The 55,499-nt window shown below is 56.9% G+C and carries 59 protein-coding genes and 1 riboswitch (1 of these 60 running past the window's edge); of the genes, 54 read left to right on the top strand and 5 right to left on the bottom strand.

All coding sequences use genetic code 11. The features are described from left to right. The 13 genes from QPM17_RS17350 to QPM17_RS17290 all read left to right on the top strand — a co-directional run. Positions 1-444: the 3' portion of a F0F1 ATP synthase subunit delta gene (locus tag QPM17_RS17350; RefSeq protein ID WP_285392288.1), read on the top strand. 93 nt of this gene lie to the left of the window's left edge; 444 of the gene's 537 nt are visible here — the last part of the coding sequence; the start codon falls outside the window, past its left edge; its stop codon occupies positions 442-444. Positions 445-472: 28 nt separating this feature from the next. After that, positions 473-2,017, top strand: coding sequence for a F0F1 ATP synthase subunit alpha (gene atpA, locus QPM17_RS17345; protein ID WP_285392286.1), 1,545 nt, complete (start codon positions 473-475; stop codon positions 2,015-2,017). A gap of 66 nt (positions 2,018-2,083) precedes the next feature. Then, positions 2,084-2,944, top strand: a complete 861-nt coding sequence (gene atpG, locus QPM17_RS17340; RefSeq protein ID WP_285392284.1) for a F0F1 ATP synthase subunit gamma — start codon at positions 2,084-2,086, stop codon at positions 2,942-2,944. Positions 2,945-2,999: 55 nt separating this feature from the next. Further along, complete coding sequence (gene atpD / locus QPM17_RS17335) at positions 3,000-4,397, top strand: F0F1 ATP synthase subunit beta (protein WP_285392282.1); 1,398 nt, start codon at positions 3,000-3,002, stop codon at positions 4,395-4,397. 36 nt (positions 4,398-4,433) lie between these two features. Next, positions 4,434-4,856: a F0F1 ATP synthase subunit epsilon gene (locus QPM17_RS17330; RefSeq protein ID WP_285392280.1), complete on the top strand. Its 423-nt coding sequence runs from the start codon at positions 4,434-4,436 to the stop codon at positions 4,854-4,856. 168 nt (positions 4,857-5,024) lie between these two features. Beyond that, entirely contained in the window at positions 5,025-6,392 is a 1,368-nt protein-coding gene (glmU, locus tag QPM17_RS17325; RefSeq protein WP_285392278.1) for a bifunctional UDP-N-acetylglucosamine diphosphorylase/glucosamine-1-phosphate N-acetyltransferase GlmU, read from the top strand. Positions 6,393-6,441: 49 nt separating this feature from the next. Then, positions 6,442-8,274 (top strand): glutamine--fructose-6-phosphate transaminase (isomerizing), encoded by a 1,833-nt coding sequence (gene glmS, locus QPM17_RS17320; protein WP_285392276.1) that lies wholly within the window; start codon positions 6,442-6,444, stop codon positions 8,272-8,274. Positions 8,275-8,534: 260 nt separating this feature from the next. Continuing rightward, complete coding sequence (locus QPM17_RS17315; RefSeq protein WP_285392274.1) at positions 8,535-9,503, top strand: TRAP transporter substrate-binding protein; 969 nt, start codon at positions 8,535-8,537, stop codon at positions 9,501-9,503. Positions 9,504-9,540: 37 nt separating this feature from the next. Continuing rightward, positions 9,541-10,080, top strand: a complete 540-nt coding sequence (locus tag QPM17_RS17310; RefSeq protein WP_285392272.1) for a TRAP transporter small permease — start codon at positions 9,541-9,543, stop codon at positions 10,078-10,080. A gap of 4 nt (positions 10,081-10,084) precedes the next feature. Beyond that, on the top strand, positions 10,085-11,392 hold the full coding sequence (locus QPM17_RS17305; RefSeq protein ID WP_285392270.1) for a TRAP transporter large permease: 1,308 nt from the start codon (positions 10,085-10,087) through the stop codon (positions 11,390-11,392). 167 nt (positions 11,393-11,559) lie between these two features. Continuing rightward, positions 11,560-11,658, top strand: a riboswitch (glycine riboswitch). Between the two features lie 164 nt (positions 11,659-11,822). After that, the gene (locus QPM17_RS17300; RefSeq protein WP_285392268.1) at positions 11,823-13,037 is read left to right on the top strand and encodes a D-amino acid dehydrogenase; all 1,215 of its coding nucleotides are present in this window, start codon (positions 11,823-11,825) and stop codon (positions 13,035-13,037) included. Between the two features lie 202 nt (positions 13,038-13,239). Next, positions 13,240-14,745 (top strand): sodium/proton antiporter NhaB, encoded by a 1,506-nt coding sequence (gene nhaB, locus QPM17_RS17295; RefSeq protein WP_285392266.1) that lies wholly within the window; start codon positions 13,240-13,242, stop codon positions 14,743-14,745. 198 nt (positions 14,746-14,943) lie between these two features. Beyond that, entirely contained in the window at positions 14,944-15,693 is a 750-nt protein-coding gene (locus QPM17_RS17290) for a substrate-binding periplasmic protein (protein ID WP_285392264.1), read from the top strand. On the opposite strand, the gene QPM17_RS17285 is transcribed toward QPM17_RS17290, so the two are convergent. Continuing rightward, complete coding sequence (locus QPM17_RS17285; protein ID WP_285392426.1) at positions 15,690-16,379, bottom strand: DUF3047 domain-containing protein; 690 nt, start codon at positions 16,377-16,379, stop codon at positions 15,690-15,692. The genes QPM17_RS17290 and QPM17_RS17285 overlap by 4 nt on opposite strands. 751 nt (positions 16,380-17,130) lie before the next feature. On the opposite strand from QPM17_RS17285, the gene QPM17_RS17280 reads away from it, so the two are divergent. The 5 genes from QPM17_RS17280 (at position 17,131) to QPM17_RS17260 (ending at position 23,188) form a co-directional block, all read left to right on the top strand. Next, positions 17,131-19,899, top strand: a complete 2,769-nt coding sequence (locus QPM17_RS17280; protein ID WP_285392424.1) for a ribonucleoside-diphosphate reductase subunit alpha — start codon at positions 17,131-17,133, stop codon at positions 19,897-19,899. 126 nt (positions 19,900-20,025) lie between these two features. Next, positions 20,026-21,084, top strand: coding sequence for a ribonucleotide-diphosphate reductase subunit beta (locus QPM17_RS17275; protein WP_285392262.1), 1,059 nt, complete (start codon positions 20,026-20,028; stop codon positions 21,082-21,084). Between the two features lie 25 nt (positions 21,085-21,109). Next, positions 21,110-21,640, top strand: coding sequence for a DUF5615 family PIN-like protein (locus tag QPM17_RS17270; RefSeq protein ID WP_285392260.1), 531 nt, complete (start codon positions 21,110-21,112; stop codon positions 21,638-21,640). A gap of 40 nt (positions 21,641-21,680) precedes the next feature. Further along, complete coding sequence (locus tag QPM17_RS17265; protein WP_285392258.1) at positions 21,681-22,154, top strand: hypothetical protein; 474 nt, start codon at positions 21,681-21,683, stop codon at positions 22,152-22,154. Between the two features lie 65 nt (positions 22,155-22,219). Next, positions 22,220-23,188 carry a surface lipoprotein assembly modifier gene (locus QPM17_RS17260; protein ID WP_285392256.1) on the top strand — a complete coding sequence of 323 codons (969 nt, stop codon included), beginning with the start codon at positions 22,220-22,222 and terminating at the stop codon, positions 23,186-23,188. 10 nt (positions 23,189-23,198) lie between these two features. Here the strand turns inward: QPM17_RS17260 and QPM17_RS17255 are convergent, their stop codons facing one another. Next, positions 23,199-24,533, bottom strand: coding sequence for a S8 family serine peptidase (locus QPM17_RS17255; RefSeq protein WP_285392254.1), 1,335 nt, complete (start codon positions 24,531-24,533; stop codon positions 23,199-23,201). Positions 24,534-24,658: 125 nt separating this feature from the next. Between QPM17_RS17255 and QPM17_RS17250 the strand changes: the two genes are divergently transcribed. The 18 genes from QPM17_RS17250 to QPM17_RS17165 all read left to right on the top strand — a co-directional run bounded on the left by QPM17_RS17250 (position 24,659) and on the right by QPM17_RS17165 (position 43,618). Continuing rightward, complete coding sequence (locus tag QPM17_RS17250) at positions 24,659-25,150, top strand: RNA polymerase sigma factor (RefSeq protein ID WP_285392252.1); 492 nt, start codon at positions 24,659-24,661, stop codon at positions 25,148-25,150. Next, positions 25,147-25,875 (top strand): anti-sigma factor, encoded by a 729-nt coding sequence (locus QPM17_RS17245; RefSeq protein ID WP_285392250.1) that lies wholly within the window; start codon positions 25,147-25,149, stop codon positions 25,873-25,875. The genes QPM17_RS17250 and QPM17_RS17245 overlap by 4 nt, the downstream gene beginning before the upstream one ends. 232 nt (positions 25,876-26,107) lie before the next feature. Next, positions 26,108-27,652: a CHASE2 domain-containing protein gene (locus QPM17_RS17240; RefSeq protein ID WP_285392423.1), complete on the top strand. Its 1,545-nt coding sequence runs from the start codon at positions 26,108-26,110 to the stop codon at positions 27,650-27,652. A gap of 19 nt (positions 27,653-27,671) precedes the next feature. Further along, positions 27,672-27,944 (top strand): hypothetical protein, encoded by a 273-nt coding sequence (locus tag QPM17_RS17235; protein WP_285392249.1) that lies wholly within the window; start codon positions 27,672-27,674, stop codon positions 27,942-27,944. Beyond that, positions 27,944-29,425, top strand: coding sequence for a M48 family metalloprotease (locus QPM17_RS17230; RefSeq protein ID WP_285392247.1), 1,482 nt, complete (start codon positions 27,944-27,946; stop codon positions 29,423-29,425). The genes QPM17_RS17235 and QPM17_RS17230 overlap by 1 nt, the downstream gene beginning before the upstream one ends. A gap of 208 nt (positions 29,426-29,633) precedes the next feature. Beyond that, positions 29,634-30,536 (top strand): PAS domain S-box protein, encoded by a 903-nt coding sequence (locus QPM17_RS17225; RefSeq protein ID WP_285392245.1) that lies wholly within the window; start codon positions 29,634-29,636, stop codon positions 30,534-30,536. A gap of 10 nt (positions 30,537-30,546) precedes the next feature. After that, positions 30,547-32,430, top strand: coding sequence for a monovalent cation:proton antiporter-2 (CPA2) family protein (locus QPM17_RS17220; protein ID WP_285392243.1), 1,884 nt, complete (start codon positions 30,547-30,549; stop codon positions 32,428-32,430). 71 nt (positions 32,431-32,501) lie between these two features. Next, positions 32,502-33,416: a LysR family transcriptional regulator gene (locus QPM17_RS17215; protein WP_285392241.1), complete on the top strand. Its 915-nt coding sequence runs from the start codon at positions 32,502-32,504 to the stop codon at positions 33,414-33,416. 79 nt (positions 33,417-33,495) lie between these two features. Next, a complete protein-coding gene (locus QPM17_RS17210; RefSeq protein WP_285392239.1) occupies positions 33,496-33,858 on the top strand; it encodes a DUF7352 domain-containing protein in 363 nt (120 codons plus the stop codon). A 60-nt stretch (positions 33,859-33,918) separates the two neighbouring features. Beyond that, the gene (locus QPM17_RS17205) at positions 33,919-34,866 is read left to right on the top strand and encodes a sodium-dependent bicarbonate transport family permease (RefSeq protein WP_285392237.1); all 948 of its coding nucleotides are present in this window, start codon (positions 33,919-33,921) and stop codon (positions 34,864-34,866) included. 131 nt (positions 34,867-34,997) lie between these two features. After that, entirely contained in the window at positions 34,998-35,561 is a 564-nt protein-coding gene (gene ahpC / locus QPM17_RS17200) for an alkyl hydroperoxide reductase subunit C (RefSeq protein ID WP_285392235.1), read from the top strand. A gap of 223 nt (positions 35,562-35,784) precedes the next feature. After that, positions 35,785-37,371 (top strand): alkyl hydroperoxide reductase subunit F, encoded by a 1,587-nt coding sequence (gene ahpF / locus QPM17_RS17195; RefSeq protein ID WP_285392233.1) that lies wholly within the window; start codon positions 35,785-35,787, stop codon positions 37,369-37,371. A gap of 190 nt (positions 37,372-37,561) precedes the next feature. After that, positions 37,562-38,170 (top strand): transcriptional regulator BetI, encoded by a 609-nt coding sequence (betI, locus tag QPM17_RS17190; protein WP_285392231.1) that lies wholly within the window; start codon positions 37,562-37,564, stop codon positions 38,168-38,170. Between the two features lie 5 nt (positions 38,171-38,175). Continuing rightward, the gene (gene betB, locus QPM17_RS17185) at positions 38,176-39,642 is read left to right on the top strand and encodes a betaine-aldehyde dehydrogenase (RefSeq protein ID WP_285392229.1); all 1,467 of its coding nucleotides are present in this window, start codon (positions 38,176-38,178) and stop codon (positions 39,640-39,642) included. Between the two features lie 18 nt (positions 39,643-39,660). Beyond that, positions 39,661-41,346 carry a choline dehydrogenase gene (betA, locus tag QPM17_RS17180; protein WP_285392227.1) on the top strand — a complete coding sequence of 562 codons (1,686 nt, stop codon included), beginning with the start codon at positions 39,661-39,663 and terminating at the stop codon, positions 41,344-41,346. A gap of 220 nt (positions 41,347-41,566) precedes the next feature. After that, on the top strand, positions 41,567-42,784 hold the full coding sequence (locus tag QPM17_RS17175; protein WP_285392225.1) for a BCCT family transporter: 1,218 nt from the start codon (positions 41,567-41,569) through the stop codon (positions 42,782-42,784). A gap of 39 nt (positions 42,785-42,823) precedes the next feature. Further along, on the top strand, positions 42,824-43,033 hold the full coding sequence (locus QPM17_RS17170; protein ID WP_285392223.1) for an acetyltransferase: 210 nt from the start codon (positions 42,824-42,826) through the stop codon (positions 43,031-43,033). Between the two features lie 30 nt (positions 43,034-43,063). Beyond that, a complete protein-coding gene (locus tag QPM17_RS17165) occupies positions 43,064-43,618 on the top strand; it encodes a YgjV family protein (protein ID WP_285392221.1) in 555 nt (184 codons plus the stop codon). On the opposite strand, the gene QPM17_RS17160 is transcribed toward QPM17_RS17165, so the two are convergent. Continuing rightward, positions 43,613-44,647, bottom strand: coding sequence for a histone deacetylase family protein (locus QPM17_RS17160; protein WP_285392219.1), 1,035 nt, complete (start codon positions 44,645-44,647; stop codon positions 43,613-43,615). The two genes, QPM17_RS17165 and QPM17_RS17160, sit on opposite strands and share 6 nt — an antisense overlap. 86 nt (positions 44,648-44,733) lie before the next feature. On the opposite strand from QPM17_RS17160, the gene QPM17_RS17155 reads away from it, so the two are divergent. After that, positions 44,734-45,294, top strand: a complete 561-nt coding sequence (locus QPM17_RS17155) for an LOG family protein (RefSeq protein WP_285392217.1) — start codon at positions 44,734-44,736, stop codon at positions 45,292-45,294. Here QPM17_RS17155 and QPM17_RS17150 read toward each other — a convergent pair. Together QPM17_RS17150 and QPM17_RS17145 are read right to left on the bottom strand one after the other, a co-directional pair. Then, a complete protein-coding gene (locus tag QPM17_RS17150) occupies positions 45,264-46,157 on the bottom strand; it encodes a carbohydrate kinase family protein (RefSeq protein WP_285392215.1) in 894 nt (297 codons plus the stop codon). The two genes, QPM17_RS17155 and QPM17_RS17150, sit on opposite strands and share 31 nt — an antisense overlap. Positions 46,158-46,227: 70 nt before the next feature. Continuing rightward, a complete protein-coding gene (locus QPM17_RS17145; RefSeq protein ID WP_285392213.1) occupies positions 46,228-46,488 on the bottom strand; it encodes a phage integrase N-terminal SAM-like domain-containing protein in 261 nt (86 codons plus the stop codon). A 287-nt stretch (positions 46,489-46,775) separates the two neighbouring features. Here QPM17_RS17145 and QPM17_RS17140 point away from each other — a divergent pair, with 287 nt between their 5' ends. From QPM17_RS17140 to QPM17_RS17060, 17 genes are all read left to right on the top strand, one after another. Further along, positions 46,776-47,018 (top strand): type II toxin-antitoxin system Phd/YefM family antitoxin, encoded by a 243-nt coding sequence (locus QPM17_RS17140; protein ID WP_058092928.1) that lies wholly within the window; start codon positions 46,776-46,778, stop codon positions 47,016-47,018. Beyond that, positions 47,015-47,278 (top strand): Txe/YoeB family addiction module toxin, encoded by a 264-nt coding sequence (locus QPM17_RS17135; protein WP_068440496.1) that lies wholly within the window; start codon positions 47,015-47,017, stop codon positions 47,276-47,278. Before QPM17_RS17140 ends, QPM17_RS17135 begins: the two co-directional genes overlap by 4 nt. 120 nt (positions 47,279-47,398) lie before the next feature. Next, positions 47,399-47,740 (top strand): hypothetical protein, encoded by a 342-nt coding sequence (locus QPM17_RS17130; RefSeq protein ID WP_285392211.1) that lies wholly within the window; start codon positions 47,399-47,401, stop codon positions 47,738-47,740. A gap of 142 nt (positions 47,741-47,882) precedes the next feature. After that, the gene (locus QPM17_RS17125) at positions 47,883-48,194 is read left to right on the top strand and encodes a type II toxin-antitoxin system RelE/ParE family toxin (protein ID WP_012137896.1); all 312 of its coding nucleotides are present in this window, start codon (positions 47,883-47,885) and stop codon (positions 48,192-48,194) included. Further along, positions 48,187-48,474: a helix-turn-helix domain-containing protein gene (locus QPM17_RS17120; RefSeq protein WP_091641542.1), complete on the top strand. Its 288-nt coding sequence runs from the start codon at positions 48,187-48,189 to the stop codon at positions 48,472-48,474. Before QPM17_RS17125 ends, QPM17_RS17120 begins: the two co-directional genes overlap by 8 nt. 151 nt (positions 48,475-48,625) lie before the next feature. Next, complete coding sequence (locus QPM17_RS17115) at positions 48,626-48,883, top strand: type II toxin-antitoxin system Phd/YefM family antitoxin (RefSeq protein WP_022992576.1); 258 nt, start codon at positions 48,626-48,628, stop codon at positions 48,881-48,883. Beyond that, positions 48,871-49,173: a type II toxin-antitoxin system RelE/ParE family toxin gene (locus QPM17_RS17110; protein ID WP_285392200.1), complete on the top strand. Its 303-nt coding sequence runs from the start codon at positions 48,871-48,873 to the stop codon at positions 49,171-49,173. Before QPM17_RS17115 ends, QPM17_RS17110 begins: the two co-directional genes overlap by 13 nt. 92 nt (positions 49,174-49,265) lie before the next feature. Continuing rightward, positions 49,266-49,631 (top strand): DUF2306 domain-containing protein, encoded by a 366-nt coding sequence (locus QPM17_RS17105; RefSeq protein ID WP_285392198.1) that lies wholly within the window; start codon positions 49,266-49,268, stop codon positions 49,629-49,631. A 98-nt stretch (positions 49,632-49,729) separates the two neighbouring features. Then, a complete protein-coding gene (locus QPM17_RS17100) occupies positions 49,730-50,146 on the top strand; it encodes a GNAT family N-acetyltransferase (protein WP_285392196.1) in 417 nt (138 codons plus the stop codon). Positions 50,147-50,285: 139 nt separating this feature from the next. Next, positions 50,286-51,026, top strand: a complete 741-nt coding sequence (locus QPM17_RS17095) for a type 2 periplasmic-binding domain-containing protein (protein WP_285392194.1) — start codon at positions 50,286-50,288, stop codon at positions 51,024-51,026. A 45-nt stretch (positions 51,027-51,071) separates the two neighbouring features. Next, entirely contained in the window at positions 51,072-52,037 is a 966-nt protein-coding gene (gene rho / locus QPM17_RS17090) for a transcription termination factor Rho (RefSeq protein ID WP_285392192.1), read from the top strand. Between the two features lie 475 nt (positions 52,038-52,512). Further along, positions 52,513-52,827 carry a hypothetical protein gene (locus QPM17_RS17085; protein ID WP_285392191.1) on the top strand — a complete coding sequence of 105 codons (315 nt, stop codon included), beginning with the start codon at positions 52,513-52,515 and terminating at the stop codon, positions 52,825-52,827. A 1-nt stretch (position 52,828) separates the two neighbouring features. Next, positions 52,829-53,329 carry a hypothetical protein gene (locus QPM17_RS17080; protein ID WP_285392189.1) on the top strand — a complete coding sequence of 167 codons (501 nt, stop codon included), beginning with the start codon at positions 52,829-52,831 and terminating at the stop codon, positions 53,327-53,329. Between the two features lie 132 nt (positions 53,330-53,461). Then, on the top strand, positions 53,462-53,926 hold the full coding sequence (locus tag QPM17_RS17075) for a GNAT family N-acetyltransferase (protein WP_285392187.1): 465 nt from the start codon (positions 53,462-53,464) through the stop codon (positions 53,924-53,926). Continuing rightward, on the top strand, positions 53,898-54,272 hold the full coding sequence (locus QPM17_RS17070; protein ID WP_285392185.1) for an alpha/beta hydrolase: 375 nt from the start codon (positions 53,898-53,900) through the stop codon (positions 54,270-54,272). The genes QPM17_RS17075 and QPM17_RS17070 overlap by 29 nt, the downstream gene beginning before the upstream one ends. Positions 54,273-54,453: 181 nt before the next feature. Further along, a complete protein-coding gene (locus QPM17_RS17065) occupies positions 54,454-54,903 on the top strand; it encodes a hypothetical protein (protein ID WP_285392182.1) in 450 nt (149 codons plus the stop codon). A 90-nt stretch (positions 54,904-54,993) separates the two neighbouring features. Continuing rightward, positions 54,994-55,335, top strand: coding sequence for a trypco2 family protein (locus QPM17_RS17060; protein WP_285392180.1), 342 nt, complete (start codon positions 54,994-54,996; stop codon positions 55,333-55,335). Positions 55,336-55,499 lie beyond the last annotated feature (164 nt).

Raw genomic sequence — 55,499 nt, 5'->3', positions numbered from 1 at the left:
CTGGCTTTTGCCGCTCAGGTTGCGGCCAACGAACAGGTGAAGGTCATCCTGGCCAAACCGGGCCTGGCTGAGCAACGCAAGGCACAGCTTCTCGCTGACTGTTTTGAAGAGCAGCTTCCCGAGTCGCTCAGCAACTTCCTGTCAATTCTTGCTGAAAACAATCGTCTTGCCCTGCTGCCAGCCATATCTGAGCTGTTCAGCCTCTACCGAGCTGATCTTGAGCGCACGGTGAAGATGCAGGTGAGCACAGCGTTCGAAATGACAGCCGAGCAGCAGCAGAAATTGATCGACGCCCTGTCCAGGAAACTGGAGCGCAAGGTCGAACTTGAATCCTCGGTTGATCAGTCTCTGATCGGCGGGGTGGTTATACGCACGGGCGACCTGGTTATTGACGCTTCGGTTCGTGGCAAGTTGGCAAGAATGGCCAACGCCGTGGGCTCCTGATTTCAGCACAAGGTTTGAGGACAAAGGCATGCAGCAACTGAATCCATCCGAGATCAGTGACATCATCAAGAAGAGAATCGAGAAACTCGATATCTCTTCAGAAGCAAAAAACGAAGGTACCATCCTCTCCGTTTCCGACGGCATCGTTCGGATTCACGGTCTGGCCGATGTTATGTACGGCGAGATGATTGAATTCGCCAACGGCATTTACGGTATGGCACTGAACCTGGAGCGTGACTCCGTTGGTGCTGTGGTACTGGGCGACTACGAAGACCTGGCCGAAGGTCAGAAGGTTCGTTGTACCGGCCGCATCCTGGAAGTGCCGGTTGGTCCGGAACTGCTGGGCCGCGTTGTTGACGGTCTGGGTAACCCGATCGACGGCAAGGGTGAGCTGGGCAATACCCTCACCTCACCGGTCGAGAAAGTGGCTCCCGGCGTTATCGCCCGTCAATCCGTTGATGAGCCGGTTCAGACTGGTCTTAAAGCGATTGACACCATGGTGCCGATCGGCCGTGGCCAGCGTGAGCTGATCATCGGTGACCGTCAGATTGGTAAGACGGCAGTCGCCATCGACGCGATCATCAACCAGAAGAATACCGGCATCAAGTGTATCTACGTTGCCATTGGCCAGAAGCAGTCTTCCATCGCGGGCGTTGTCCGCAAGCTGGAAGAGCATGGCGCCATGGACCACACCATTGTGGTCGCTGCCGGCGCTGCCGATCCTGCTGCGATGCAGTTCCTGGCTCCGTATTCCGGTACCTCCATGGGTGAGTACTTCCGTGACCGCGGCGAAGACGCGCTGATCATCTATGATGATCTGTCCAAGCAGGCTGTGGCCTACCGCCAGATCTCCCTGCTGCTGCGCCGTCCGCCGGGCCGTGAAGCTTATCCGGGTGACGTATTCTACCTGCACTCCCGCCTGCTGGAGCGTGCCTCCCGGATTAACGCCGACGAGGTTGAAAAGCTCACCAACGGTGAAGTGAAGGGCAAGACCGGTTCATTGACCGCGTTGCCGATCATTGAAACCCAGGCCGGAGACGTTTCTGCGTTCGTACCGACCAACGTGATCTCCATTACCGACGGTCAGATCTTCCTGGAAACCAACCTGTTCAACTCCGGTATCCGTCCGGCGATGAACGCCGGTATCTCCGTATCCCGGGTTGGTGGCTCCGCCCAGACCAAGATCATGAAGAAGCTCGGCGGTAACATCCGTCTGGCCCTCGCCCAGTACCGTGAACTGGCGGCATTCGCCCAGTTCGCATCGGACCTGGACGAAGCCACCCGGAACCAGCTGGAGCACGGTCAGCGCGTTACCGAGCTGATGAAACAGAACCAGTACAGCCCCATGACCGTTGCGGAAATGGGTACCGTGCTGTTCGCAGCTAACGAAGGCTTCCTGGATGATGTCGAAGTTAACAACGTCGTTAAATTCGAAGCGCAACTGCTCGACTGGATGCGTGCCGAACAGAAAGACGTGCTCGACAAGATCGGTGAAGAAGGCAAGTACGATGACGATGTTGCCGCCAGCCTGAAAGCTGCTCTGGAGAAATTCAAGACCACTCAAAGCTGGTAAGCCCGAGGCCCGCTACGGCGGGCCCGTTGGTCCACATGAGTGTCTAACTTGAAAAGGCAGTGACTTATGGCCGTCGGAAAAGAAATACGTAATCAGATCGGAAGCATCAAGAGCACGCAGAAGATCACCAGCGCCATGGAAATGGTGGCTGCGAGTAAAATGCGTAAGGCTCAGGAACGCATGAAGGCCACGCGGCCCTATGCGGAAAAGATGCGCCAGGCAATCGGACATATTGCCAAATCCAACAAGGATTACGTGCACCCCTTCATGAAGGAGCGTGACGTCAAGCGTGTCGGTTACATCGTGGTGTCCTCGGACCGGGGCCTCTGTGGTGGTCTGAATACCAACGCGTTCAAGCTGCTCGTTCGTGAAATGCGTGCATGGAAAGAAAAAGGTGTAGAGACTGATATCTGCGCCATCGGGCAAAAAGGTGCGTCATTCTTCCGCAGTTACGGCGGAAACGTGGTCGCGGCGCTGACTCATATCGGTGACAGCCCGAGTGCGGAGAAGCTGATCGGTAACGTCAAGGTCATGCTGGATTCGTTCGAGGAAGGCAAGATTGATCGCCTTTATGTGATCTATAACGAGTTCGTGAACACCATGACCCAGAAGCCTATCGCAGAGCAGCTTCTGCCCTTGCCGGAAGGCACTGATGAGGACATCGGTCACCAGTGGGATTACATCTACGAACCGGATTCACGCCCTATTCTGGACGGGTTGCTACCACGTTATATCGAATCCCAGGTGTATCAGGGAGTGGTAGAGAATCTGGCCTGCGAACAGGCTGCGCGGATGATCGCCATGAAGAGCGCGACAGATAACGCTGGCGAAATCATCAACGAGCTGCAGCTGGCTTACAACAAGGCCCGTCAGGCAGCCATTACGCAAGAAATTTCGGAGATTGTGAGCGGCGCGGCTTCGGTCTGATCCGACGCACAATCCTACTGGTTTTATTGACTATCAAGATAACGAGGAACCGAGCATGAGTAGCGGACATATCGTTCAGATCATAGGCGCGGTTATCGACGTGGAATTTCCACGTGACTCCGTTCCGGGCGTTTACGACGCACTGCTGCTTGAAGGTGGTGAGACAACTCTGGAAGTCCAGCAGCAGCTGGGCGACGGCATTGTACGTACCATCGCAATGGGCAGCACCGAAGGCCTCAAGCGTGGCCTGAGAGCAGACAATACCGGCAAGCCGATTTCGGTACCCGTGGGCACCCAGACTCTGGGTCGCATCATGGATGTTCTGGGTCGTCCCATCGACGAGCAGGGCGAAATTGGTGAAGAAGAGCAATGGGCGATTCACCGTAAGGCACCCAGCTATGCGGATCAGGCAGCCTCTGCCGACCTGCTGGAAACCGGCATCAAGGTTATCGACCTGATCTGCCCGTTCGCCAAGGGTGGTAAGGTTGGCCTGTTCGGTGGCGCGGGTGTTGGTAAGACCGTTAACATGATGGAACTTATCAACAACATCGCCAAAGAGCACGCCGGTCTGTCGGTATTCGCTGGTGTAGGTGAGCGTACCCGTGAGGGTAACGACTTCTACTACGAGATGAAGGATTCCAACGTACTGGACAAGGTTGCCATGGTTTACGGGCAGATGAACGAGCCTCCCGGAAACCGTCTGCGTGTGGCACTGACCGGCCTGACCATGGCCGAGAAGTTCCGTGACGAAGGCCGTGACGTACTGTTGTTCGTTGACAACATCTACCGTTATACCCTCGCCGGTACCGAGGTATCCGCACTGCTGGGCCGTATGCCTTCCGCGGTAGGTTATCAGCCCACACTGGCCCAGGAAATGGGTGAGCTGCAGGAGCGTATTACCTCCACCAAGACCGGTTCCATCACGTCCATCCAGGCGGTCTATGTACCGGCGGACGACCTGACTGACCCGTCTCCGGCGACTACCTTCTCGCACCTTGACGCTACCGTGGTACTGAGCCGTGACATCGCTTCCAAGGGTATCTACCCGGCGATCGACCCGCTCGACTCCACCTCTCGCCAGCTGGATCCGCTGGTCATTGGTGAGCAGCACTATGACGTAGCCCGTGGCGTACAGAACGTGCTTCAGCGCTACAAGGAGCTGAAAGACATCATCGCCATCCTGGGTATGGACGAGCTGTCGGAAGAAGACAAGTTGACCGTATCCCGTGCCCGTAAGATCGAGCGTTTCCTGTCTCAGCCGTTCCACGTTGCTGAAGTATTTACCGGTTCTCCGGGTAAGTATGTGTCTCTGAAAGAGACCATCGCGAGCTTTGAAGGTATTCTGAACGGTGAGTACGACGATATGCCCGAGCAGGCTTTCTATATGTGCGGCGGCATTGAAGAAGTGATCGAGAAGGCGAAGGCAATGAAAGAGAAGGAAAGTAAGAAGTAAGACTTCCTTCACTTTCGGACCCAAGAGGCATTAGAAATGGCTATGACCGTACATTGTGACGTCGTAAGTGCCGAGGAAAAAATTTACTCCGGGCTGGTAGAGATGCTGATCGCTACCGGCACCGAGGGTGAATTGGGTATCCAGCTGGGCCATGCTCCGCTGCTGACCGAGCTCAAACCCGGTTCAGTACGGATCATCAAGCAGGACGGGAATGAGGAAATTCTGTACGTTTCAGGTGGCTACCTGGAAGTACAGCCCAACCTCGTTACCCTGATGGCTGATACGGCTATCCGCGCCAAGGATGTGGATGAAGCGGCGGCACTGGAAGCCCAGAAAGAAGCTGAAAAGGCACTGGCAAACAAGACAGGCGAGTTTGAATACTCCCGTGCCGCAGCCGAGCTGGCAGAAGCTGCCGCCCAGCTGCGCACTATTCAGAAACTGCGCAAAAACGTTCGCTAGAGTCCGGGTGTTCCCGGAATCTGCCTACGGCCAGTTGATCGCCTGACAAGAGCCGCATCCTGAAACGGATGACCCACCGGAACCTTTCCGGAGTGTCATTTGCCAGGGACGCGGCTTTTTTTGTTCAATACATCCAAATCAGCCACCAGCCCGGAGCGTGGTACACCTATGACATCCCTGCACGTTGTAATTCTGGCCGCCGGCCAGGGCTCCCGCATGAAATCCGCCCTGCCGAAGGTGCTTCACCGCATTGCTGGTAAGCCCATGCTTCACCATGTCATGGCGACAGCCCGTAAACTCGGGGCCGAAGGCATCCACGGGGTGATTGGCCACGGTGCTGATGAAGTGAAGGCCATTACTCCGGACCAGGATGTGCAATGGGCACTGCAGGAACAGCAACTGGGCACCGGCCACGCGGTAGCTCAGGCATTACCGGCGCTGCCCGACGATGCCCGGGTGCTGATTCTCTATGGCGATGTGCCACTGACGCGGCCGGAAACCCTTGAGGCGCTCGTTGCCCAGGTTGGTGAGGATTCACTGGGGCTGCTTACGGTAACGCTGGCCAATCCGGACGGCTATGGCCGCATTCTCCGTGACGAGGCCGGCAAGGTAGTGGCGATTGTGGAACAGAAGGACGCATCGGATGCCCAGAAGGCCATTACCGAAGTGAACACCGGCATCCTCGCCGTTTCGGCCCGTCACCTCAAGGACTGGCTGCCTCAGCTGTCCAACAGTAACGCCCAGGGCGAGTACTATCTCACCGATATTATTGCCATGGCTGCCGACAAAGGCGTGGCCATTTCGGTGGCGCAGCCGACCAATGAATATGAGGTCCAGGGTGTGAATAACCGGCTGCAACTGGCGGAACTTGAGCGATGGTACCAGCGTCAGGAGGCAAACCGCCTGATGACCGAGGGCGCTACCCTGGCTGACCCTGCCCGTCTGGATGTGCGTGGCAATCTGTCAGTGGGTCAGGATGTGCTAATTGACGTCAATGTGGTCTTTGAAGGCGAGGTCTCGCTCGGCAACAACGTTAGCATTGGCCCCAATTGCGTTATCCGCGACGCGACAATTGGCCAGGGAACTCGTATTGAGGCGAATTCTGTTATTGATGGGGCCAGTATTGGCTGCTCTGCGCAGATAGGCCCTTTCGCACGGCTGCGGCCTGGCACAAAGCTGGCTGACAGCACCAAGGTCGGCAACTTTGTGGAAACAAAGAAGGCCGAGGTGGGCGAGGGCAGCAAGATCAATCACCTCAGCTATGTGGGTGACGCCCTGCTTGGACGTAATGTGAATGTGGGTGCAGGAACCATTACGTGCAATTATGATGGGGTGAACAAGTTCCGGACGGTCATCGGAGACGGCGTCTTTGTAGGCTCCAATACGTCCCTGGTCGCACCGGTTTCTCTTGCGGATAATGTAACCATCGGCGCCGGTTCCACTATTACCCGAAACGTAGAGGCAGGCGAGCTTGCCGTGGCCCGCGGACGCCAGCGTAATATTGACAACTGGGAACGCCCGGTAAAAAAAGACTGACTCAAAAGCCCCGACAGGCTTCGATATATTCATAACAGGTGACAGGTATATGTGTGGAATTGTAGGTGCAGTTTCAGAAAGGGACGTTCAGGGTATTCTGCTGGAGGGTCTGCGCCGCCTGGAGTACCGGGGTTATGATTCCGCGGGTATGGCTGTTATTGACAGCAGTCATACCATCAACCGGGCACGCGAAGTGGGCAAGGTTGCCGCCCTGGCCGACGTTATTACCGGTGAAGGCCTGGAAGGCACGGCCGGCATTGCCCATACCCGCTGGGCCACCCATGGCGAGCCGTCGCAAATCAATGCCCATCCGCACATGTCCGGCGAGCGACTGGCCATTGTCCACAACGGCATTATCGAAAACTACCAGGAACTGCGGGAGGAGCTGAAAGCCGAAGGTTTTGAATTTACCTCCCAGACCGATACCGAAGTGGTCGCGCACCTGATCGAACAACAGTACCGCCTGAGCAGGAATCTCTACGAGGCTGTCAGTAACGCTATTGAACGGTTGCGCGGGGCTTTCGCCCTGGCCGTAATTCACGCCGACGAGCCGGATCACATGGTGGTGTGCCGTGAAGGCAGCCCGCTGGTGGTGGGTGTGGGCATTGGTGAAAACTTCATCGCGTCCGACCAGTTGGCACTGTTGCCGGTGACTGACCGCTTCATGTTCCTGGAAGAGGGTGACATCGCTGATATCCGTCGTGACAGCATAGAGATTCATGACCGCGACAAACAACGGGTGGAGCGTGCGATCACCCGTTTCGAACACAGCTCGGACGCTGCCGAAAAGGGCGAGTACCGCCATTTCATGCTCAAGGAAATCCACGAACAGCCACGGGTCATCCGCGCCACTACCGAAGGCCGGGTAACAAACACCCGGGTACTGGAACAGGCCCTGGGCACACAGGCGGGCAATCTGCTGGAAGATGTACGCCATGTCCAGATCATCGCCTGTGGCACCAGTTACCATGCCGGCATGGTGGCCCGCTACTGGATCGAGGAGCTGGCCGGTGTGCCCTGCTCCGTGGAAGTGGCTTCCGAATTCCGCTACCGCAAACACGTTATCCAGCCCGATACCCTGTTCCTGTGCATCTCCCAGTCCGGTGAGACGGCCGATACCCTGGCTGCCCTGCGTCAGGCCAAGAAGGCCGGTTTCCGCGCCGCCATGGCCATCTGCAACGTGCCGGGCAGTTCACTGGTGCGGGAGTCCGACCTGGTCATCATGACCCAGGCCGGCCCTGAAATCGGGGTGGCTTCCACCAAGGCCTTCACCACCCAGTTGACCGCGCTGCTGATTTTCACCCTGGCGCTGGCCCGCCACAACGGCCTCGAAGAAGAACGGGAAGCCGAAATTGTCGAAGCCATCCGCATGATTCCCGGCCAGGTGGAGCAGGTGCTGGCACTGGACGGCGAAATCGTCGAACTGTCGAAATCGTTCATGGACAAGTTCCACAGCCTGTTCCTCGGCCGTGGTGCCATGTTCCCTGTGGCCCTCGAGGGTGCACTGAAGCTCAAGGAAATCTCCTACATCCACGCCGAGGCCTACCCGGCCGGTGAGCTAAAGCACGGACCCTTGGCCCTGGTGGACGGCGACATGCCGGTCGTCACAGTGGCGCCTAACAACGAACTGCTGGAAAAACTGAAGTCCAACCTGGAGGAAGTCCGGGCCAGAGGTGGCGAGTTGTTCGTATTCGCGGACCAGGCGGCCGGTGTGAAGCCCCAGGAAGGTATTCATGTGATGCAGCTGCCTTCCGTACATCCGATCACGTCTCCAATCGTCTATACCGTGCCATTACAGCTGCTGTCCTACCACGTGGCAGTGCTGAAGGGCACCGATGTGGACCAGCCCCGGAACCTGGCGAAGAGTGTCACGGTGGAATAACCGGTCGGTGAATCCTCCGGCCACGCCCAGCATCTTGTAACAGTGCTAGTGTGCCGGCACGGGATACGCGAAATCCGGTCAGGTTGCTCCCTCTCCCGTTCTGGGAGGGGAATAAATCAGTGTTTGCCTCGTACCACAAAGCCAACTACGTTATTAGATTATGATTGTGTGTGACTATCAGTCCTGATTTCGATAATAGCAACCACCAAGGAACCGCCCGGATCAACATTCTTCCTGCACCAAAAGGAGCAATCGTGAAGATGAACGCCAAGCATTTAGCCGCATTGATGCTCTCAGTAGTCATCGGGAACGCCTACGCAGAGACGAACTGGGATATGCCAACCCCCTACGGTGACTCCAACTTCCACACCGTCAACATCCGCGAGTTTGCGGAAGATGTGAAAGAGGCCACCAATGGCGAGGTCAACATAACTGTCCATAGCGCCGGGTCCCTCATCAAGCATCCTGAAATAAAGAACTCTGTTCGCCGTGGCCTTGTACCCATCGGCGAGCTGATCATGTCGCGACTGGCAAATGAGGATCCTCTGTTCGAGGCCGACTCGGTGCCCTATCTGGCAAGCGACTACGATGAAGCCTGGGAACTCTGGCAGGCATCCCGGGATATGCTGGCAGAGCGTCTTGAGCGCCAGCGTCTGAAAATACTGTTCGCAGTGCCATGGCCGCCGCAGGGCATTTATACGAAATTTCCGGTGGAAACCGGCGACGAACTCCAGGGTGTGAAGATGCGCGCCTACAACAAATCGAGTGAACGGCTGGCCGAACTGTTCGATGCCGTCCCGACTCAGGTCGAAGTGCCGGATATTCCGGTGGCGTTTGAAACCGGTCGAGTCGACGCTATGATCACATCCCCTTCAACCGGCGCCAATACGCGGGCCTGGGATTATCTGAGCCACTTCAACCATGCTCAGCTGTGGTTGCCGAAAAACATGGTTATCGTCAACGCCAAGAGTTTCGACGCGCTTCCTGAGTCCGCTCAAAAAGCGATTGAAACGGCCGCCGCTGAAGCCGAGAAGCGGGGATGGGAGGCCAGCAAGGCCGAGACCGACGCCAAGATTGAAATCATGGAAGAAAACGGCATTGTCGTGACCGAGCCCAGCGACGCCCTGGTCGAGCGCCTCCAGGAAGTTGGTGCGACGATGGAGCAGGAATGGCTGGAGCGTGCTGGTGACGACGGTAAGGCGCTCGTGGAGGCTTATCGCGCCCGCTAGTCTTCGGATAGTCTGAAAAATAACCCGGAGCATATCCATGCGCAGGTTTCTGGACTCTCTGTATCGATTCGGGGGGTACATCTCGGCACTACAGCTTACAGTTATCATGGCTATGGTGGTGCTCCAGGTTTCCGGACGAGTTCTCGACAATGTCCTGCAGGCCCTGGGACTGAAATCCCTGGGCCTGCAAATACCGGGTCTGGCGGAACTCGCGGGTTTTCTGTTGCTTGGGGCCACCTTTACCGGGCTGGCCTACACACTGATGGTCGGTGGCCATATCCGGGTGGACCTGTTGCACAGAACACTTCCGGGGAGTATCCGCAAAGCCCTGGACCTACTCGTGACAATAATCGCTTTGGCGATCACTGGTTACGCCGCTTGGCAAAGTACGCTGCTGGCCTATGACAGCTATGACTTTGGTGATCTTTCCATTGGTATGGTTCCGGTTCCACTTTGGATCCCGCAAGCAGTGATGGTGATGGGACTCGTCTGGCTTGTGGTTGCCTTGCTCGATATATTGAGCGGTCTGATCACGGGTCGCATTACCCATATCAAGGACGAAGCCCCTCTGGAGTGAAACCATGGACATGATCTGGATGAGCCTGGCGCTCCTGATCTGCCTTCTGATTCTGCTCGCAGCAGGCCTCTGGGTCGCCTTTGCTCTGACAGCAACGGGTCTGGTTTCTCTGTATTTCCTCAGCAACATTCCGATAGGCCAGAGCCTGTCCACCTCGTTTTACGGCGCCAGCGTGTCCTGGGAGCTGGCAGCGCTACCTATGTTTATCTGGATGGGCGAGGTGCTTTTTCGGTCTCGGCTCTCGGAGGAAATGTTTAACGGTATTGCCCCCTGGGTCGGTCGTATTCCAGGCCGACTGCTCCATACCAACATCATTGGTTGCGGGATCTTTGCTGCCATTTCCGGTTCGTCGGCGGCGACTGCGGCGACCATCGGGAAGATGTCGATACCGGAACTTACCCAACGAGGCTACGATCGCAAGCAGATCCTGGGCACTCTGGCCGGCTCTGCCACCCTCGGCCTGCTGATTCCCCCGTCTATCATTCTCATTGTGTACGGCGTTGCCACCGAGCAATCCATTGCCAGGTTATTCGTGGCGGGCATTCTGCCAGGTTTGCTACTGATGGTAATGTTCGCTGGCTATGTGGGTATCTGGTCCAAGATGAATCCCTCCGGTGTGCCAGTAGATGAGGAAGAATCCTTGCCGCTGGCGGAGAAGTTTCGCCTTAGCAGGCCACTGATCCCGGTGATATTGCTGATTGTGGGTATCATCGGCTCTATCTATGGCGGGCTGGCATCACCAACGGAGTCAGCGGCGGTAGGTGTGGCCCTGGCGCACCTGTTGTCCTGGCGTGGCGGGTCCCTGAGCCGCGCTAATTGTGTTGAGGCCCTGATGGGCACAGTGAAAACCTCCACCATGATCGCTTTCATCCTCGTGGGCGCCCACTTTCTGACCGTATCCATGGGTTTTACCGGCATTCCCCGGGACCTGGCAACCTGGATCAATACGCTGTCACTATCCCCCTACATGCTGCTCCTGGCACTGACGGCATTCTTCATTCTATTGGGGTGCTTCCTGGACGGTATCTCCGTTGTGGTTCTGACTACCTCGGTGATCTTGCCGATGGTACAAGCGGCCGGGATCGACCTGCTCTGGTTTGGAATCTACCTGGTAATCGTGGTGGAAATGAGCCAGATAACACCGCCGGTGGGGTTCAATCTGTTCGTGATCCAGGGGCTGGCGGGGGACAATATTATCCGGATTGCGCTGGCGGCAATGCCTTACTTCCTGCTGCTGATGGCTGGAGTATTGTTGATCACCATCTTCCCGGAAATTGTTACTTATTTGCCCAGTAAAATGGGAAACAGATAGGTTAGTCAGAAATTTTTCAGGCCACCTTCTAAAAACTATCAAACCTAAAAATCCGGCGGATCTGAAAATGTGCGAAAATGGGGTCGAGTTTTATCAAACACCAATGTCCTCGGACAAAACCTCCAGAATTTGCAACTTTTTTAAGCAGATAGTAAGTTTATCCATAAGACATGCCAGCGGGAGAGACCGGGTCACACAGCTGTGAACCCGGCGCCGAAGGAGCAACTGCCCCGGAAACTCTCAGGCAAAAGGACCGCTGGCGTGAAGACTTTCCGAAGAGCTGCCGACGACCGCGTCCGTTGGCACACCGAAGGAGCAAGCGGTCGATTTCGCTGAATCGGCACGTGAATCTCTCAGGTCCAGAGACGGAAGGGGTGCTTTCTACCGCCTGGTGTAGAAAGGGAACCCCGGACGCTCCCTGGAGATTGCTATGAAGCGAATTGCAGTAATTGGCGGTGGTATTACCGGTATCACGACCGCATATACCCTGGCCAAACGCGGCCTGGATGTCACGGTTTACGAAAAACACCGCTATGCCGCGATGGAAACCTCCTTTGCCAACGGTGGTCAGCTGTCGGCCTCCAATGCCGAAGTCTGGAACAACTGGCAGACCATCATCAAGGGCCTCAAGTGGATGTCCCGCCGGGATGCGCCACTGCTGGTCAATCCCAAACCCTCCTGGCACAAACTGAGCTGGTTTGCCGAATTCATTGCCGCCATTCCCCAGTACGAAAAAAACACCACTGAAACCGCCCGCCTGGCTATTGCCGCCCGCGACCACCTGTTTGCGTGGGCGCAGGAGGAAGGCATTGATTTCGATCTGAAGAAACAGGGCATCCTGCACATCTATCGTGACAAGGCCGGTTTCGACCATGCGGCCCACGTCTCGAAGCTGCTTGCCGCGGGAGGTCTTGAGCGCCGGCCGGTTACGCCTGATGAAATGCGCACCATTGAACCCACGCTGGCGGGCAACTACTACGGTGGTTTCTTCACCGAAAGCGATTCAACCGGCGATATCCACAAGTTCACCAATGGCCTGGCCGATGCGATTGTTCGGCTCGGAGTGAAGACCTGCTATGGCCACTCGGTGACCGAGCTCAGTGCCAACGACACCCATGCATGGGTAACCTCCCATGATGGCGAAGAGCAGACCCGCGACACCTTTGACGGCGTTGTTATCTGTGCCGGCGTTGGCAGTCGCGACCTGGCTGCGAAGCTTGGTGACCGCGTGAACATCTACCCGGTCAAAGGTTATTCCATCACCGTTGAACTGGACGATGAAGCTTCCCGGCAGGCGGCACCGACGGTCAGCCTGCTGGACGATGCCACCAAGATTGTGACCAGTCGCCTGGGCGATGATCGTTTCCGTGTCGCCGGTACCGCAGAATTCAGTGGTTATAACCGGGATATCCGCGATGACCGGATTCGCCCCCTTACCCGCTGGGTAGAACAGTGTTTCCCGGGAGTCTGCACCCGCCGCGTCGTACCCTGGGCAGGGCTGCGCCCGATGCTGCCCAATATGATGCCGCGGGTCGGGGCAGGTCGCCTGCCAACAGTGTTTTATAACACCGGCCATGGCCATCTGGGCTGGACGCTCTCGGCGATTACCGCTGAGATGCTGGCCGAAGCGGTCACTGAAAAATAGAGTCGCTACCGAGCCTATTTCTTAGTAATATTACGCAACTTTTTGGGGGTGGTCGTCCGGCCACTCTTCCTTGCCGCGTTCTAAGACCAAATAGTCACACACCCTATACCTTTGGTGGGTTACCCGGTACGCAAATATCAAGGAAGATAACGGCCGATTGCCACACACTGTCTTTCGCCCGTTGACTCAGAAGATTCCTGCAATGCCCACGACCGTTCTTTCTGGCTTTACTCACAATTTCCTGGGTAACGCACCCACCTGGTACAAACAGGTCATCATCCTTTTTTTGATCATCAACCCGCTGATTGTCTGGACTCTCGGCCCGGCGGTAGCCGGCTGGGTGCTGGTGGCTGAATTCATCTTCACCCTGGCCATGGCGCTGAAATGCTACCCCCTGCTGCCCGGTGGCCTGCTGGCGATTGAAGCCCTGCTGGTGGGCATGACCTCAGCCGATGCGGTGTATCACGAGGTACTGGTGAACTTCCCGGTCATCCTGCTGCTGATGTTCATGGTGGCCGGCATCTACTTCATGAAAGAGCTGTTGCTGGTGACCTTCACCCAGATTCTCGTGGGGGTGCGTTCCAAATCCGCACTGTCGCTGCTGTTCTGTGCCGCCGCAGCCCTGCTTTCCGCCTTTCTGGATGCGCTCACCGTAACCGCCGTGATCATCAGTGTTGCCGTGGGTTTTTACTCGGTCTATCACAAGGTGGCGTCGGGCAAGGGTTATCACCACTCCGATCACAACGCCAACAGTGATGAGCATGTGATTGAACTGCACCGTGAGGATCTGGACAAGTTCCGGGCCTTCCTGCGCAGCCTGCTGATGCACGGCGCCATTGGCACCGCGCTGGGCGGGGTGGCCACCATGGTGGGTGAGCCCCAGAATCTGTTGATAGCCAAGGTAGTCGGCTGGGATTTTGCCAGTTTCTTCATGCACATGGCGCCGGTAAGCCTGCCGGTGCTGGTCGCGGGCCTGACCACCTGCTGGCTACTGGAAAAGCTGCGCTGGTTTGGCTATGGCGCCCGCCTGCCGAAACCGGTGCGCCGGGTGCTGGAGGAGTTTGCCGACAACGAACGCACCAAACGTACCAAGGCCGACCAGGCTGCTTTATGGGTGCAGGCGCTGGCGGCGCTGGTGCTGGTTATCGGCCTGGCGTTTCACCTTGCAGAGGTGGGGCTGATAGGCCTGTTGGTAATCATCCTCATCACCTCGTTTACCGGGGTGACCGACGAACACCAGATTGGCAAGGCGTTCCAGGAATCCCTGCCGTTCACCTCCCTGCTGGTGGTGTTTTTCGCCATTGTGGCGGTGATCCACGAGCAGCACCTGTTCAAGCCCATTATCGATTTTGTGCTCAGCCTGCCACAGGACCAGCAGCCGGGCATGTTCTTTATCGCCAACGGACTGCTGTCGATGATCAGCGACAACGTGTTCGTGGCTACGGTATACATCAGTGAAATCAAACAGGCGCTGGATGCCGGCAGTATCGACTACGAGCATTTCCAGGAGCTGGCCATCGCCATCAACACCGGTACCAACCTGCCCAGTGTGGCAACGCCGAACGGCCAGGCAGCCTTTCTGTTTCTGCTGACCTCCGCCATTGCGCCGTTGGTGCGTCTATCCTATGGACGAATGGTGATCATGGCATTTCCCTACACCATCGTGATGGGAGCCGTGGGCCTGTTCTGCGTGATCAACCTGGTGTAACACCGGTAGCCGTTCTCGTTCCCGGTAATAGTTGTGTGTCACGCAGTGCATTCCCGGGCAGGTCTGTTACTCTTTTTACTGTGGTAATAAAGACGATGGCCAGCGGCAACAATGATAATAACAGTCAGTATTCGGACCAGGGCTTCCTGTGTTCTCCAGCAGTGCCCGGGATATGCAATTATCCGCCGCGTAGCTTTTTTGCTACTCGCTTCCCTTTGCCTTGCCGGCCATGCTCAGGCCCAGCCAGCACGCGACACGCTGATAGTGGGCTATGTGGACGTGCCGCCAATGGCATTCAGGGGTGAGGACGGTCGGGCCCAGGGAGAATTTATCGAGCTGACCCGTCGTGTGGCGGAAGAGGCGGGGTATGACCTGGACTTCCGATTTCTGCCGGTCAGCAGGGCTTACCATTACCTGCGTACCGGTGGAATCGATATCTGGCCCGGGGTCACGGATGTACCGGCCCTGGAGAACGAAGTGCTAGAGAGCTTTGTCAGCCCATTTCCTTTCCAGCTCAGTGCCTGGGCCATGAACGGTTCGTCACCGGTTCGGCACTTCAACGACCTGCATAACAAGACCCTGATTCTGATTTCCGGGTATACCTATGGCGGCCTGGCGGCACGCCTGGAGTCCCCCCCTGGCATTACCGTGACTGAGGCTCCAAATCACCAGGCTGCGGTGGCGATGCTGGAACGGGGGAGAGGTGACTATCTGCTGGATTATCAGGACCCTGTAAGGGTCGTACTACAGAACTCTTCCGTAAGGGGCATTCGTGAATACCCGGTACGTGTCCGCAATGCAGCGTGGATTTTTTCCCTGGCCAACCCGAGAAGCAGCGAATTGCGTGATGAATTTGATGATGCCTACCTCCGCCTTGCAGACAGGGGCGAAGCTCCACCACCCCGGGCGTTGAGCGAAGGATTCCTGCTGCCAGGCCTATCCGATTAGTCCCGGGGCCTGACCAGCTGAACATCGCCGTACCATGCGGTGGCGGATTCCCCGGTATTGTCGGAATCCGACATGATGGCCACGCCCACCAGCTCTGGCGGCGGCCGGCCAAACGCGTCTCTGTAATCCGCTACAATATCCCGTTCCACCGTGACCCAATTGCCGGTATTGGCTGACCCGGAGTTCACCGCAATCATCATCGTGGTATCCGTAAAGGGATTGGCCACCATGTCTCCAACCGGCAGCTGATTGGCCCAGATGTAGTTCAGCGCATTGCCCGGCAGCTCTTCTCCGAACATTACCTCCACCGCCTTGCGCTTGGCGCGCTCGAAAAAACCGGCTTCTTCCGGCTCGAATCTGAACGCCACGTAGATGCGGGCGGGATAATCATCGCCGTCTTTTTCGCGGGCATTTCCCTGCTCGTACACATTCGAGACTTTCCAGCGCCAGCGCAGGATGAGCGAGTCTCCGGGTTCCACGGATACCCTGGCTATCAGCCCGGACGCACTGTTGTCCGTGGTTGCCTTAACAACCTGCTCGCCGCTCTCATCAACCAGCTGGTACTGACTGTGACGATCGATCTTCGGAAACTCCAGGGGCTCCCAGCCATCCTCAAGGGATGTCATGGCGGAAAAACCCTTAATCAGCGAGTCATCCTTGCTGTCTGCCTGAGCCGTGGTGGCCATTACAGACAGACTCAGGGACGTAATCAGGTATCCCAGTAAGTAGTTCATGGTGCTCTCCACTGTGTCCGGTTAGTGACCGGCAACCGACCAAAAAGTGCCTTGTCGTTATTGTTCTTACTCTATATAGTGCTTTTATCCTTGGTTAAGTACCAGATGTGGTGGTTAATGGTTGATCAACCAACAGCCTCCGCCACTTATGGTACCGGGAATCCGGTGTGAATCCGGAACTGACGCGCAGCGGTATTGGGGAACAAGCGTGGCACAAAGACACTGGCAAGGAGCCCCTGGTTACCTCCTGAATCGCCTCTGCGTGCACTGAAAGCTGCAGATGCAAGGCGCGGCTCGCCGCCAATGGCCTTAGCCCTTGGCAAGAGTCGCAACACAGCAGGTGCAGCTTTCAGAGCACGCCCTTCGGGGCTTTCAGAGTGCTTCACAATCGGCGTTGCAACTTTTTGAAAGGCCCCCAGCCTTCCTGCAAAGTTGCGCCTTGACTGTGAAGCACTCTGAAAGCCAGAGGCGACTCAGGAGGTGACCAGGGGCTCCAGCCGGGAAGTCGCCACGCAAGGCCGAACCACACGGTTCACGCCCCTGAGTCCGAAGACCTGCCAGGGAATACAACTGCACCTTCGCGTATAAGGTGAGCAGAGTCGACAACCGCGTTCGACCATGGGCATATCTGTCGGATTACGCTTCGCTAATCCGACCTACGTGTGCCGGTGTGGACCCGCGGTCTTGCCCTCCGATTCTCTGCCTGCGCGAAGGACATGGAAACCAACGCGTATTCAGGAGAACCGACATGTCCACCGCCACCCTTCAGGTTATTAAACGCAACGGCACCCTGGTTGGATTTGATCCCGCCAAAATCAGTGTTGCGGTCACCAAGGCCTTCCTCGCTGTTGAGGGCGACGAAGCCGCCGGCTCCGCCCGCATTCATGATTCCGTTGAACGGGTCACCCACCAGGTTATCCAGGCCATAAGCCGCCGCCTGAAAGCCGGTGGCAAGGTGCACATCGAAGACATCCAGGACCAGGTGGAACTGGCGCTGATGCGTGCGGAGGAGCAGAAGGTTGCCCGGGCCTATGTACTCTATCGCGAAGCCCATGCCCAGGAGCGCGCCAGTCAGTCGCCGGTGGAAGCCCATCCCACGCTGACGGTCAAAAAAGCCAACGGTGAAGTGGCGCCACTGGATCTGGGCCTGATGAAAGTCCAGGTGGAGAACGCCAGCCGGGGACTGGACGGCATTGATGGCGAGTCCCTGGTGGATGGTGCACTGCGGAACCTGTACGACGGCATTGCCGAGGAAGAAGTGCTCTCCGCCCTGATCATGACGGCGCGCGGCCGTATTGAACAGGAACCGGACTACAGTGCGGTAACCGCACGACTGCTGCTGGAACAGCTGCGACTGGAAACTGGCACGGCACTGGGACTTCCCCTGAGCCTGCCGCTGGCAGAGGTTTATCCCCAGGCGCTGAGCAGGTTTATTGAGCAGGGGATTCACTACGAACTGCTGGACGAAGCGATGGCATCCTTCGACCTGGAGCGCCTCGGCGCAGCCCTCAAGCCGGAACGGGACTTCCAGTTCGGTTTCCTGGGCTTGCAGACCCTCTACGACCGCTATTTCGTCAACTGGAAGGGCGACCGTCTGGAGCTGCCCCAGGTTTTCTTCATGCGCGTGGCCATGGGCCTGGCCCTGAAGGAAGACGACCCCAATGCCCGGGCCATCGAGTTTTATGACCTGCTATCGTCCTTCGACTACATGGCCTCTACGCCAACCCTGTTTAACAGTGGCACACGACATTCCCAGCTCTCCTCCTGCTACCTCACTACGGTGCAGGACGACCTGGAAGGTATCTATGGCGCTATCCGCGACAATGCCATGCTCTCAAAATGGGCTGGCGGACTGGGCAACGACTGGACACCGGTGCGGGCGCTGGGCTCTCACATAAAGGGCACCAACGGCAGCAGCCAGGGCGTGGTGCCGTTCCTGAAAGTGGTCAATGACACGGCGGTGGCAGTAAACCAGGGCGGCAAGCGCAAGGGCGCCGTGTGCGCCTACCTGGAAAGCTGGCATCTGGACATCGAGGAATTCCTCGAGCTGCGCAAGAACACTGGCGATGAGCGCCGCCGTACCCACGACATGAACACCGCCAACTGGGTGCCGGATCTGCTGATGGAACGCATGCGCGAAGAAAGGGACTGGACCCTGTTTTCCCCCAATGACGTGTCCGACCTTCACGATCTCTATGGCAACGCCTTCCGTGAACGCTATGAGCATTACGAAGCGCTGGCGGAGCAGGGCCAGATCAAACTGTCCAAAAAGATCCCCGCCAAGCAGCTCTGGCGCAAGATGCTCACCGTGCTGTTCGAAACCGGGCACCCCTGGATCACCTTCAAGGACCCCTGCAACCTGCGTTCGCCCCAGCAGCACCGGGGTGTGGTGCACAGTTCCAACCTGTGTACCGAAATCACACTGAACACCAGCGCCGACGAAATCGCCGTGTGCAACCTGGGGTCGATCAATCTGGCCGCCCATATCCGCGACGGCGAGCTGGACGTGCAGCGCCTGGAACGCACGGTGAACACCGCAGTGCGCATGCTCGATAACGTGGTCGACATCAACTACTACGCCGTGCCCCAGGCAAAGAACTCCAACTTTAAACACCGGCCGGTGGGCCTGGGCCTGATGGGCTTCCAGGACGCTCTGTACCAGCTGAACCTACCGTATACCAGCCCCGAAGCCGTGGAATTCGCCGATGTGGCCATGGAGCAGATCAGTTACTTTGCCATCCGTGCGTCCGCCATGCTGGCGGGTGAACGCGGTGCCTACGAGACCTATGAAGGCTCCCTCTGGCAGCGGGGTATCCTGCCCATTGATTCCATCAACCTGCTGAAAGAAAACCGCCGCGAGGGTGACCTGAGCCTCAACACCAACAGCCGCCTCGATTGGACGCCGGTGCGTGAACTGATCACCAGGAACGGCATGCGCAACAGCAACGTCATGGCCATCGCACCAACGGCCACCATCTCCAACATCGTGGGCGTATCCCAGTCCATCGAGCCGGCGTACCAGAACCTGTTTGTGAAATCGAATCTCTCCGGTGAATTCACTGTGGTGAACCCCTCGCTGGTCCGGGATCTCAAGGCTGAAGGTCTGTGGGACAACGTCATGGTCAACGACCTGAAGTACTTCGACGGCAGCGTGCAGCAGATTGACCGGATCCCGGCGGAACTCAAGGCCCGCTACGCCACCGCCTTCGAAATCGACCCGCGCTGGCTGGTGGAAGCCGCCGCAAGACGCCAGAAGTGGCTGGACCAGGCCCAGAGCCTCAACCTCTACATGGCCGAACCCAGTGGCAGGAAGCTGGATGCCCTGTACCAGCTGGCCTGGGAGCGCGGCCTGAAAACCACCTACTACCTGCGCTCCCTGGGTGCCACCGGCGCCGAAAAATCCGCGCCGGTGGCCGCGCCGCAGCCGCAGGTATGCAGCATCGACGAGCCGGATTGCGAAGCCTGCCAATAACTCCATCGTTGCCGTAGGTCGGATTAGCGCAGCGTAATCCGACAACCGAGCCAGCGGTCACTAAACAAATGTCGGATTACGCTGCGCTAATCCGACCTACGAAAATCGAATTCAGAGGTAAAACTTATGCTCAACTGGGACGACGAACCAACCACCCAAACCAGCCCCGCCACCCCGGAGGGCCCGGCCCCCGTCAACGTCGACGACAAGCGGGTCGTCAACGGCGAAACCGACATCAATCAGCTCGCACCCTTCAAGTACCCCTGGGCCTGGGAGTACTTCATGAACGCCAACAAGAACCACTGGACGCCGCTGGACGTCAACATGGCCCAGGATGTCCACGACTACCACCACCGCCTGTCGGCGCCCGAGAAGCACGTGTATGAAAATGTGCTGGCCTACCTGACGACGTCCGACATTCTCGCCATGCGCAACATCGGCCTGGCGGTGATGGAGAAAATGAGCGCTCCGGAGCTGCAGATTTACCAGGCCCGGCAGGTGTATGAGGAAGCCATGCATACCTGGGCTTACCAGCACTGCATCGAAACCCTCAACCTGGACCAGAGCGAAATCTACAACCGCTACCGGGTAGTGCCCGCCATCAACGGCAAGATCCAGATGGCCAACCGCAGGCTCGACGCCGCCATGCGCTCGGATCTGAATCTGCGCAACCGCGACGACCTGCAGGAATTTGTCATGTCCTACCTGTTCTTTGCAGCGGTCTTTGAAGGGGCCTGGTTCTATAATGGCTTCAGCCCCATCTTTGCCCTGCAGCGTCGCGGCCTGATGCGGGGTACAGGCGAACAACTGCAATACATCCTGCGGGACGAGGCGATGCACTTCTCGTTTGGTCTCAAGGTGGTGAATCAGATCCTCGAGGAGGAAAACATCACCCTCGACCCCAAAGCCGTCCGGGACATGTGGGACGAGTCCGAAGCGGCGGAAACCGCCTACGCCAACTATATCCTTCGCGACCCCATTCTCGGCTATTCCGCCGAGTACCACAGCGAACAGTTCCGCTTCGTGGCCAACCGTCGCGCCAGGACCGTGGGCCTGGAGGAGCCGTTCCCGGGTGCCAGGAACGTATCGCCATGGCTGGATGAGCAGGCTACCATGCGCAAGGAAAAGAACTTTTTTGAAACCCGGGTGATCGAGTACCAGACCGGGGCGCAACTGGAGTGGTAGCCGGCCAGGTCCCGGCCCAAATGTTATGAAGGTAATTGAAGGCAGCCTGTGTTCACTGGCCCCGCTGCGCTTTCTCTGCGATGAGATGTTGAGCAGCCTGGCTCAATGGTTACGCATTGCCGGGTACGATACGTCTTTGCCCGCTCAGGGAGCGCAGGACAGGCAACTGATGGAGCAGGCCAGGGCCGAACAGCGGTGGCTTGTCACGGCCGATTCGGATCTTCTGGAGTTCGCCGGTGCGCCTTTCTACGTCATCTACCTGGCAGGCCAGGGTGAGCCTGCCAGGCTGCGGGAACTGACCCTCAAACTCAACCTGGACTGGTGTTTTGCCCCCTTCAGCCGCTGCAAAAACTGCAATACACCTCTTCATACCGCCAGTGACCGGGAAAAACAGCAGTTCTATCCCCATGCGCCCGACCAGAGTGAGGAAACGGTGTTGGCCTGTGCCACCTGTCGCCAGCTCTACTGGGAAGGTAGCCATGTCCGGCGGATGCGCAGCAGACTGGAAAAAATGAACACCTGGCGGAATAAATCCTCTTCCCAACCGTCTTCCTGATGAAAGCCACCCGAAAAGGCTAAATCAGGAGGACGTAACCATGAAAAAGCACGTACTGACTTTCGCAATCTTCTCCATTCTTTCCACCGGCGCCCTGTCCGCTGAGGGTTCCGCCAACGCCAGCGCGGAGGCCGAGGCCAACATGAACGCTGAAGCCAGCACCGGCAATGGTGTTTCCGCCAACGGCGGTGCGTCAGCCAACGCTGAAGGCAGTGCCAACGGCGAGGCGGTTCGCGACGAGGCACGCCAGAACGCCAACAAGGCGGTGAGCGCAGGTGTGGAAACCGGCCAGAAGGTCCGCGGCGCCGCCACTGCTGCCGCAGAGGCGGCCTCGGAGCAGGCCAGCCAAAAGCGCGAACAGGCACAGCAGCGCATGAATGAGGCCCGAAAGGCCGAGATTCGCGCTGAAACCAATCAGCAGATTGGTACGTCTGTTTCTGACAGCGTCAGGAGTGAAGTACAGAACACCGTCAAGGGGACCGTCAGAGGTTCCAGCAGCGGCGGCGCCCTGTAACAACCCACTCCTTACCGGCCGGGCCTGTGTGCCCGGCCTTCTTTGGCTGCCAACAAGGAGCAGACATGCAATCAATTCCACGCATTCTGACGTTACCCCTGGCACTGGGTATGGCCATGCCGTGGCTTCAGCTACAGGCGGAGGAACATGCCCGGTTGAATGGGCACCTCGAGGCCGGTTTCGAACACGACAGCAATGTGACCGTGGATGAAATCGACACCTCCTCTGACCAGAGCGATGAGGCGCAGGTATTTGATGCCGGCCTCGAAGGTGTGCTGAAACCCACCGAGCCGCTCAACATCACCCTCGGTTACTCACTGTCGGGCAGGCGTTACCAGAGCCTCGACCAGTTCGATCAGGATATCCATCTGCTGTCGGCAGACATCAGTTATGACTTTGATCCGGTAACCATCGGCACCAGTTATCACTATTCCCATACCACTCTGGGGGCGGACCCGTTCCTCGACTTCCGACGGGCCGGCATCTACCTGGGCAGCCTGGTGGGGGAGAATGTATACCTGCTGGCAAGCGTGCAGGACAAGCGCAAGGACTTCGACGACAGCGATGCACGGGATGCCGACATTCGTGGCGCCAGCCTGGACTCGTTCTTCTTTTTCAACCAGGCAAGAAGTTATCTGTTACTGGGTCTCGACGGCGATCGCGAGGATGCGGAAGCGGACGCCTATGACAATGACCTGCTGCGGGTCCGGGTCGCTCTGGTGCACAGGTTCACCCTCGGTGGCGAGGACAACAGATTCCGGCTCGGCTGGCGCTATGAGGACCGGGACTACGACCAGGTCACCGTAACCAGCTCGGACCCCCTGTTGAACGACCCTCTGGCGGGTGATCTGACCGAGCGTTCGACAAGCAGACGGGCGGACAGGGCCCGTATTGTGGAGGCAAGCTGGCGGATTGGTCTCAGTGATGTGTTCAGCCTGGAGCCCAGCATCTCCTGGGGCAACTACACCTCCAACGTGGACTCCGCTGACTACGACAGGACCGTGGCCGGTATTACGCTCCGGGCGGGGTTCTGACCCTCGGCTATTACAGGTCCAGCAGGCCGTGGCCAAAGCTGTTGTCACGGCCGCGCCTGCCCAGATCCCTGGCTTCTTCAACCAGGGCCCGGATAACCTGATCGGCCGGCTGCCGGGCAAGACGGCATGCGATGGCGGCCGTGACGACAGGGGCTGCCAGCGAGGTACCGCTGTCAGCACGCATTCCCCCGTCCGGATCTGCCACAGGAACAGAAACCCCGGGGCCGGCAAACATCACCTGCTCGCCTCTGTTGGCCCATCGGTAAAGCTCGCCGGAAGCATCCACCGCCGTCACACCCACGACATCCGGGTAGGCGGCAGGATACAGCGGCCCGGCGGCCGGCCCCTGGTTACCCACGGCGGCCACCAGCAGGATGCCTTGTTCCCGCAAGCTGTCCACTGCCGTGGCGAGCAGCCGGTTGTCCGGGCCCGTCAGGCTGATGTTGATCACCGCCAGATCCTGATTGGCCAGCCAGTTCAGCCCTTCCAGCAGATGCCCGAGGGTGGCCCCGGAAAGGCTGCGATCGCGGTCATAGAATACCGAAGCGTTGAATACCGTGGCTTGCGGCAGCCGGGCCGGCCATTGGTCCCCAAAGCTGCCCACCATCAGGCTGGCGACAGCGGTGCCGTGGTCCCTGGGTTCACGCAGCTGCCCGTCCACATCTGCCATCGCCAGAAAACGTTCCTGGACTATCCGTGCAGTCCTGAACACCGGGTGGTCTGTGGCAATTGAAGTGTCCACCATGCCCACCCGCGCGGGCGCACTGCACAGGCTTTGCCACTGCGGGATTCCGGCTTCCTGAGCGTCCGGGCTTTCCGCAGCCTGCGGTTCAAACACATGGTTTCGGTCCAACCGCTCCGCCAGTTCCGGCAAGACCTTTTCCAGGGCTGCGCGGGAGTCCAGTTCAGGGGTGACCCGGAACCGGGCCACGGTCATACCCAGCCCGGAGAGTTCCCGGCGTTCGAGAAGCGTGATTCCCGGCCGACGGAGGCTGTCGATATCCGAGGCGGTGCCTGTAACCATCCACTGACGCTCCACGGCCCGGAAGCCGTCATCAAGGGCCACCTCATTGAACGCTTTTTGCCCTGCCGTCGTGTGTATTGGTAATGCCGCAGGCAGCTCGGCAAGTCGCTCTCTGATGGCGTTGGCCTTTGCCTCAGCCTGTTTCTCAAGGCGTCTGTCCATGGCCCGCTCTACCAGCTGCCCGGCTTTCTCCTCCACCTGGCGGGAAATCCGGGTTGCCTGGCTGTCCGGGAGGCTGCCTCCCGTCAGTGCCATCGCCGGTGCGGAAAGCGGGCAGAGCAGAATAACAGGCAGCAAGCGTGTCATGAGGAGGTGTTTCATCGTACCAGTCCGGGTTCGAGTGTATTTCATGGGTTAAACGGCCTGGGCGGGGAAAAATTCCACTTTTCATGGAATAAACCGGTTGCCCATCCGTTTTACTGGCAACACTTCTGAAAAAGAACGTTATGCAACAGGAAATCACCGAACTTTTACCCAGGCTCCGCCGATTTGCCTACTCGCTGACCGGCTCCATGGCTGATGCTGACGACCTGCTGCAGAACACGGTGGAGCGTTTGCTGACCCGGGACACACCGGACGATGCCGATCTCACCAGGTGGGCGTTCAGGGTTTGCCGTAACGTATGGATAGACGAATGTCGCGCCAGAAAGGTTCGCCGTGAAGCCGCCCAGCGTCCCGAGCTGACCGACAGCCAGGTGGTCAATGGCGAACACCAGACCACCAAGGAGATTGAATGGAACCGGGTGGATGCCGCCATGGCCCGGTTGCCGGAGGATCAGCGCCAGATCATTTCGCTGGTGGCAATCCAGGGTATGCCTTACAGGATTGTGGCTGACATCCTGGACGTGCCCAGGGGCACAGTCATGAGCCGGCTGGCCCGCGCCAGGGCAGCATTGAGTGAGATACTGGCACCTGTAACCATGAGGACCGATACATGAACATCAACGACGAAACCCTGTCGGCCTTCCTCGACAACGAATTGACCAACGCAGAGATGCAAGCGGTCCGGGACCAGCTGGCGGAGGATCCGGTGCTGGCGGACCGTCTGGCGGATCTGGCCTCAGTGGATGCGGAGCTGCAGGCTCATTACAGCTCGATTGACGACCGCCCACTACCGGCCTCGGTAACCCGAATGCTCGAGACAGAGCCTGCCGGGGGCTCCGCACCAGAGCGGGAAAACGTTGTTACCTTCCCCTGGTGGCGCAGGCTGCGGGGGCACACTGGCAAGGCTGTCGCGGCCGCTGTGATTGCCGGGGTGGCGCTGACGCAATGGCTGACACTGCCATCGGACAGTGACCCGGCATGGCCTGCGGTGGCTGACATTCTGGATACTCAGCCCAGTGGTGAGGTGTATCAGGTCACTCATGAAGCCACCCTGACACCAAGGCTGACCTTCCGGAGCCAGGGCGGAGAATGGTGCCGTCAGTTCCGCCTGGAGACGGAAGCGTCTGCCACGGAGCAGATCGCCTGTCGCAGCGACGCGGGTACGTGGGAGCGCGTGGCCCGTGCGGAAGCCGGGCCCTCGTCGGCACCTGATACCTACCAGACCGCCAGTGGTGGAAGCGTACTTGACCAGACCCTGGACAGGATTATGGCCGGCTCTCCCATCGGGCCGGATGCCGAGCGTACCTTGCTACAACACCAGTGGAACGCAAGGGATTAGAAAAAGAATGCCTTGCTGACATACAGATCACAGATCAGACAGCCGGTAAATATGTCGATTTGTTTTACATCTTATTGAGGAGGAATCCGGGGCGCCTGAGCCAAGCACTTGCTAATAGATCAAAAATTGATCAAGGGCTTGAAACTTGCCTGCATAAGACCTCACGAAATGCTCGCTTCCGCAGTGCGGGCTGTCCGGGACCACGCCCGACGCGGAGGCTCGAGTGCAAGGCATGGACAAGCGCATATTATTTCTTCAGATACTGCGGCGTCACTGGCTGGTGCTGGTTGTAGGCTATGTACTGGTGATTGTTGATCCGTTCGGCATCGGGTCCAGCACCAGCAAGGCCATTTCCAATGCTTTTGACCGCATGGTCTCCCCTTTCTATTCGTCCCATCTCGCCGCCGGAGGGGAAGACTCCGCCGATGTTGTCGACGTTATACTTATTGACGATCATTCCATTCGCACGCTTTCCCACGAAGATAATGGCTATCTCACGGCTAACGATTGGCCATTGGCCTACAGCGACCACGGCTTGCTGATTGATGCCCTGCGCCGGCGGGGTTACGGCACGGTTATTCTCGATATCACGTTTTACAGGGCCCGAAGCACGGATGACAGTTTCGATTTTCTGGTCACTCGTCTGAAGCATCTTCGCGACAACGCCGGCATGTCCATTGTCCTGAGCGCCGGATCTGATCCGGGTGAGCTGGAGCCCTCGATTCATCCACTGGTCAAGGCGGCTAGCGGGCTCGGACTGGCCGGATGGTCCGGCCATGGGGATGCCTACCCGCTGGAAAAGGTGTTTCCTGACGGTACCAGTGTCCTGATTCCCGACGGCGTGGCTGTTCCGACCCTGGCGGTGGCCGGGTATCGGGCCTATTGCGAACGAACGAAGCGGTCCGGTTGTGGTGGGCTGTCGAAAGCAGAAGAGGCTTTGCTGGCCCCGGAGCCGGCGGGCATGCACCTGAAATGGGGTATGCCCGTAGAGGCAGAGCGAGTGGCCAGATCGCTCAACTGTCAGTCGTCTGAATCAGGTTTGGCATGGTTCGAGCTGTTTTTCATTGCGGGGCGAAATATGGTTGGCCCCGAAACCGTTAATAGCGAAGGCCTGCGAGTGTGCCCTCCGGTACCCACGGCTACCATGAACGATGTGTTCTGCACGGAGCCCGGCTGCTATCCGTTATCCAGAGACGAAGAAACCCCACGGGAGCGAATTGCCATAGTAGGCGTTTCCCTTCCCTCCGCCAGAGACCTGTTTGACCCTCCGACACCCGGCCGCCTGCCAGGTGTTTACCTGCATGCTGAAGCTCTTCGCAACCTGCTACTCCATGGGGCGGACTACGTCAAACCTATGGGGCTGTCGCTCTCCCTGGAGTCCTTCGGACTGCCCGGCCGGACCTTGCCCCTCGATCTGCTGGTGGCCTGGCCGGCTCTATTCATCGCTGTCGTATGTGGGGTGCGAGCCTCCGTGAACTGGCGATGGGGAAGAGGCAGCCCTTCCGGACACTCGGAGTGGTCGGAGCTGGCGATGGAACTTTTTGAGATCCTCATAGTGCTGTTTTTGCTGGGGATAATTTATTCGGTGACGCTTTCCGTGAATCGAACACCGGGTTCTTTGGCTGAACTGATTGGCCTTACACCGCTGTTGCTGATTGCCATCCGTAAGGAACGAAAGGAGATGGAAAATGAGAGGATATCATCGCTGGGTTGGCTTGCTTGTTCTATTAAGCAGCCCGCTCTTGGCCGAGACGCAGTACATCACAGGCTTCCATGATCAGGAACACGCATTTGTCATGACGTCTGATGGTTCCTTCGTGCGAGTGGGGGACCTTGGTCTGTTGGCGGAGTTGGAGAACAAGGACTCCCCGGGCCTGAAAATCATTGGCAAGGAAAATGGGCAATACCTGTTCGTGGGATCGGATGGTAAAAAGTACCGGGCCTATGTTCCGGAAGTCATCACAGATCAATCCATCAAATCCATTGTCTACTGCGACCAGTCGCCGGCAGTCTTTTCGGACGATTACCGCATTGCCAGCGCACGCGGCGTTGATGAGGAGTGTGAGTGATGAGATACAACCTTATTATCGGAGCAACGCTGTCTGCATGTCTGCTGCTGGCCGGCTGCAGCACCTCCCCTTATGAATCCGACGAATGGTCGGAGGATGGTGAGCTGCGCCAGAAACACCTGGACGAACTTGTTGCCAGAGCGGCACAGCACGAGGCGAGTGGCCAGGACCCAATGGCCGATGCGGTATTGTTGCGGAGTGACAGTATCGCGCCGCTGGCTGCAGAGTCAGTTACGGCTGAACTCCAGGCCATCGCCGAAGAACTGTCACAGAGCTGGGCGGGAGAGCCCTGCCGGTGCCAGGTCCGGCTTGGGCCCAGCTACAGCTTTGGTGGTTTCACCTATCCCAATGGCACCATCATCATTCAGGCCGGCACGCTCGAGTATCTGGATTCCCGGGATGAGCTGGCGGCATTGCTGTCCCATGAACTGGCGCACCTCTGGCTGGACCATTACGAAAAGAACAGGCTGCAGTCCGCCACAAAAGGCCTGACGGACCTGGCCCAGGCCATCTCCATATTCAGCGATGACGAGGATGCCAGGAAGACGACCATGCGTCTGGGCGGGTCAACGGATGCCCTGGTGGCTGCGGCAGGCTTCACCCAGTGGAATCGCCGGCAGGAAACGGAAGCTGATCTGCTGGCAGCGAAAATACTGGAGAAATCCCGCTACAGCCCGATGGCAATGATTGCCATGCTGACCAAACTCAGGAAAGGAAAGGACGAGGTACCCGTTGCCGGCAGCGCTTACGAGGAGATGGCGGAGGTGACGGCGAAAAAACTGAAAAAGGAAGAGACCGACATCAGTGATAACCAGATACAGAGCTGGCTGAAGGCGGTGTCCGACGACATGGGAGGTAGGGAATACCTGTCCTCGGAAGAGCGTCGCCAGATTGTCAGGTCTGTTATCTATGGTCTTGAGGGCGCCACTCTGGCGCGCTCCTTCACGTCACTGGGAGTTGATCTGGACACGCTGAAGCCAGTGACTTCGTTGAAGGCCCTTTATGGACTGGAGCCTTCGAACCCGGCTTACCTTGGTCTGGTTGACCAGGCGTTGAAGCAGGAACCGGCCAACCTCCACCTGCAACTGATCAAATTCCGTGCGCTGGCCAGTCTTGGCGACCAGAAACGTGCTGAACAGATGGCCGTGGCTTTCATCGAGAGCCCCGACGCTACCTTCAGCGTGTTGAGCGCAGCCACCCAGTTTCTCGACCAGCACGGGACAATGGATGCGGAGACGCGTAAATCGCTGATGCGAAAAGCCGTCACCAAACTGGTTGAACTGGATCTGCCGGAGGCGTATGTGGCGGATCAGTACTATCTTTCCAATCGCTATCAGGTGCCTTTGTACGACAAGTTGAATGAAACGCTGTGCGTAGCCGGTACCGGTAAAACCAACGTTCGTGAGAGATGCGAGATAGCCAGAGAGGCACTGGAAGGCAACCGCAGCTTTTACCGGTTACTGGCGACGGCTGAGCAGTGAGGGCGATGGCGAAACCACCGGTGGGCCGGTTACCGGGGATAATCAGTAGATAGACAGCCATACCGCGAAACTCGGGGCTTATTGGTGAAAGTGAACATTTGTTCACAATATTGGGATGGAGTGCTATGTTGAGAATAAGGGTTTTCTCTTTGCGGGTTCTGTAAATGCAGCGCGACAGGAGAGATCCGGTATTCGGAGGCTGGTACCCATGGGGAACGAGGACAACCCTGATCAGGAGATTATCGCCCGTCTTCGCGACAAAGCTGAGCAGCTTGAACGTCTTGAATCCAGGCTTAAAAGGCTGGAACAGGAATACCAACAACTGGCAGACAGCCAGGAGCTGCTGTCAGGTCAGCTCGCGCGTTACCACCGAAGCCTGACCGAGTGGGAGTGGTTTTTTGAGCATTCCGTGCAGATGCTTTGTATTGCTGGGCTGGACGGTTACTTCAAGCGGGTCAATTCGGCATTTGCAGATGCCCTTGGTTACACCAAGGAAGAACTGATGTCCCGCCCTTTCATTGAGTTTGTACACGCTGATGATGTGCCCAATACCCTCAGAGAGCTGCAAGGGTTGGGAAGCAGTCGTGACAGCATCAACTTTGAAAACCGCTACCTTGCCAAGGACGGAAGCTGGCGCTGGATTGCCTGGCACTGCCCCGCGATCAGCAATGTCACCACCAAACTGTTCGCCATTGCCCGGGATATCACCGAAGACCGGCGCAAAGAAGCAGCCATCCTCTACAAGGCCTCCCACGATTCTCTCACGGGTTTACACAACCGCGCCGCTTTCGAGGAGAACCTTGAAGATGCCATTGCCCAGCAAGAGCGCAATCCTACCGGGGAGGTGGTGCTGTACCTGGTGGACGGAAATACCCAGGAGTTAGGTTACTATCCCTGTGAGCCTTTGGCGGAACGGATTATTGCCCAGGCCAGTGAACCGGTTGAGCTGAGTGAGGGACCGGTTACCGTTGGTTGCAGCGTGGGGATCGCAACCTTTCCCGGAACCGCCGCTGATTTCGGGTCGCTGATTTCCCAGGCCGACAAGGCTATGTACGCTACCAAGAAAGCCGGAAAGAATGGTTTCCGCAAGTTTGATTCCTCGCTGAACTGATGGAGCAGTAATGACGGAATACTTTATCCAGGCGTTTATCTATCTGACCGCCGCAGTTGTTGCGGTGCCTTTGGCGAAACGCCTGGGACTGGGGTCCGTACTGGGTTATCTCGTGGCCGGTGTGGTCATCGGACCGGTGACGGGGCTGGTAGGACAGGAAACCGAAACCATTCAGCATTTCGCCGAGTTCGGCGTGGTGATGATGCTGTTCCTGGTAGGCATGGAGCTGGACCCGAAATCACTGTGGGCCATGCGGGTCCGTCTGCTCGGGCTTGGTGGCCTGCAGGTGGTGCTGACCTCCGGCGCCGGAATGGCCATCGCCTGGTGGTTGGGGCTGCAGTGGCAGACCACCATCGCCGTTGGCCTGATTTTCTCGTTGTCATCCACGGCTATTGTTCTGCAAACGTTGAATGAGAAGGGTCTTAGCAAGACCGAAGGCGGTCGTGGTGCTTTCTCGGTGTTGCTGTTCCAGGATATCGCGGTCATCCCGATGCTGGCGGTCATTCCCCTGTTGACGATATCCGGTCTGGCGGGCGTTGGTTCGACGGACGCAGGGCATCATGGCAGTTACAGCCTGGTGGCGCACCTGCCGGATTGGGCTCACGCCCTGGTGGTGATTGGCTCCGTTGCCACGGTGATTGTAGGTGGCCACTACCTTAGCCGCCCGTTGTTTCGCTACGTGGCGCAATCTGGTATGCGGGAGGTTTTTACGGCTACCGCCCTGATGCTGGTGATTGGTATTGCAGCATTAATGAGTGTGGTAAACCTGTCGCCTGCCCTGGGAGCTTTTCTCGCGGGGGTGGTTCTTGCCAACAGCGAATTCCGTCATGAGCTGGAGGCCAATATCGAGCCCTTTAAAGGGCTGCTATTGGGGCTGTTCTTTATCACGGTCGGTGCGGGCATCAATTTCGACGTATTGGCAGCGCAATGGGACACGGTACTGGCCCTCGGGCTGGTGGTGATTGTGGTAAAGGCCGCTGTGTTGTTGCTTCTGGCGCTACTTTTCGGGCTGCGAGGCCGGGACGGTTGGCTGTTTACCCTGGGGCTTGCTCAAGCGGGTGAATTCGGTTTTGTGCTGCTGACTTACAGTGCGCAGAACGGGGTTATCCCGGCAGACATCACCCAGGTACTGGCCCTGGTGGTGGCGCTGTCCATGTTCCTCACGCCGCTATTGTTCATTGCCTATGACCGACTGGTTCTGCCGCGATACCGCGATGCCCGTAATGAGCAGCTGGAAGAGGATACGATAGATGAACAGGCCCCGGTTATCGTCGCCGGGGTTGGGCGCTTCGGACAGATCGTATGTCGGTTGATGCGCGCAAGCAGAATTCCCATTGTGGCTATGGACCTGGCCCTGGATCAGATTGAAAACCTGCGGCGTATTCAGATCAAGAGTTACTTTGGCGACGCCAGCCGAATGGCACTGCTGGAGACAGCGGGCATTGCCAGTGCGCGCCTGCTGATCGTCGCCATTGATGATCGGGAACGGGCAGTGGCTCTTGTCCAGCATGTCAAACAACACTACCCGGGCGTCTGGGTGTTGGCGCGTGCTTTCGACAGAGGCCATGGTTATCAGTTGCGGCAGGCTGGCGCCGATGATGTGGTCAGTGAAACCTATCACTCTGCCCTGGAACTGGGTGGCCATGCCCTGACCGCAGTTGGTGTGCATCCACTGCGGGCGCGGCAAATGACCTGGTCATTCATCAATAATGAAAAAGCCCACGAGGACGAATTATTCGATGCCTGGAAGGACATTGAGGAGGGGATCCGTTTTAGCCCCCGCTACAGCGAACTGTTCATGAAACTGGAGGAGACGCTGAGTCACGCCATGCATCAGGATTGGCAGCAACCGAGACCCGAGGAGGTTCCACTGTGGCGGCCCCCGAAAGATTAGTTTCGGAAAGTCTGATCCTTCGCTACTCTGACGGCCAGGAGTCACAAACACCCTCATGATTGATAGTCAGCATGGATAACCTCAACCTTCGGCATCTTTATTACTTCTGGGTGATCGCCCGGGAGGGTTCCATTGTCCGGGCTGCAGAGAGCCTTGAGCTGACGCCACAAACCCTCAGCGGCCAACTGGCAACGTTCGAGTCGTCACTGGGCAATGCCCTGTTCCGGCGCGCCAACCGGTCGCTTCAGCTGACGGATTTCGGGCACACGGTGTTCAGCTATGCCGATGAGATGTTCCAGACCGCCCAGGCGCTGACGGATGTGCTGCGTCAGCCGCCGGAAAACAGGCCCTTGAGTCTGTCTGTTGGCATTGCCGCCTCGATTCACAAGTTGATTGCCTACCACCTGACCGAGCCCGCGCTCTCCCTGTCCCGTGAGGTGCGGCTGAGCTGCCGTACCGGTGATACTACCGAGCTGTTGAAGCGCCTCGGACAGCGGGAGCTGGACATTGTCCTGACTGATCGTCAGCCCGCTTCAGCCGAGGCTGGCCAGTTCCGCAGCCACCGGCTGGCGAGCTCCTCCATGTCGCTGTTTGCCGCCCCGGAACTGGCTGCCAGACTGTCCGCGGATTTTCCAGCCAGTCTTGACCGGCAACCGTTCCTGGCGACATCCCTCGATGCCCCCTATATCAGTTCCCTGATGAACTGGTTTTCGAGCCAGAACATTCGGGTAAAAGTGGTGGCCGAGGTGGACGACAGTGCGCTGATCAAGGTTTTCGGCCGTGAGGGGCTGGGTTATTTTGCGGCGCCAACCGCCATCAGTGACGAGGTCTGTCGACAATACCGGGTGGTACACGTCGCCAGTATCCAGGAGGTGAGGGATAATCTGTATGCAGTCACACGTGCCCGGGGCAGCCACAACGCGGCGGTGACCGAGTTGCTGAGAGAGCGGCCGGAGCTGGACGACAAGATCGAAAAAACCGAATAATAAACCAGAAAAAACCGGATTCCTCTCGATTGATTGTTTGTGGATGATGGCATTGTGTTCCACAGAAGGAGAACCGGCCATGAAAACAATTCACAAGTTCCGTCTCGAGTGCGGAAAAGAGCCCAACACCCTGAAACTTCGTGAAGGGTACCGCGTGGTTCGCTGCGAATACCTGGTACCCCAGAAAGGTGTCTACCTGTGGGTGGAACAGCCATTGAACGTTGCCATACCGGTAGTGGAGAGGCAGTTTGTGGTGGTGCACTCCGGTGACCCCGTACCAACCAGTTACCAATACCTGGACACTGCACTCGACCTGTTCGGCCCTGAGGCCTATCATATCTTCGAGGTGGTCGAAACACAGGCAGGCCAGGTGTCTGCACAGCGTGAGCAGGTAAACCCGATACTGTTCCGGCCAGCTTTTCAGCAGGCAGGGTCGGCCTAGAACGCATTGTTTTTTCTGGGGCCCCTGTGGGGCCCTTTTTTTTGCCGGAGTTTTTGATTAATGCCAGACATCATTGTGATGTTCTTCCTGCTGGGTGTAATTGCAGGAACACTTCGCTCGGATCTGACAATTCCCAAAGCTGTCTACGACATTCTCAGTCTTCTATTGATGCTGACCATCGGCCTCAAGGGTGGCATGGCGCTGCATGGCAACCTGCACTGGGGGCTGATCCCGGAAATTCTGGCCATTATGGCGTTGGGCTTTGCCATTCCCCTGGTGCTCTTCCCCATGCTCCGCTACCTGGTCCGTCTGAACGTGGCGGATGCTGCCAGCTTCTGTGCCCACTACGGGTCCGTCAGCGCGGGTACCTTTGCCGTTGCGCTGGCGTGGGTGGAATCCAGGGGGCTGGCAACTGGCGGCCAGGTTACCCTTTATCTGGTATTGCTGGAGTTGCCGGCGATTCTCACAGGGTTGTGGTTATACCGGCGTTATACCCAGGAAGCGGCCCAGACAAGCAGTACCGGAACACCGCTGTGGCAGGAAACCCTGACAAACCGGAGCGTGGTGTTGCTGGTTGGTGGTGTGATTATCGGTATTCTCTATGGTCCGGATAAGGGCGATGGTGTCACCGCGCCGCTGACGGAAGCGTTCTCTCTGGTGCTTTCCCTGTTCCTGCTGGAAATGGGGCTGGTGGCGGCGGAAACCCTGCGCAAGGTCCAGCTTCGCCACTGGCGCCTCATTGCCTTCGCCCTCTGCATGCCGCCATTGCTCTCCCTGCCCGGCCTGGTGACAGGGCTCTGGCTGGGGCTTGAAACTGGTACCATTGTGATTCTGGGCGCCCTTACCGCCAGCGCGTCCTATATTGCGGCGCCGGTGGCGGTTCGACACGCGATCCCCGACGCCGATATCGGGCTGGCGATGCTGGCCTCCCTGGGCATTACGTTCCCGTTCAACGTATTGATCGGTATTGGTTTGTACAGCTACTTCCTGGAAGTCCTGACAGCCTAGCTTCTGGCGGCAATAGCGGTTTCCTATCGAATGACTAAAAACAATCAATTTGCATATTTCTGGTCGGATCAATATCTTAGCCGACTCAAGTTAGCCAATGCCTAAACCTAATCAACAGGAGAACATCTCTTATGGGTATCATTAACAGCGAGATCAAACCGTTCAACGCAACCGCTTTCAAAAACGGCGAGTTCGTTGAGATCAGCGAAGCCGACGTAAAAGGCAAGTGGGCGGTATTTTTCTTCTACCCGGCCGACTTCACTTTCGTTTGCCCGACCGAGCTGGGCGACGTTGCAGACAAGTATGAAGAGCTTCAGAAGCTGGGCGTGGAAGTATTCTCCGTGTCTACCGACACTCACTTCACCCACAAAGCGTGGCACAGCAGCTCCGACACCATCGGCAAGATCAACTACTACATGGTTGGCGACCAGACCGGCACCATCACCAACAACTTCGGTGTTATGCGTGAAGGCCAGGGCCTGGCAGACCGCGCTACCTTCCTGATCGACCCGGATGGCGTTATCCAGGCGATGGAAATCACCGCCGAAGGTATCGGCCGTGATGCAGACGATCTGATGCGCAAAGTTAAAGCGGCACAGTACGTTCGCAACCATCCCGGCGAAGTATGCCCGGCCAAGTGGAAAGAAGGCGAAGCTACCCTGACTCCGTCACTGGACCTGGTTGGCAAGATCTAAGGTTTCAGCAACAGCGAAACCTGTCTGGAAGGCCCGCTCTGCGGGCCTTCTTCGTTTCTATCTGCATGATTTAACGGGCATAATAGCAAGGGCCTATTAAATACTTTGGATCAATTAATTTGAGCTCTGGCTGGCCAGCACGTATCGTTTCAACATATTCGATTTACGACTCAAACTGAGTGTACAAATTCAGATTCATGATATTCAGAGGGGAATAGAGAGCATGTTGGATGCCAGTATCAAGGAGCAATTGAAAGCCTACATGGAAAAGCTGCAGCAGCCGATTGAGCTGGTTGCCGCCTACGATGACAGCGAAAAGTCCCAGGAGCTGAAGCAGCTGCTGGACGAACTCGAGCCCATGTCCGACAAGATCAGCCAGCGCACGGAAGAATCAGAGGATGTACGTCGTCCTTCGTTTGCCATCAATCGCGTTGGCACCGATATCGGCGTGCGCTTTGCCGGCATTCCCATGGGGCACGAGTTCACCTCCCTGGTGCTGGCGCTGTTGCAGGTGGGTGGGCACCCGCCCAAGGCCAGCGAAGACGTTATCGAGCAGGTGAAAGCGCTGGACGGCGAGTTCGAGTTTGAAACCTATTTCTCCCTGTCGTGCCAGAACTGCCCGGACGTGGTCCAGGCGTTGAACCTGATGAGCGTTCTGAACCCGAAGATCAGGCATACTGCTATTGATGGCGCGCTGTTCCAGGATGAAGTGGAGCAGCGTGAAGTCATGGCTGTGCCCAGCGTGTACCTCAACGGCAAGCCATTCGGCCAGGGCCGCATGACCCTTGAGCAGATTATCGCCAAGGTGGATACCGGTTCTGAAGCCCGCGAAGCCGAGAAGCTCAAGCACAAGGACCCGTTTGAAGTACTGGTGATTGGTGGAGGCCCCGCCGGTTCTTCCGCTGCCATCTACGCCGCGCGTAAGGGCATCTCTACCGGTATCGCAGCCGAGCGTTTTGGTGGCCAGGTGGCCGACACCATGGGCATCGAAAACCTGATCTCCGTGTCCTACACCGAAGGCCCCAAACTGGTGGCCGCCATGGAGCAGCACGTCAAAGAGTACGACGTGGACATCATGAACCTGCAGCGGGCCGAGAAGCTGATTCCCGCAGCAAGAAAGGGTGGGCTGCACGAAGTGCGTCTGGCCAACGGCGCTTCACTCAAGGCGCGCACGTTGATTCTGTCTACCGGTGCGCGCTGGCGTCCGCTGGGTGTGCCGGGCGAAGACGAATACCGTAACAAGGGCGTGGCCTACTGCCCGCACTGCGATGGCCCGCTGTTCAAGGGCAAGCGCGTTGCCGTCATCGGCGGAGGCAACTCCGGCGTGGAAGCGGCCATCGACCTGGCTGGCATTGTCGGCCACGTGACCCTGCTGGAATTCGCCTCGGAAATGAAGGCGGATGACGTACTGCAGAAGAAACTGCGCAGCCTGAAGAACGTGGAAATCCTGACCTCCGCCCAGACCACCGAAGTGGTGGGTGAGAACGGCAAGGTCAGCGGCCTGAGCTACAAGGACAGGGTGACCGGCGAGGAACATCACATTGCCCTGGAAGGCGTGTTTGTCCAGATCGGTCTGGTGCCGAACACCGAGTGGCTCAAAGGCGATATTGAGCTCAGCCAGCACGGCGAGATCATCGTCGACGCCCGTGGCGAGACCTCAATTCCGGGTGTTTTCGCCGCCGGTGACGCCACCACGGTGCCTTACAAGCAGATCGTGATTTCCATGGGTGATGGTTCCAAGGCTGCCCTGAGCGCCTTTGACTTCCTGATCCGCAACTCCGCTGATGAGAGTGAAGAAGAGGCGGCCTGAACCGCCGTCTGAACACAGGTTCACACACGGCTGACCCCTAACCAGATCGTGTTTTTTCAGCCCCGTTGTCCGGCTTCCGGATAGCGGGGTTTTTTTTGCGCAAACGGCTCCGGGTTGAAGGGGTGGATTACTTTCTGTACACTTTATTTTAATTGAACGTTCAATTAACTAAAATCAGATCAGGAACACGATGCCGATTGTTGGAGTAAAAGACACCCGAAAGCAGCAGTTGATCGACGCCACCATGGCGTCCATTGCCGAGCTGGGTCTGCAGAACACCACCATCATCTCCATCAGCCGTCGTGCCGGTATGTCGTCCGGCATCATCAGCCACTACTTCGGTGGTAAGCAGGGGCTGATCGAAGCGGCGCTGCGGTATCTGCTGGATCAGCTCGGCAAGGAACTGCGGGAGCGGATGGCCGGCTCCGACGGCTCGCCGGAGCAGCGTCTGCAGTGCATCGTGGAAGCCAACTTCTCCGAGTTCCAGCGCTCGGACCTGGCGGCGAAAACCTGGCTCAGTTTCTGGGCTCGCTCCATGCACGAGCCCGGCCTGCAGCGCCTGCAGCAGATCAACAACGCCAGGCTGTACAGCAACCTCCGGTATTCCTTCGCCCAGCGGCTGCCGAAACAGGCCGCCACCGAAGCCGCGCGCCAGCTGGCCGCAATGATCGACGGCTTCTGGCTGCGCAGTGCGCTGAGCACGGACCCCCAGGAAGGCTTCGCCGCCGCGGAAACGCTGTGTAAGCGATTTGCATTGAACGCGCTCAACCCGACAACGAATTCATCAGCTCAGGTTTGAACCCCATGACAGCATTGCCCCGTTATCAGAACTTCATCAATGGCCAGCCCATGGCCAACGCATCCGGCGAAACCTTCCCGGTAGTTAACCCGGCTACCGGCCAGGTGATCTATGAAGTGGAAGTTGCCGACGAGACCATCCTGAACGCCGCAGTAGAAAGCGCAACGGCAGGCTTCAAGGTATGGTCAGCCATGAGCGGCGCCCAGCGCGGCCGTATCCTGCAGCGTGCCGTGGCTCTTCTGAGAGAGCGGAATGATGAACTGGCGGCGCTGGAGGTGAAAGACACCGGCAAACCCTGGCAGGAAGCCCAGGTGGTGGATGTGGTCACCGGCGCGGATACCCTCGAGTATTTTGCCGGCCTGGCGCCCTCGGTTGAGGGTAACCAGCAGGACCTGGGCGGCGACTTCTACTACACCCGCCGTGAACCCCTGGGCGTGTGCGCCGGTATCGGTGCCTGGAACTACCCGCTGCAGATCGCCTGCTGGAAGTCCGCCCCGGCCCTGGCGACCGGCAACAGCATGATCTTCAAGCCCTCGGAGGAAACCCCCATGGGCGCCCTGAAGCTGGCGGAGATCTTCATCGAAGCCGGCGTACCGGCCGGGGTGTTCAATGTGGTCCAGGGCGCTGGTGCCGTCGGTGCCTGGCTGACCCACCACCCGGAGATCGCCAAGGTGTCGTTTACCGGGGAAGTGGGCACCGGCAGGAAAGTGATGACCGCGGCAGCCTCCACCCTGAAAGACGTGACCATGGAGCTGGGTGGCAAATCACCGCTGATCATCTTTGACGACGCGGATATCGACAACGCTGTCTCCGCCGCGATGCTGGGCAACTTCTATACCCAGGGCGAGATCTGCACCAACGGCACCCGTGTTTTTGTGCACGAGAGCATCTACTCGGAATTCATTGACCGGTTGCTGGAACGTACCCTGAAAAACATCCGCATGGGCGACCCCACCGACCCGCAAACCAATTTCGGCGCGCTGATCTCCAGCAAGCACCAGCAACTGGTACTGGACTACATCGAGAAGGGCATCGCCGAAGGCGCCACCCTGAGCCACGGCGGCAAGGCCGCGAAACCGGCATCCGCGCCCGGGGGCTACTTCGTCGAGCCCACCATTTTCACCGACTGCACCGATGACATGACCATCTGCCGCGAGGAGATCTTCGGGCCGGTGATGTCGGTGCTGACCTTCTCCGATGAGGAGGAAGTGATCGACCGGGCCAACAACACCGAAACCGGCCTGGCCGCCGGTGTGTTCACCAGCGACATCCGCCGCGCCCACCGGGTGATTCACCGTATCGAGGCCGGCATCTGTTGGATCAACAGCTACGGCGCCTCGCCGGCTGAAATGCCGGTGGGTGGTTACAAACTCTCCGGAGTGGGCCGCGAAAACGGTCGTGTCACGCTCGATCATTACACCCAGCTGAAAGCGGTGTATGTGGGAATGGAAGATATAGACAGCCCTTTTTAACCGGGCTGGGAGCCGCGTATGAAAGAAGCAATCTACGATTACATCATTGTCGGAGCCGGGTCTGCCGGTTGTGTGCTGGCCAACCGGCTTACCGAGGGTGGCCACCACCGGGTGCTGCTGCTGGAGACCGGGGGCAGCGACAAGAGCATCTTCATCCAGATGCCTACGGCGCTATCCATCCCCATGAACACCAGGAAATACGCCTGGCAGTTCGAAACCGAGCCCGAGCCCTACCTGGATAACCGCCGCATGCACTGCCCCCGGGGCAAGGTGCTTGGCGGCTCCTCTTCCATTAACGGCATGGTCTACGTACGCGGCCATGCCCGTGACTTTGACGAGTGGCAGGAGCAGGGTGCCGACGGCTGGGACTATCGCCACTGCCTGCCCTATTTCAGGAAGGCCGAAACCTGGGCCTTTGGCGGTGATGAATACCGTGGTGGCAGCGGCCCGTTAGGGGTGAATAACGGCAACAACATGCAGAACCCGCTCTACAAGGCCTTTGTGGATGCGGGCGTGGATGCCGGTTATTTCGCCACCGACGATTACAACGGTGCCCGCCAGGAAGGCTTCGGCGCCATGCACATGACGGTCAGGAACGGCCGCCGCTGGTCCACCGCCAACGCCTACCTGCGCCCCGCTATGGAGCGGGACAACCTGACCGTGGTTACCCATGCGCTGGTTCACAAGATACTGCTGGAGGGCAAACAGGCCACCGGCGTGTGCTATGAGAAAGACGGCAAGCTGGTGGATGTGAAGGCGTCAGCGGAAGTGATCCTTTCGGCGGGCTCCATTGGTTCGCCCCATCTGTTGCAGCTGTCCGGCATTGGTAACCGTGACGTGCTGGAGCAGGCGGACATTCCCGTCAATCACGAGCTGCCCGGTGTGGGTGGCAACCTGCAGGATCACCTGGAATTCTACTTCCAGTTCCGCTGCAAGGAGCCCGTGTCCCTTAATGGCAAGCTCGACTGGTGGAACAAACTCAAGATCGGTGTTCGCTGGCTGCTGAAGAAGGATGGCCTGGGCGCCACCAACCATTTCGAGTCCTGCGGCTTTATCCGCTCCAGGGCCGGTGTCGAGTGGCCGGACCTGCAATACCACTTCCTGCCTGCAGCCATGCGCTACGACGGCAAGGAAGCGTTCAACGGCGACGGCTTCCAGCTACACATTGGCCACAACAAGCCCAAGAGCCGTGGTTCGGTCTATGTGCAGTCTGACAACCCGCGCCAGCCGCCGCGCATTCGGTTCAATTACCTGCAGCACGAGGACGACCGCCAGGGTTTCCGCGATTGTGTGCGCCTGACCCGGGAAATCGTCAACCAGCCTGCCATGGACAAGTACCGTGGGCCCGAAATCCAGCCCGGTGTTGATGTGCAGAGCGACGAGGAAATCGACGCCTTTGTCCGCCAGGCCGTGGAAAGCGCCTACCACCCGTCCTGCACCTGCAAGATGGGCGTGGACGAGCAGGCCGTCGTAGGCCCGGACACCCGGGTGCATGGCATTACCGGCCTGCGGGTGGTGGACTCGTCCATCTTCCCCACCATTCCCAACGGCAACCTCAATGCCCCCACCATCATGGTGGCGGAGCGTGCCGCTGACCTTATTCGTGGCCTCGAGCCACTGAACCCGTCCAATGCCCCCGTGGCCATGGACGAGCAATGGCGAGATCGACAGCGCCCTGGAGGGGCCAGACGCGAGATCGCCTGACCAACCCCCGGCGGTACAACTGCCGCCGGTTTATATGCAAACCATCAGGATTTACCTATCGCCGCTGCGGCAAACACGCCGTTCTGAGTGCGCGATAGTTAAGTGTTGACCCGTCAACGCGGGGGTTTGTGTCCGATTCGAACGAGCAACAGCTTCAAAGTAGAGGAGGAACACCCATGTTGTCCGATATAATAACCATTCCATCCAGCCGGAGGTGTGTATGACACTCTGGTTATCCACAGGCCTGATCTTTACCTTCGCGGCCATCGCGCTGATCCTGCTCAAATGGTGGGACCTGAAAGTCGTCGGCGTTACGCCGGTGCGTACCTTCACGTTCATTGCCATTCTGTTTACCTCTGGCCTGGATGTGGGCCTGATCATGTTCCCGTTGACGGAATTTGCCGGCTACGGCGATCTCGCCACCAGCCCGGAATACGGTTTTGCCAACCCGCTGGCTATCGAATTCGGGTTCTGGGCCTTCCTGATCTGGGGCTTTTATTTCCTGACCTGCTTCTATTTCTGCGTGATTGAGCCGCGGGTGAAGTTCTTCGATATTCCGCTGGTCAAGCTGGTCAACAATGTGGTGATTATCGGCACCTGCGCCTTTACCGCCTTCCTGTTACTGGTCAACCTGCCCTGGTACCTGCCGGAAATCGGTGATGGTGAAACCGTGGTGCCCGCCTTTTACCTGATTGTCTTTGCAGCCATCGCCGCAGCGGTGTATTCCAGCAGTAAGATCAAATACGTGCGCATACTCAGCCTGGGGTCGAGCTGGCTGTTCATTGCCCTGATTGCGGTGATGTGGGGCCGTGCCTTCCTGACTGGTAACGGCAGCGTGGGCGATTTCTTCGGCACCGCAGGCCTGATTGGTGAGTACTTCACCAACCTGCACTACTTCATGCTGCCACTGAACGACTACCACGAGTTCTACCTGTTCTGGTGGTTCTCCTGGAGCATCATGATCGGCCAGTTCACCGCCCGTTTTGTCAGCGGCCTGCGCACCTGGCAGCTGATGATCGCCATGCTGGTGTTTCCCTCTGCCGCCATCGGTACCTGGTTCTCGGTGTTGTATCACTACCACGCTGAAGGCCTGAACATTGCTGCCTTCATCAACATCGCCATGATCACAGTGGGTATCCTGATGGTGGTCAACTCCCTGGATTCGCTGATCCGGCTGTACACCGACAACCTGAACCTGACCGCCAGACGCCTGGGGCAGGGCAGGTATTACCTGGGCAATCTGGTTGCCATGTGTGGCCTGACGCTGCTGTTCCAGCTGGATTTCCTGCGCATTCAGTGGGTCGGTGCACTGGTCATCGCATTGTACTTCAGCTGTTTCGTCTACATTGTAATGAAGCGCCGCTCCGAAGTGATGGGCATTGAAGCCTCGCCCAAAGAGAATACACTCGACTTCGGGAAGATTGAATTAGCGAGCTAGATCGCCACATACATCATCACGGAAACCCGGGAGGGAGCTATGTTTCTCGCCGAAAAATCGACTGGTCACATGATTGAAGTGCTGGACACCAGGAAGCTGTTCGATCCCCACGAAGCGACAGTGAAAGGCAGCCTGCACTTTGGTGAAGAGGCCCAGGACCCGGAGGATTATGAGAAATCCACTCTGAACTTCCCGTCCGGGGAGCCCCTGCCGCTGTGCTGGACGGACCCGGATTTCCGCAGAAGGTGATTCGCGCCCTGTTATCACTGATGGTTCACCATGTTTGAGGGCATGAGCTACACCGACATGGCGGGCCAGATCGTCAGCCTGATCGCGCTGGGGTTCTGCATTGCCGGCTTTGCCAGCAAGCGGGATGACCGCCTGATGGTGCTGCTGATATCCGCCAATGTGGCCTTTGCAGCCCAGTTTGCGCTGTTTGGCAGCTGGACAGCGGCCATACTGAGCCTGCTGGTGATTGGCCGTATCATGCTGGCCCGGCGCCATCTCGGTAGCTGGAAGGTGATGCTGGCGGTACTGGCCGTGAACCTGGTGGCGGCCGCGCTGACCTGGCGCAGCCCGGTGGATTACTTTGCCATTGCCGCCGCCATCTTCGGGACCGTGGGCATGTTCATGCTCCGCGGCATTCCCATGCGGCTGATGCTGATGGCTGCCGCCATTGCCTGGATGCTGAATAACATCGTTATCGGCTCGGTGGGCGGCACGCTGGCCGAAGGCATGGTGGTGGTGACCAACGCCATCACCATCTTCCGGCTTGCCCGCATGAAACGCCGTTACCCCAAAGCGTTTGAAGAACTGAAAGAAACCGGTTCATAGCCGGGCGCTTTCGAATCCCCGCAGCACATTCACCACGTTCACACCGATGGCATCCACGTCGTAGCCACCTTCCATGGTAAACAGGGTAGGCAGCTTCAGTTTCCCCAGCCGTTCGCCCATCAACAGGTAGTCTGCCGATGTCAGCTTGAAAAAGGAGATGGGGTCGTGCTCGAAGGTATCCACGCCCAGGGCGATCACCAGGGCGTCTGGCTGGTAGGCCTCGATTCTGCGACAGGCTGTTTCCAGCCCGTCGCGCCACACGCCGAAGGGCGTACCGGGCGGGTAGACCAGGTTCATGTTGAAACCCTCGCCAGGGCCTTCCCCGGTTTCGTCCTCGAATCCCAGAAAGTGGGGAAACACCAGGTCCGGGTCGCCGTGAAGGCTGATGGTCATCACGTCGTCACGTTGGTAGAAAATACTCTGGGTGCCATTGCCATGGTGGAAGTCCACATCCAGCACAGCCACCCGCCTGGCGCCCTGGTCGCGGAAGGCCTGGGCGGATATGGCGGCGTTGTTGAAGAAGCAGTAGCCGCCGAACAGATCGGCGTGGGCATGGTGGCCGGGTGGGCGGCACAGCGCGAAGGCCGCGGGTTCGCCGCCGGCCACCAGTGCCTGTGCCGTCAGGGCAACATCGGCTGAGGCGCAGGCCGCCTCCCAGGTGCCTTCGGTAATAGAGGTTTCGGCGGCAAAACTGTAATAGCCCAGACGGCCGTCAATGTCTTTCGGCACCCGGTGCCGCATGCCCCGGCCGGGCCAGACCGCGGGAATGGCTTCACCGGGCTTGCCCTCGGCCGTCCAGTCTTCCCAGCTTGTGCGGAGGAAGTCCACGTAGTCCTGGGTGTGCACCCGGAGCACCGGGGCCAGGCCGAATTCCTGCGGTGGCAGCACGTCCCCCAACTGCTGCTGTTTCACCCGGCTGAGTATGGTTTCCGCCCGGGAAGGCTTTTCATGGGGCGCTATCAGAATACCGCCGTCCAGCTCTGTGGTGGCGGTGCGGCGGTTGTGCAACGGCGAAAAAACAGTTTTCATGGGAACATAACCCGTGTTGATCTCGGTAAGCCTGACATTGTGTTGATCAACATACCAAACAATGAATCCACTCACAGGAATCCGTCATGAAAATCGCTGTCTTTTGTGGTTCCAGCCGGGGCAACGACGAACGGTTTGCCGAAGCCGCCGCTGAGTTTGCCGGTTACATGGCAAGCCAGGGCATTGACCTGGTTTTCGGGGGCGGCAATGTAGGCCTGATGGGCGTGGTTGCCGACGCCGTGCTGGCCGGCGGCCGCGAAGTGTATGGTGTTATCCCCGAATCGTTGCGCGACCGGGAACTGGCCCACCAGGGCCTGACCAGGCTGGACGTGGTGGCCTCCATGCACGAGCGCAAGGCGCTGATGGCGGATATGGCCGACGCCTTCGTGGCCCTGCCCGGTGGCCCGGGCACCATGGACGAAATCTTCGAGGCCTGGACCTGGGGTCAGCTCGGCTATCACAACAAACCCTGTGCCTTCTATAACGTGGATGGCTATTACGACGAGCTGCTGGCCTTCATCCGCAAGATGTCCGGCGCCGGCTTTCTCAAGCCCGAATACGCGGAGATGGTGATTGTGGAGCAACAGCCGGAAGCGTTGATATCCGCCCTGAAAAACTACCAGCCACCGGCCTGTAAATGGTCGTAAAGCCGCTGGAGGCTCAGGTTCTGTGCTGCCAGTGAGCGTGACGTAACGCAGAGTGCGCCGCACGCGGCACCGAGCTTCAGGCAGGTTGGCAGGCTTTCCCCGGCAAGGTAACCACTGAGAAAGCCGCTGAAGAAGGCATCTCCTGCGCCATTGGTGTCGCGCACCCGGTCAACCGGCAACGCCGCCTGTTCCAGCCACACCCCCTCGCGATTCAACAGGGTGGCGCCCTGGGCACCATGGGTGCACACCACCAGCTCCTTGCCCTGATCAATCATCTTCTCCATGAAACCGCGATAGTCCGCCAGGTTGTCACTGGACAGAAAAATCACGCTGGCGGCACCAATAAACGGCTGGTGGTGGGGGTTGTGGCCGTCGTAATCGTGCAGGTCGGTCCACACCGGCTTGCCCGCGCTCCTGGCCAATGCCAGCGCGGGCCTGGCGTAGCCCAGTATGTTCACCACCACCAGCTCACAGCTCTCCATGGCCGCGCACACCGGGGCCCAGTCCACCGTTGCCGGTTCGGCCGGTGGTTGGATGAAAATGGACACCCGCCCGCCGTGCGGGTCCATCAGGTTCACATGCTGCTCGGTAGGGGCATCGGTTGTTTCAACCAACAGCTCGATTCCCGGCACGCTCAGGGCACTGCGGGCAAGGCCCGCCTCCTGGTCCCGCCCCAGGAGCGAGTGCAGTATCACCGGGAGCCCCAGAGCCGACAGGTTCAGTGCCTTGCCAGCGCCGGTGCTGCCCAGGGTTCTGTAGCTTTCCTTTGGCCAGATGGTCTGCGGAACAGGCTGTGGCAGCGCATCAAGCTGGATGACGGTGTCTACAGAGACACCACCGATGATCAGTATGGGTTTGTTCATTGATTGAGGCCTCGAAAGGGAGATTCACCAACCCTACCCGGTGTATTGCCGCGACGAATCATCCTTGGTGCTACGCCCCCCTAGCCAAGTGGAACACCAGCGAGTTCAGAGCTTGAGTTTGCGTTGGTGCAGCAACATTGCGATGCAGTGCCAACCACGTAAGAAATTCATTAACCTCCCTCGGGCCCATCTCCCGAGGATGTTTCATTTTGTGAAAGCGAATGAAATAGCGAATCCAGTACCAGTAGGTCTGTTCAGTACGAATGCTGTAGTGATTCACCCGAATGACTGCGCGTACCTGATCACGTAAGCGGGGCTGCTTTCCATGCATTGATGAGGCTCCTTGCCAAAAAACTGTATATTTAAACAGTATTATTGGTGGCACAGATCACAGATGTCAAATGATTGCATGGTAACGTTGCAAAAGGTGGGCTAAGCTTCTGATTTATAAATTTTTGGGTCGAGTTCTTGTGTTTGAAATGGCCGTAATCATGAAGCGGTCAAAGTTTCGCAATCACTGAGACATCAGTCCAATTGCTGTTATGCGAGACGTTCGCCTTGACGTACGTACTCAAAGGCGTACACTTGGTTGCAAGTTGAACACACAAGAGGTGCGTCATGACCGGAATCACAGCAACTGAGGCGCGCAGCAACCTATATCGGTTGATTGACGAGACCGCCGAGTCCCACCAACCAATCGTCATCATGGGTAAACGGAACAAAGCCGTTCTGGTTTCCGAAGAAGACTGGTCTGCAATTCAGGAAACACTTTACCTGCTCTCCGTACCAGGTATGCGGGAGTCGATTCGTGAGGGGATGGATACCCCTGTAGATGAATGCGATGAGGAGCTGGACTGGTGACATGGAAGTTGGTTTACACCAAGCAAGCCCAGAAAGATGCAAAGAAGTTGGCCTCCAGCGGCCTCAAACCAAAGGCCCAGGAACTTTTAGCGCTGATAGCGGAAGATCCATACCGCAAGCCGCCTCCGTTTGAGAAGCTCATTGGTGATCTTGCGGGGGCCTATTCACGCCGAATCAATATTCAGCACCGTCTGGTCTACCAAGTGCTGGAGGACGAGCAAGTGGTGAAAGTCCTCAGGCTCTGGAGCCACTATGAATAATGCATAACCAGTCGCTGTTGCCGGACAATTTTTCCACCGCTTCGCGGCTCCAAAATTGCCGCAAAGCTTCGCGTTAGAGGCTGCTGCCGTTCAATTTAAAGAGGGAAAGTTCAAAGATTTATGGATATCTCGAGTTCAATATCGATGGCGATGGGCGTTCTGCCCTTATTCGTAGTGGTTCTCATATATAAGGAAGCAAAGCCGAAATATCACGGTCTCTGGTTTTTCGGCATTGTGATTATCGCCATTGCAGGATTTCTAGCTGGTGGCCTGGGCGTGTTGGAAAGCTTTATAAGTCATAAGCTGGCAGAAGGCAGTGAGAAGGAGACCCTTAAAGAGGCTCAACACACAGTTGGTATTTGGATTTACATTGGGCCTGCAGTGATAGCGGCAATCGGTGCAAACTTGATTACTGAATTCATATTGCGAGATAAGCCGAGCCCAAATGCCTCTAACAAATAGTTGCAGTTCGTTCCGGCCCTGACGGGCCTCCACCGGGCAGCCTTGTCGCCGCTTCGCTCTGCCAAGGCTGCCACTGAACAACGGCGTTACACCTCACTGATCTGGCCTTGACGCTCGTACGGCAACGCCGTATATTTTGGCAATGCTATTCATCGAAACCTCAACGTTCACCAAGCTATTGCCGAACTACCTCACGGATGAGGAATACCGTGGGCTTCAAACCTACCTTTTGCAGAAGCCGGATGCCGGAGATTTGATCAAGGGATCGGGTGGTGTTCGTAAGGTTCGATGGGCACCAGCGGGTTCTGGAAAGAGCGGTGGCATCAGAGCAATTTATTACTGGAAGAAGTCTGACCACGAGATATGGATGCTCACGCTGTACAGTAAATCAGAGCGCGCCAGCATTCCTGGCCATACGCTCAAGCAGATAGCGGAGGCAATCAAAAATGGGTGACAGGAACCTTGGGGCAGAGATTCTTGATGGTATCAATGAAATCAAGCAGTTCAAGAAGGGTAAATTGGCTCTACGAACGCATGAGCTTTCAGAACCTTCACCGCCCAAAGAGATCAGGCTGAAATTGCACATGTCGCAGTCAGCATTTGCCGGTCTTATGGGCGTGAGTGTGCGAACCCTTCAGGATTGGGAACAGGGTCGGCGCGAACCGCAGGGTCCTGCAGTTGCGCTTCTGCGTATTGCTGAGCAACACCCGGAAGTTTTTAGTCAGCTGCACTGACCAAATTGAGGTGTAACCAGGCCATGCACCGGATGCCGAAACCTCCGCTTCGCTCTGGTTTTGTCACCGGTGATGGCGGGCGTTAGCTGTGATTGCCCCACCTGAAAAGTGATACTATAGTGTCACTATTAGTCTGATTCAGGGTGAGCCCATGAAAGTTGAGCTTGTTACGAACCTCAAGCGCCAAGCCACAAAGATTCTGGCAGATCTGCACTTGTCTAAAGAGCCGATACTGATCACGGAGCATGGTCAGCCATCCGCATACCTTGTCGATGTGCAGGATTACGAGTTTATGCAGCGCCGACTTGAGCTGCTTGAGGGGCTCTCACGGGGGGAGCGTGCTGTACTTGAGGGAAGAACGTACAGCCAAAGTGAGGCCAGGGAGAAAATGAGTAAATGGCTGAAGTAATCTGGACGGAGCCTGCCCTTCAAGAACTGGATGCCATCGCTGAGTACATTGCTCTGGATAATCCTGTTGCCGCAAGTCATCTGGTCCAGGAAGTTTTCGATAAGACCGAGCGCTTGGAAGATTTTCCCCAATCCGGACGGATTCCTCCAGAGCTCCCTGATTCGGTATACAGGGAGGTAGTGATTCCACCGTGTCGCATTTTTTATCGTGAGGATGAGCCGCGGGTTTTCGTTCTCTATGTTATGCGAGAGGAGCGGCAGCTTCGTGCGTACATGCTCGGGAACAGCTAACCAAACGCGTCACTCGGATGCCTTTGTCTTCGCTTCGCTACGTCAAAGTCACCGGTGCGCTTGGGCGTTAACCACAAATTCAGGATCCACGGATGGCGATAACTATTCACCTTACTGCAGCACTCTGGGCGTTGCTGGCCGGGAGTAGTCAGCTATTCACAGATAAAGGAACCAAGCTGCATAAAATAGTTGGTTGGACCTGGATGACAGCCATGGTGATTGTGGCCATCTCATCCTTTTGGCTCACTGGATTCATGAACCTTTTCTGGGGTTACAGTCCTATCCACTTGCTCTCTGTCTGGATATTGGTCTGTGTTGGTGTTTCCGTCTATTCCGCCCGAACTGGCAATATCAAACGGCACCGGGCGTTTGCTATAGGCGCTTTTTACGGGGTTGTTGGCGCGGGCCTCGGCACACTGGCGCCAGGTAGGCTAATCCACCAGTGGATTTTTGGTTAACAAGTCAATCAAGTACCATTCCGGCCACAAAAAACGTGGTCTCCACCGGACTCGCTGTCGCTCGCCGTTTAGCGGGACGTTAATTGCCAAGGAGACGTATGGGTATCAGCTTCAAGGTGAATCACCCCATTACCACTGACCAGTTCATTGGTTTGCTGGAGAGTTCTACCCTCGGTGAGCGTCGGCCAATTCATGACCGAGAGTGTATGGAAGGGGTGGTTTCCAATTCCAATCTCACCGTAAGCGCTTGGGATGATTCTCTTCTTGTGGGTATCGCCCGCAGTGTCACTGACTTTCACTATGCCTGCTATCTGTCAGATTTGGCTGTTCACAAGAGCTACCAGAAATCAGGAATAGGTAAGCGGCTGCAGTCATTGACCCAGGAGCAACTGGGGCCACTCTGTAAATTGATACTCATCGCAGCACCGGCAGCCAATTTGTACTATGGTCAGATTGGTTACATGCACAATGATCGCTGTTGGGTTCTGGAGCCGGGGGTGACCATTGGCAATTAACAAAGCCATTAAGTCTGTTCCGGGCCTGAAGGGTCTCCACCGGGCGGCCTTCTCTCCGCCATTTACGCATGCACCCTTGTGATTATTTGGGGATGTGCTGCGACGCATTATCCCCATTGATCACTGGGAGGAGGGCCCAATGAGAATAGGCCTGCTGTTCATTGCAGCATTCTGGTTCCTTCCGGTTTCGTCCCAAACGCTCCAGATTATGGGGTCGGACGAGGGCTTTCTGCCGTTTTATTACGGTAACAACCTTAACAAGGGCATTTTGGTCGAGGTGATCAATGAGTTCACCCTGAAGACCGGTATCGCAGCCGATTTCCGCCCGATGCCGCGCAAACGCCAGGCCTGGGCCCTGGAAGAAGGGCAAGCCAACGCGGTTTTCGCCAACCCGCTATGGATGCCGCTGCCGGACCGGATGCACGCCGTCGGACCGGTGTTAACCTGGCGTGACCGTGTGTTCGCGCAACCTGGCCGACAACCGGACTCCATCGATGACCTTCAGGGCAGCATCTGTTTGCGTAAATGGTTTGTCTACAGTGATCGACTCGAGCATCGGATCGGTACCGACCTGGTCCGCCATGATGCGTACAATGCCCAGCAGATGCTGGGCATGTTTCTGCAGAAACGCTGCGATTACACCGTCATGAATGAAATGGAGTTCCGGTTTCTGGCACTGCTGGTGGAAGTCGATCCGGACCGTTACAGCACGGAACTGATCGTCGCAGAATGGCCGGTCTATCTTGGTATCCTCAAAACCGAGGCGGCCCTGATTGAAGCGGCGGAAGCTTTTTTCGCTACCCACACTGTTGACGTAGAGGCCATGCTACCCAACCTGCCCCCGCCGGACCAGAACGTCTCGATTCAGCCGGACAAGTAAGGCAGCTAGCGGCCAAAGATCCATTTGCAAGGCACTCAAACAGCTATGACGAGAAAGACATTAGGCTTGACCCGGAAACCAAATAAAGACGCCAAACCAGTGGCTGAGAAAGCCGAAGAGGTGTTTGAGGCTGATCCACAAAAACGTTTTCTAAACGGTGTGGCTATCAATCCAACGCCGGGGATCCGCCTGGAGTCAGGTTCAGAAAAACTCTCGGTGCGCGCGATGGATTTGATCACGCCGATTGGAATGGGGCAGCGGGGTTTGATAGTTGCACCACCGGGGTCTGGAAAGTCGACGATTTTAAAAGATATTTGCCAGGCGGTGGGAAAGGCGTATCCCGAGATTAAACTCTACGCGTTATTGATAGATGAGCGACCCGAAGAGGTGACTGATTTCAAGCGTAGCGTCCCGGCTGAGGTACACGCTTCTTCTTCGGATGAAAGCTACGCTCATCACGCTCGCGTTGCCGATGAGCTTCTTGATATCGCCCGCCAACAAGCTGGCGAGGGTCACAACGTCATGATTGTGATTGACTCTCTCACGAGGCTTGCGCGTGTGCACAATGCGGAGCGAAAGAGCAGCGGTCGTACTATGTCTGGCGGGGTTGATGCGCGAGCGATGGAGATCCCGCGGAGGTTGTTTGGCTCTGCACGAAACCTTGAAAATGGCGGCTCGCTTACCATTTTGGCAACCGTTCTGGTTGATACGGGCAGCCGTATGGACCAGGTTATATTTGAGGAATTCAAGGGCACGGGGAACATGGAGCTGGTTTTATCAAGAGAGGTTGCGAATCAGCGACTCTTCCCCGCGCTGGACATTTCGAAAAGCAGTACACGCCGTGAAGAGCTGCTGTTGGATCCGAAAGATTTGGACAAAATAAGAGCGTTGCGCCGGGCGCTTAGCGGTCTCAAACCGCTGGAGGGCACAAAAAAGCTGGTTGAGCTGCTTGAGAAGTACCCCACAAATGCCGAGCTTCTGAAAAACATCCCCGGGACGCCCATCGATTGATTCCGTGGTGCCTGCTGGCGTTATACCTCAAAGGAGGATTCTGAATGAAGCCAAGGATCAGCATGATTACGCTGGGCGTCAGTGATCTGGAAGTGTCGGTACGCTTCTTTTACCTGTGCCATTGCCAAACACTCAGGTCGCAGGTTTGCTCGTGGTTCCCGCAGGGTGTTTGGACACTGAAATCACTATGCTGCCAACTGCGCATATCTTCTCATCCAGCAAAGCTGCTTGGGATGAGGGGTTAGGGGAGGTACCAAAGTTCGAGGGACTGCCGGCTTGAGCTACCATCACATAACCGGTGGCTGTTGTCGGACACACCTACACTGGCGCTCCGGTGCGCCGCAAAGCCATGGCGTTATGGGCCCAGCCATCAGGAGGGTCAGGGGGGCATCTCTGGAGTTAACTAAGCGAGCTTGATAGAATTTTCTTGGCATCAGGACGGTGCCGAAGGGTCATTTGCGAAAAGGAGAAGGGAATGAGATCAGATGACAGGGAATATGTAGCTGCCGTAATCAATTTTTTCTGGCAAGGCTTGGCGCAGCCTCACTCAGTAAATGAAAACGCTGCAAAAGTAATGTATGAAGCCCTCACGGAAGCGCAGTCATGTACTGCATCAATAGATTTAGTGCCAAGACCGACTTACACGCCAAGCATTAATTATATCATCAAAAAAATAGCAAAAATTGGCCAGCGAATAATGTCTGGAGATACCTCGCTTTATAATATGTGTCGGGATCAAGTCGCCGCAAACTATAAAACTCATATTCGTGCAGCATTGTGGGGGCTTTAATATGAATAAGGTTTTTGTTTTATCGCTTATTTTATTTTTTCCTTTCTCATTGTCAGCAAGTGAAAGAGATTTGCGTATAGTTTATGGGGAGCTTGACTTTTTTATACCTAATAACCCTGTCGTAGTAGGGTACCTTGGGACAGGTAGCGAAATTCTAATCGCTAAATACAGTGATGAGCCCGGCAAGGATATCATTGGCTTTAGTCTAGACAAGGAGGTAAATACAGGAGGCTGTAGCCCTGAAGTTTTCTTTAGATCTGTTTTAAATGCAAATGAGGCTGAATGTAATACAGATGCTGTTGAATCTTTTCGATATGTTTTTATGAAAAACAGAGATTCCGGAAATTGGTCAGGTGACGACAAAGAGTTTTTCTACTTTATCGGATCAGATAAGTCCACGGTATTTATGACAGAAAAAACAAGTGATAATAAAACATACAAAATAGAATCAAATTTTTTGAGCAAAAAGAGAATCAAGGGAATATTCTCAAGCTATCTTTAGTTTCTTGAATTTGATTGCTATCGATATTCAAAGTCCATAACCAGTGCAGGCACGGCGACGCCCTTTACATTGCGCCTTCGGCTCCATTCCAAGGGCTGCATGCTGCAAGCGTTACATGGTGAAGCCAGGCCTATGATTTCGGTGAAACTGAGGAACCTTCGTCACCAAGATAAAGAGGCTGTCATTGCCATGCTTGGAGACCCTGAGGTAATGAGGTTTCTTGGGCCTCGTCGCGCCCTGGCAGAAGACGAGGCAGATTCATGGTTCGAGAATGCGCTCGCTAACTCGACCCGCTTCGCTGTTGCCAACGCTGATACTGACGAGTTTATCGGGTTCTGCGGGGTTAAACAGATAGATGGTGTTTCGGATTTCGGCTGTTTCATAAGATCGGAGTTTTGGGGCAACGGCATAGCTGCCAAGGCATGCGAGTTGGCAGTTGAAAGGCTATCCTCCGAGATCGATTTAGAGACCGTTCAGGTTTTCATCGCGGATGACAATTTGGCTAGCCAGAGAGTAGCTCAAAAACTGGGATGGCAGGCCACGCACAATGGCTCTAAGGATGGAGAGTATGGCCAATACTACCGAATCACCATGTAACCAGGCGGTCAACCGGACGCCAAAAGCGTGCGGCTTTTGGTTCCCTCCGCCAGCCCTAGTGGCGCCACCCACCGGCTTTTTCCAAATTCCTGGTGCACTTGATGCGGTAAGAATTCCAGTTCTGGCTTGGGTGGGTTCCGAGGATAGCATCACGCCTCCCGCACAAACTGAATGGCTGGCTCACACCATGCGTGATTGGCAAGCCGTGGATGTTCGTGTAACTCATGGTGCCGGCCATTTTTCTTTCATGGACCAACCGCCGCCGCAAACTACAGAGCCTTTGGCGGATAAGCATGCATTTCTGCGGGAGCATTCGAGTGAAGTTTGCAAGTTTGTGGTTGGCTAAGAGGCATGGTTAAATTCTGTTACTACAACTAGAGCAAATTAGGTCTCAATTTGATGAGCCTTTAGCTGCACTGCAGAAAATTTAGCCAACTGTTGTAGTAAGTTCCGGGCCTCGGGCGTTACACCGGACACACCTACGCTGCGCTCCGGTGCGCCGCAAAGCCAGGCGCTAAATAGTGAGTATGAGTCAGTATCGTTTCTATAGAGATGGGTTGAAATTTACAGTCACCAGGGATCGGAGACCATATTGCCATGGAAAAGTGGTTCTTTCTCTGAGCACCTATAACTTTACCTTTGCGGATGAGGAAGATAATGAATATTCCATGGTGGCCAGCGGACTGTTTTTCTGGCGAAGTATAAAGCTCTATATAAACGGGACATTTCAAGAAAACTATACTCTCAGTGAGTCAAAGACCAGCCAAATTCGGCTCGATAGCAGGATGTTTGTGAGGATTCGCGGGGAATATGTTCACCACATTGATAAGTCACGTGAGCATGATGAACACGGCAAGTGTCTATACTCGTGGCAAGGGACACCTCGTTCGATTGAGCGGGAAGTTATCTGTTTGGTGGTGCTGCGTTTTATTAGTGGTATGCAAAGCTCATATTCAAGTGCTACAGCGGGTATTTAACAAGTAGCGTAAGTCGGGCCGATTTTCGGGCGCGCTGTGCCTACAAACCGACCGTTTAAAATTGGCGTTAAATCACCGAGGAGACCTCCGATGAAAGGAAAAATAAGTTTGGCGAACTTTATTCAGGAGGTTAAAAAAGAGCTGGTTGATGCTCAGGATACGTCCGGAAAACCATTTTATGAGCTCGAAAGCGTTGAGCTGGAAGTGGCTTTTACTCTTGAGGTAAGTGGCAAGGGCAAAGCGAATTTCGTAGTTTTTGACCTTGCAGGTGAAACATCGGGAACCCAGCTACACAAGGTGAAGTTGAACTTTAAACCAATACCCCCCGAAAAAGGCGATCCCGCCAGTCAGAAGAAAGTTCAAGGTTTTGATTTTAAATCAGATAGTAAGAAAAGTGTTGGTCCAGTTTATGGCAAGTCGCCAAAGCTTTAACTATCACAGGAAAGGGGCGCTGCTGACGTCGCGTCCCTGTTGCTAGCGTTATTATTTTTATCGAAGCTCCAGGGAGGGAAGGTTATGAGTAAGCGTCCGCCCATCACACCTTGTCAGGTATAGCCGGCTTCCAGTTGTGGGGCAATAGCTCATCGATGGCGTTG

Source organism: Marinobacter azerbaijanicus, from assembly GCF_030250645.1.
GTDB classification, from domain to species: domain Bacteria; phylum Pseudomonadota; class Gammaproteobacteria; order Pseudomonadales; family Oleiphilaceae; genus Marinobacter; species Marinobacter azerbaijanicus.
Note: the sequence above shows the minus strand (reverse complement) of the source record. Positions and strands in the feature narration are given on the sequence as shown.

Excerpts from the sequence above, each read along its gene's own strand:
- rho (WP_285392192.1), top strand. The coding sequence starts at position 51,072 with ATGACGAGAAAGACATTAGGCTTGACCCGGAAACCAAATAAAGACGCC.
- QPM17_RS17105 (WP_285392198.1), top strand. The coding sequence starts at position 49,266 with ATGGCGATAACTATTCACCTTACTGCAGCACTCTGGGCGTTGCTGGCC.
- QPM17_RS17230 (WP_285392247.1), top strand. The coding sequence starts at position 27,944 with ATGAGATACAACCTTATTATCGGAGCAACGCTGTCTGCATGTCTGCTG.
- glmS (WP_285392276.1), top strand. The coding sequence starts at position 6,442 with ATGTGTGGAATTGTAGGTGCAGTTTCAGAAAGGGACGTTCAGGGTATT.
- atpA (WP_285392286.1), top strand. The coding sequence starts at position 473 with ATGCAGCAACTGAATCCATCCGAGATCAGTGACATCATCAAGAAGAGA.
- QPM17_RS17145 (WP_285392213.1), bottom strand. The coding sequence starts at position 46,488 with ATGCATGGAAAGCAGCCCCGCTTACGTGATCAGGTACGCGCAGTCATT.
- ahpF (WP_285392233.1), top strand. The coding sequence starts at position 35,785 with ATGTTGGATGCCAGTATCAAGGAGCAATTGAAAGCCTACATGGAAAAG.
- QPM17_RS17220 (WP_285392243.1), top strand. The coding sequence starts at position 30,547 with ATGACGGAATACTTTATCCAGGCGTTTATCTATCTGACCGCCGCAGTT.
- ahpC (WP_285392235.1), top strand. The coding sequence starts at position 34,998 with ATGGGTATCATTAACAGCGAGATCAAACCGTTCAACGCAACCGCTTTC.
- QPM17_RS17305 (WP_285392270.1), top strand. The coding sequence starts at position 10,085 with ATGGACATGATCTGGATGAGCCTGGCGCTCCTGATCTGCCTTCTGATT.
- betA (WP_285392227.1), top strand. The coding sequence starts at position 39,661 with ATGAAAGAAGCAATCTACGATTACATCATTGTCGGAGCCGGGTCTGCC.
- nhaB (WP_285392266.1), top strand. The coding sequence starts at position 13,240 with ATGCCCACGACCGTTCTTTCTGGCTTTACTCACAATTTCCTGGGTAAC.
- QPM17_RS17075 (WP_285392187.1), top strand. The coding sequence starts at position 53,462 with ATGATTTCGGTGAAACTGAGGAACCTTCGTCACCAAGATAAAGAGGCT.
- QPM17_RS17130 (WP_285392211.1), top strand. The coding sequence starts at position 47,399 with ATGGATATCTCGAGTTCAATATCGATGGCGATGGGCGTTCTGCCCTTA.
- QPM17_RS17240 (WP_285392423.1), top strand. The coding sequence starts at position 26,108 with ATGGACAAGCGCATATTATTTCTTCAGATACTGCGGCGTCACTGGCTG.
- QPM17_RS17210 (WP_285392239.1), top strand. The coding sequence starts at position 33,496 with ATGAAAACAATTCACAAGTTCCGTCTCGAGTGCGGAAAAGAGCCCAAC.
- QPM17_RS17165 (WP_285392221.1), top strand. The coding sequence starts at position 43,064 with ATGTTTGAGGGCATGAGCTACACCGACATGGCGGGCCAGATCGTCAGC.
- QPM17_RS17070 (WP_285392185.1), top strand. The coding sequence starts at position 53,898 with ATGGCCAATACTACCGAATCACCATGTAACCAGGCGGTCAACCGGACG.
- QPM17_RS17250 (WP_285392252.1), top strand. The coding sequence starts at position 24,659 with ATGCAACAGGAAATCACCGAACTTTTACCCAGGCTCCGCCGATTTGCC.
- QPM17_RS17160 (WP_285392219.1), bottom strand. The coding sequence starts at position 44,647 with ATGAAAACTGTTTTTTCGCCGTTGCACAACCGCCGCACCGCCACCACA.
- QPM17_RS17255 (WP_285392254.1), bottom strand. The coding sequence starts at position 24,533 with ATGAAACACCTCCTCATGACACGCTTGCTGCCTGTTATTCTGCTCTGC.
- QPM17_RS17170 (WP_285392223.1), top strand. The coding sequence starts at position 42,824 with ATGTTTCTCGCCGAAAAATCGACTGGTCACATGATTGAAGTGCTGGAC.
- QPM17_RS17260 (WP_285392256.1), top strand. The coding sequence starts at position 22,220 with ATGCAATCAATTCCACGCATTCTGACGTTACCCCTGGCACTGGGTATG.
- QPM17_RS17310 (WP_285392272.1), top strand. The coding sequence starts at position 9,541 with ATGCGCAGGTTTCTGGACTCTCTGTATCGATTCGGGGGGTACATCTCG.
- QPM17_RS17265 (WP_285392258.1), top strand. The coding sequence starts at position 21,681 with ATGAAAAAGCACGTACTGACTTTCGCAATCTTCTCCATTCTTTCCACC.
- glmU (WP_285392278.1), top strand. The coding sequence starts at position 5,025 with ATGACATCCCTGCACGTTGTAATTCTGGCCGCCGGCCAGGGCTCCCGC.
- QPM17_RS17125 (WP_012137896.1), top strand. The coding sequence starts at position 47,883 with ATGCTATTCATCGAAACCTCAACGTTCACCAAGCTATTGCCGAACTAC.
- betI (WP_285392231.1), top strand. The coding sequence starts at position 37,562 with ATGCCGATTGTTGGAGTAAAAGACACCCGAAAGCAGCAGTTGATCGAC.
- QPM17_RS17150 (WP_285392215.1), bottom strand. The coding sequence starts at position 46,157 with ATGAACAAACCCATACTGATCATCGGTGGTGTCTCTGTAGACACCGTC.
- QPM17_RS17205 (WP_285392237.1), top strand. The coding sequence starts at position 33,919 with ATGCCAGACATCATTGTGATGTTCTTCCTGCTGGGTGTAATTGCAGGA.
- QPM17_RS17225 (WP_285392245.1), top strand. The coding sequence starts at position 29,634 with ATGGGGAACGAGGACAACCCTGATCAGGAGATTATCGCCCGTCTTCGC.
- QPM17_RS17330 (WP_285392280.1), top strand. The coding sequence starts at position 4,434 with ATGGCTATGACCGTACATTGTGACGTCGTAAGTGCCGAGGAAAAAATT.
- QPM17_RS17140 (WP_058092928.1), top strand. The coding sequence starts at position 46,776 with ATGACCGGAATCACAGCAACTGAGGCGCGCAGCAACCTATATCGGTTG.
- QPM17_RS17315 (WP_285392274.1), top strand. The coding sequence starts at position 8,535 with ATGAACGCCAAGCATTTAGCCGCATTGATGCTCTCAGTAGTCATCGGG.
- QPM17_RS17110 (WP_285392200.1), top strand. The coding sequence starts at position 48,871 with ATGGCTGAAGTAATCTGGACGGAGCCTGCCCTTCAAGAACTGGATGCC.
- atpG (WP_285392284.1), top strand. The coding sequence starts at position 2,084 with ATGGCCGTCGGAAAAGAAATACGTAATCAGATCGGAAGCATCAAGAGC.
- QPM17_RS17275 (WP_285392262.1), top strand. The coding sequence starts at position 20,026 with ATGCTCAACTGGGACGACGAACCAACCACCCAAACCAGCCCCGCCACC.
- betB (WP_285392229.1), top strand. The coding sequence starts at position 38,176 with ATGACAGCATTGCCCCGTTATCAGAACTTCATCAATGGCCAGCCCATG.
- QPM17_RS17245 (WP_285392250.1), top strand. The coding sequence starts at position 25,147 with ATGAACATCAACGACGAAACCCTGTCGGCCTTCCTCGACAACGAATTG.
- QPM17_RS17215 (WP_285392241.1), top strand. The coding sequence starts at position 32,502 with ATGGATAACCTCAACCTTCGGCATCTTTATTACTTCTGGGTGATCGCC.
- QPM17_RS17095 (WP_285392194.1), top strand. The coding sequence starts at position 50,286 with ATGAGAATAGGCCTGCTGTTCATTGCAGCATTCTGGTTCCTTCCGGTT.
- QPM17_RS17270 (WP_285392260.1), top strand. The coding sequence starts at position 21,110 with ATGAAGGTAATTGAAGGCAGCCTGTGTTCACTGGCCCCGCTGCGCTTT.
- QPM17_RS17285 (WP_285392426.1), bottom strand. The coding sequence starts at position 16,379 with ATGGCCACCACGGCTCAGGCAGACAGCAAGGATGACTCGCTGATTAAG.
- QPM17_RS17300 (WP_285392268.1), top strand. The coding sequence starts at position 11,823 with ATGAAGCGAATTGCAGTAATTGGCGGTGGTATTACCGGTATCACGACC.
- QPM17_RS17120 (WP_091641542.1), top strand. The coding sequence starts at position 48,187 with ATGGGTGACAGGAACCTTGGGGCAGAGATTCTTGATGGTATCAATGAA.
- QPM17_RS17065 (WP_285392182.1), top strand. The coding sequence starts at position 54,454 with ATGAGTCAGTATCGTTTCTATAGAGATGGGTTGAAATTTACAGTCACC.
- QPM17_RS17235 (WP_285392249.1), top strand. The coding sequence starts at position 27,672 with ATGACGTCTGATGGTTCCTTCGTGCGAGTGGGGGACCTTGGTCTGTTG.
- QPM17_RS17100 (WP_285392196.1), top strand. The coding sequence starts at position 49,730 with ATGGGTATCAGCTTCAAGGTGAATCACCCCATTACCACTGACCAGTTC.
- atpD (WP_285392282.1), top strand. The coding sequence starts at position 3,000 with ATGAGTAGCGGACATATCGTTCAGATCATAGGCGCGGTTATCGACGTG.
- QPM17_RS17085 (WP_285392191.1), top strand. The coding sequence starts at position 52,513 with ATGAGATCAGATGACAGGGAATATGTAGCTGCCGTAATCAATTTTTTC.
- QPM17_RS17155 (WP_285392217.1), top strand. The coding sequence starts at position 44,734 with ATGAAAATCGCTGTCTTTTGTGGTTCCAGCCGGGGCAACGACGAACGG.
- QPM17_RS17060 (WP_285392180.1), top strand. The coding sequence starts at position 54,994 with ATGAAAGGAAAAATAAGTTTGGCGAACTTTATTCAGGAGGTTAAAAAA.
- QPM17_RS17080 (WP_285392189.1), top strand. The coding sequence starts at position 52,829 with ATGAATAAGGTTTTTGTTTTATCGCTTATTTTATTTTTTCCTTTCTCA.
- QPM17_RS17115 (WP_022992576.1), top strand. The coding sequence starts at position 48,626 with ATGAAAGTTGAGCTTGTTACGAACCTCAAGCGCCAAGCCACAAAGATT.
- QPM17_RS17175 (WP_285392225.1), top strand. The coding sequence starts at position 41,567 with ATGACACTCTGGTTATCCACAGGCCTGATCTTTACCTTCGCGGCCATC.